The sequence below is a fragment of the Citrobacter pasteurii genome, assembly GCF_019047765.1.
Lineage (GTDB): Bacteria > Pseudomonadota > Gammaproteobacteria > Enterobacterales > Enterobacteriaceae > Citrobacter > Citrobacter pasteurii.
In genome coordinates this window covers 4,021,180-4,078,312 of sequence record NZ_CP077262.1, presented here as the reverse complement: position 1 = coordinate 4,078,312, position 57,133 = coordinate 4,021,180, and the positions used below count along the sequence as shown (strand labels likewise).

The 57,133-nt window shown below is 51.8% G+C and carries 55 protein-coding genes (2 of these 55 running past the window's edge); 35 read left to right on the top strand and 20 right to left on the bottom strand.

Annotation, left to right across the window (positions count from 1 at the left end):
- From brnQ to malZ, 4 genes are all read left to right on the top strand, one after another.
- Nucleotides 1-679 carry the 3' portion of a branched-chain amino acid transporter carrier protein BrnQ gene (gene brnQ / locus I6L54_RS19830; RefSeq protein ID WP_040232748.1) on the top strand. Its footprint begins 641 nt before the window's first position, so the window shows 679 of its 1,320 coding nt (coding positions 642-1,320); the start codon falls outside the window, past its left edge; its stop codon occupies nt 677-679.
- A gap of 81 nt (nt 680-760) precedes the next feature.
- A complete protein-coding gene (gene proY, locus I6L54_RS19825) occupies nt 761-2,134 on the top strand; it encodes a proline-specific permease ProY (RefSeq protein ID WP_040232747.1) in 1,374 nt (457 codons plus the stop codon).
- Nucleotides 2,135-2,419: 285 nt separating this feature from the next.
- On the top strand, nt 2,420-3,628 hold the full coding sequence (locus I6L54_RS19820; RefSeq protein ID WP_217124628.1) for a hypothetical protein: 1,209 nt from the start codon (nt 2,420-2,422) through the stop codon (nt 3,626-3,628).
- A 146-nt stretch (nt 3,629-3,774) separates the two neighbouring features.
- Nucleotides 3,775-5,592 carry a maltodextrin glucosidase gene (gene malZ / locus I6L54_RS19815; RefSeq protein ID WP_040232743.1) on the top strand — a complete coding sequence of 606 codons (1,818 nt, stop codon included), beginning with the start codon at nt 3,775-3,777 and terminating at the stop codon, nt 5,590-5,592.
- Here malZ and I6L54_RS19810 read toward each other — a convergent pair.
- On the bottom strand, nt 5,586-6,488 hold the full coding sequence (locus I6L54_RS19810; RefSeq protein WP_040232741.1) for a LysR family transcriptional regulator: 903 nt from the start codon (nt 6,486-6,488) through the stop codon (nt 5,586-5,588). The genes malZ and I6L54_RS19810 overlap by 7 nt on opposite strands.
- A 273-nt stretch (nt 6,489-6,761) precedes the next feature.
- Here I6L54_RS19810 and I6L54_RS19805 point away from each other — a divergent pair, with 273 nt between their 5' ends.
- The 3 genes from I6L54_RS19805 (at nt 6,762) to I6L54_RS19795 (ending at nt 10,011) form a co-directional block, all read left to right on the top strand.
- A complete protein-coding gene (locus tag I6L54_RS19805; protein WP_040232739.1) occupies nt 6,762-7,403 on the top strand; it encodes a hydrolase in 642 nt (213 codons plus the stop codon).
- 172 nt (nt 7,404-7,575) lie between these two features.
- Nucleotides 7,576-8,121, top strand: coding sequence for an antibiotic biosynthesis monooxygenase (locus I6L54_RS19800; protein ID WP_005125120.1), 546 nt, complete (start codon nt 7,576-7,578; stop codon nt 8,119-8,121).
- A 21-nt stretch (nt 8,122-8,142) separates the two neighbouring features.
- Nucleotides 8,143-10,011: an amidohydrolase gene (locus I6L54_RS19795; protein ID WP_040232737.1), complete on the top strand. Its 1,869-nt coding sequence runs from the start codon at nt 8,143-8,145 to the stop codon at nt 10,009-10,011.
- 60 nt (nt 10,012-10,071) lie between these two features.
- On the opposite strand, the gene I6L54_RS19790 is transcribed toward I6L54_RS19795, so the two are convergent.
- Entirely contained in the window at nt 10,072-10,674 is a 603-nt protein-coding gene (locus tag I6L54_RS19790; protein ID WP_003021524.1) for a peroxiredoxin, read from the bottom strand.
- Nucleotides 10,675-10,843: 169 nt separating this feature from the next.
- Nucleotides 10,844-11,425 (bottom strand): ACP phosphodiesterase, encoded by a 582-nt coding sequence (acpH, locus tag I6L54_RS19785; protein WP_005125122.1) that lies wholly within the window; start codon nt 11,423-11,425, stop codon nt 10,844-10,846.
- Nucleotides 11,426-11,515: 90 nt separating this feature from the next.
- On the opposite strand from acpH, the gene queA reads away from it, so the two are divergent.
- The 7 genes from queA (at nt 11,516) to I6L54_RS19750 (ending at nt 18,379) form a co-directional block, all read left to right on the top strand.
- Nucleotides 11,516-12,580 (top strand): tRNA preQ1(34) S-adenosylmethionine ribosyltransferase-isomerase QueA, encoded by a 1,065-nt coding sequence (queA, locus tag I6L54_RS19780; RefSeq protein ID WP_005125124.1) that lies wholly within the window; start codon nt 11,516-11,518, stop codon nt 12,578-12,580.
- Nucleotides 12,581-12,788: 208 nt separating this feature from the next.
- Complete coding sequence (gene tgt / locus I6L54_RS19775) at nt 12,789-13,916, top strand: tRNA guanosine(34) transglycosylase Tgt (RefSeq protein WP_003021535.1); 1,128 nt, start codon at nt 12,789-12,791, stop codon at nt 13,914-13,916.
- Nucleotides 13,917-13,938: 22 nt separating this feature from the next.
- Nucleotides 13,939-14,271: a preprotein translocase subunit YajC gene (gene yajC / locus I6L54_RS19770; protein WP_003021544.1), complete on the top strand. Its 333-nt coding sequence runs from the start codon at nt 13,939-13,941 to the stop codon at nt 14,269-14,271.
- 27 nt (nt 14,272-14,298) lie between these two features.
- A complete protein-coding gene (gene secD / locus I6L54_RS19765; protein ID WP_005125127.1) occupies nt 14,299-16,146 on the top strand; it encodes a protein translocase subunit SecD in 1,848 nt (615 codons plus the stop codon).
- A 10-nt stretch (nt 16,147-16,156) separates the two neighbouring features.
- A complete protein-coding gene (gene secF / locus I6L54_RS19760; protein ID WP_005125128.1) occupies nt 16,157-17,128 on the top strand; it encodes a protein translocase subunit SecF in 972 nt (323 codons plus the stop codon).
- A 169-nt stretch (nt 17,129-17,297) separates the two neighbouring features.
- Entirely contained in the window at nt 17,298-17,663 is a 366-nt protein-coding gene (locus I6L54_RS19755; RefSeq protein ID WP_040232734.1) for a VOC family protein, read from the top strand.
- 23 nt (nt 17,664-17,686) lie between these two features.
- Nucleotides 17,687-18,379 carry a helix-turn-helix transcriptional regulator gene (locus I6L54_RS19750; protein ID WP_040232732.1) on the top strand — a complete coding sequence of 231 codons (693 nt, stop codon included), beginning with the start codon at nt 17,687-17,689 and terminating at the stop codon, nt 18,377-18,379.
- A 45-nt stretch (nt 18,380-18,424) separates the two neighbouring features.
- On the opposite strand, the gene I6L54_RS19745 is transcribed toward I6L54_RS19750, so the two are convergent.
- Together I6L54_RS19745 and I6L54_RS19740 are read right to left on the bottom strand one after the other, a co-directional pair.
- Nucleotides 18,425-19,288: a nucleoside-specific channel-forming protein Tsx gene (locus tag I6L54_RS19745; protein ID WP_040232729.1), complete on the bottom strand. Its 864-nt coding sequence runs from the start codon at nt 19,286-19,288 to the stop codon at nt 18,425-18,427.
- A 298-nt stretch (nt 19,289-19,586) separates the two neighbouring features.
- A complete protein-coding gene (locus tag I6L54_RS19740; RefSeq protein ID WP_040232728.1) occupies nt 19,587-20,126 on the bottom strand; it encodes a SadB/YajI family lipoprotein in 540 nt (179 codons plus the stop codon).
- Nucleotides 20,127-20,280: 154 nt separating this feature from the next.
- On the opposite strand from I6L54_RS19740, the gene nrdR reads away from it, so the two are divergent.
- From nrdR to pgpA, 6 genes are all read left to right on the top strand, one after another.
- On the top strand, nt 20,281-20,730 hold the full coding sequence (gene nrdR, locus I6L54_RS19735; RefSeq protein WP_016152032.1) for a transcriptional regulator NrdR: 450 nt from the start codon (nt 20,281-20,283) through the stop codon (nt 20,728-20,730).
- A 3-nt stretch (nt 20,731-20,733) separates the two neighbouring features.
- A complete protein-coding gene (gene ribD / locus I6L54_RS19730) occupies nt 20,734-21,837 on the top strand; it encodes a bifunctional diaminohydroxyphosphoribosylaminopyrimidine deaminase/5-amino-6-(5-phosphoribosylamino)uracil reductase RibD (protein WP_005125135.1) in 1,104 nt (367 codons plus the stop codon).
- Nucleotides 21,838-21,927: 90 nt separating this feature from the next.
- Entirely contained in the window at nt 21,928-22,398 is a 471-nt protein-coding gene (ribH, locus tag I6L54_RS19725; protein ID WP_003021575.1) for a 6,7-dimethyl-8-ribityllumazine synthase, read from the top strand.
- A gap of 19 nt (nt 22,399-22,417) precedes the next feature.
- A complete protein-coding gene (nusB, locus tag I6L54_RS19720; RefSeq protein WP_000801129.1) occupies nt 22,418-22,837 on the top strand; it encodes a transcription antitermination factor NusB in 420 nt (139 codons plus the stop codon).
- Between the two features lie 76 nt (nt 22,838-22,913).
- Nucleotides 22,914-23,891, top strand: a complete 978-nt coding sequence (gene thiL / locus I6L54_RS19715) for a thiamine-phosphate kinase (protein WP_005125140.1) — start codon at nt 22,914-22,916, stop codon at nt 23,889-23,891.
- Nucleotides 23,869-24,387: a phosphatidylglycerophosphatase A gene (gene pgpA, locus I6L54_RS19710; RefSeq protein ID WP_003021578.1), complete on the top strand. Its 519-nt coding sequence runs from the start codon at nt 23,869-23,871 to the stop codon at nt 24,385-24,387. Before thiL ends, pgpA begins: the two co-directional genes overlap by 23 nt.
- 102 nt (nt 24,388-24,489) lie before the next feature.
- On the opposite strand, the gene yajO is transcribed toward pgpA, so the two are convergent.
- The 4 genes from yajO to xseB form a co-directional block, all read right to left on the bottom strand.
- The gene (yajO, locus tag I6L54_RS19705) at nt 24,490-25,464 is read right to left on the bottom strand and encodes a 1-deoxyxylulose-5-phosphate synthase YajO (RefSeq protein ID WP_040232726.1); all 975 of its coding nucleotides are present in this window, start codon (nt 25,462-25,464) and stop codon (nt 24,490-24,492) included.
- Nucleotides 25,465-25,525: 61 nt separating this feature from the next.
- Nucleotides 25,526-27,388 carry a 1-deoxy-D-xylulose-5-phosphate synthase gene (dxs, locus tag I6L54_RS19700; protein ID WP_005125143.1) on the bottom strand — a complete coding sequence of 621 codons (1,863 nt, stop codon included), beginning with the start codon at nt 27,386-27,388 and terminating at the stop codon, nt 25,526-25,528.
- Nucleotides 27,389-27,412: 24 nt separating this feature from the next.
- On the bottom strand, nt 27,413-28,312 hold the full coding sequence (gene ispA / locus I6L54_RS19695; RefSeq protein ID WP_005125144.1) for a (2E,6E)-farnesyl diphosphate synthase: 900 nt from the start codon (nt 28,310-28,312) through the stop codon (nt 27,413-27,415).
- On the bottom strand, nt 28,313-28,555 hold the full coding sequence (gene xseB, locus I6L54_RS19690) for an exodeoxyribonuclease VII small subunit (RefSeq protein ID WP_005125145.1): 243 nt from the start codon (nt 28,553-28,555) through the stop codon (nt 28,313-28,315).
- Nucleotides 28,556-28,763: 208 nt separating this feature from the next.
- Between xseB and thiI the strand changes: the two genes are divergently transcribed.
- The gene (thiI, locus tag I6L54_RS19685) at nt 28,764-30,212 is read left to right on the top strand and encodes a tRNA uracil 4-sulfurtransferase ThiI (protein ID WP_040232722.1); all 1,449 of its coding nucleotides are present in this window, start codon (nt 28,764-28,766) and stop codon (nt 30,210-30,212) included.
- A 36-nt stretch (nt 30,213-30,248) separates the two neighbouring features.
- On the opposite strand, the gene I6L54_RS19680 is transcribed toward thiI, so the two are convergent.
- The gene (locus tag I6L54_RS19680) at nt 30,249-30,944 is read right to left on the bottom strand and encodes a helix-turn-helix domain-containing protein (RefSeq protein ID WP_005125148.1); all 696 of its coding nucleotides are present in this window, start codon (nt 30,942-30,944) and stop codon (nt 30,249-30,251) included.
- A gap of 171 nt (nt 30,945-31,115) precedes the next feature.
- Between I6L54_RS19680 and I6L54_RS19675 the strand changes: the two genes are divergently transcribed.
- Genes I6L54_RS19675 through I6L54_RS19665 form a run of 3 tightly spaced genes read left to right on the top strand, consistent with a single transcriptional unit; the run spans nt 31,116 to nt 34,799 of the window.
- Nucleotides 31,116-33,449, top strand: coding sequence for a molybdopterin-containing oxidoreductase family protein (locus tag I6L54_RS19675; RefSeq protein ID WP_040232720.1), 2,334 nt, complete (start codon nt 31,116-31,118; stop codon nt 33,447-33,449).
- Nucleotides 33,450-33,451: 2 nt separating this feature from the next.
- Complete coding sequence (locus tag I6L54_RS19670) at nt 33,452-34,000, top strand: 4Fe-4S dicluster domain-containing protein (RefSeq protein ID WP_005125151.1); 549 nt, start codon at nt 33,452-33,454, stop codon at nt 33,998-34,000.
- A 10-nt stretch (nt 34,001-34,010) separates the two neighbouring features.
- Nucleotides 34,011-34,799, top strand: a complete 789-nt coding sequence (locus I6L54_RS19665) for a dimethyl sulfoxide reductase anchor subunit family protein (protein ID WP_040232719.1) — start codon at nt 34,011-34,013, stop codon at nt 34,797-34,799.
- A 39-nt stretch (nt 34,800-34,838) separates the two neighbouring features.
- On the opposite strand, the gene yajL is transcribed toward I6L54_RS19665, so the two are convergent.
- Together yajL and panE are read right to left on the bottom strand one after the other, a co-directional pair.
- Nucleotides 34,839-35,429 carry a protein deglycase YajL gene (gene yajL / locus I6L54_RS19660; RefSeq protein ID WP_040232716.1) on the bottom strand — a complete coding sequence of 197 codons (591 nt, stop codon included), beginning with the start codon at nt 35,427-35,429 and terminating at the stop codon, nt 34,839-34,841.
- Nucleotides 35,392-36,303: a 2-dehydropantoate 2-reductase gene (gene panE, locus I6L54_RS19655; protein WP_040232714.1), complete on the bottom strand. Its 912-nt coding sequence runs from the start codon at nt 36,301-36,303 to the stop codon at nt 35,392-35,394. The genes yajL and panE overlap by 38 nt, the downstream gene beginning before the upstream one ends.
- A 174-nt stretch (nt 36,304-36,477) precedes the next feature.
- On the opposite strand from panE, the gene I6L54_RS19650 reads away from it, so the two are divergent.
- Entirely contained in the window at nt 36,478-36,969 is a 492-nt protein-coding gene (locus I6L54_RS19650) for a YajQ family cyclic di-GMP-binding protein (RefSeq protein ID WP_003831002.1), read from the top strand.
- Between the two features lie 86 nt (nt 36,970-37,055).
- Here the strand turns inward: I6L54_RS19650 and I6L54_RS19645 are convergent, their stop codons facing one another.
- A complete protein-coding gene (locus I6L54_RS19645; RefSeq protein WP_040232713.1) occupies nt 37,056-38,414 on the bottom strand; it encodes an MFS transporter in 1,359 nt (452 codons plus the stop codon).
- 235 nt (nt 38,415-38,649) lie between these two features.
- Here I6L54_RS19645 and I6L54_RS19640 point away from each other — a divergent pair, with 235 nt between their 5' ends.
- Both I6L54_RS19640 and I6L54_RS19635 read left to right on the top strand, forming a co-directional pair.
- Nucleotides 38,650-39,024, top strand: a complete 375-nt coding sequence (locus I6L54_RS19640; protein WP_040232711.1) for a DUF1493 family protein — start codon at nt 38,650-38,652, stop codon at nt 39,022-39,024.
- A gap of 167 nt (nt 39,025-39,191) precedes the next feature.
- On the top strand, nt 39,192-39,515 hold the full coding sequence (locus I6L54_RS19635) for a DUF1493 family protein (protein WP_005125159.1): 324 nt from the start codon (nt 39,192-39,194) through the stop codon (nt 39,513-39,515).
- 56 nt (nt 39,516-39,571) lie between these two features.
- Here the strand turns inward: I6L54_RS19635 and cyoE are convergent, their stop codons facing one another.
- The 7 genes from cyoE to I6L54_RS19600 form a co-directional block, all read right to left on the bottom strand.
- Complete coding sequence (cyoE, locus tag I6L54_RS19630) at nt 39,572-40,462, bottom strand: heme o synthase (RefSeq protein ID WP_137378452.1); 891 nt, start codon at nt 40,460-40,462, stop codon at nt 39,572-39,574.
- A gap of 11 nt (nt 40,463-40,473) precedes the next feature.
- The gene (locus tag I6L54_RS19625; protein ID WP_003021607.1) at nt 40,474-40,803 is read right to left on the bottom strand and encodes a cytochrome o ubiquinol oxidase subunit IV; all 330 of its coding nucleotides are present in this window, start codon (nt 40,801-40,803) and stop codon (nt 40,474-40,476) included.
- The gene (locus I6L54_RS19620) at nt 40,803-41,417 is read right to left on the bottom strand and encodes a cytochrome o ubiquinol oxidase subunit III (RefSeq protein ID WP_003021608.1); all 615 of its coding nucleotides are present in this window, start codon (nt 41,415-41,417) and stop codon (nt 40,803-40,805) included. The genes I6L54_RS19625 and I6L54_RS19620 overlap by 1 nt, the downstream gene beginning before the upstream one ends.
- The gene (gene cyoB, locus I6L54_RS19615; RefSeq protein ID WP_003021610.1) at nt 41,407-43,398 is read right to left on the bottom strand and encodes a cytochrome o ubiquinol oxidase subunit I; all 1,992 of its coding nucleotides are present in this window, start codon (nt 43,396-43,398) and stop codon (nt 41,407-41,409) included. Before cyoB ends, I6L54_RS19620 begins: the two co-directional genes overlap by 11 nt.
- Before the next feature lie 19 nt (nt 43,399-43,417).
- Nucleotides 43,418-44,365, bottom strand: a complete 948-nt coding sequence (gene cyoA / locus I6L54_RS19610) for a cytochrome o ubiquinol oxidase subunit II (RefSeq protein WP_003021613.1) — start codon at nt 44,363-44,365, stop codon at nt 43,418-43,420.
- Nucleotides 44,366-44,813: 448 nt separating this feature from the next.
- Nucleotides 44,814-46,289: a muropeptide MFS transporter AmpG gene (gene ampG, locus I6L54_RS19605; RefSeq protein WP_040232709.1), complete on the bottom strand. Its 1,476-nt coding sequence runs from the start codon at nt 46,287-46,289 to the stop codon at nt 44,814-44,816.
- 47 nt (nt 46,290-46,336) lie between these two features.
- A complete protein-coding gene (locus I6L54_RS19600) occupies nt 46,337-46,915 on the bottom strand; it encodes a lipoprotein (RefSeq protein WP_005125164.1) in 579 nt (192 codons plus the stop codon).
- Between the two features lie 306 nt (nt 46,916-47,221).
- Between I6L54_RS19600 and bolA the strand changes: the two genes are divergently transcribed.
- The 8 genes from bolA to I6L54_RS19560 form a co-directional block, all read left to right on the top strand.
- On the top strand, nt 47,222-47,539 hold the full coding sequence (gene bolA, locus I6L54_RS19595; RefSeq protein WP_040232707.1) for a transcriptional regulator BolA: 318 nt from the start codon (nt 47,222-47,224) through the stop codon (nt 47,537-47,539).
- 344 nt (nt 47,540-47,883) lie between these two features.
- Nucleotides 47,884-49,182, top strand: coding sequence for a trigger factor (tig, locus tag I6L54_RS19590; RefSeq protein WP_003021622.1), 1,299 nt, complete (start codon nt 47,884-47,886; stop codon nt 49,180-49,182).
- Nucleotides 49,183-49,429: 247 nt separating this feature from the next.
- Nucleotides 49,430-50,053 carry an ATP-dependent Clp endopeptidase proteolytic subunit ClpP gene (gene clpP / locus I6L54_RS19585; RefSeq protein ID WP_003021624.1) on the top strand — a complete coding sequence of 208 codons (624 nt, stop codon included), beginning with the start codon at nt 49,430-49,432 and terminating at the stop codon, nt 50,051-50,053.
- Between the two features lie 126 nt (nt 50,054-50,179).
- Nucleotides 50,180-51,454: an ATP-dependent protease ATP-binding subunit ClpX gene (gene clpX, locus I6L54_RS19580; RefSeq protein WP_040232704.1), complete on the top strand. Its 1,275-nt coding sequence runs from the start codon at nt 50,180-50,182 to the stop codon at nt 51,452-51,454.
- 184 nt (nt 51,455-51,638) lie between these two features.
- The gene (gene lon / locus I6L54_RS19575; protein WP_003831014.1) at nt 51,639-53,993 is read left to right on the top strand and encodes an endopeptidase La; all 2,355 of its coding nucleotides are present in this window, start codon (nt 51,639-51,641) and stop codon (nt 53,991-53,993) included.
- A gap of 208 nt (nt 53,994-54,201) precedes the next feature.
- Nucleotides 54,202-54,474 (top strand): nucleoid-associated protein HU-beta, encoded by a 273-nt coding sequence (gene hupB / locus I6L54_RS19570; protein WP_003021629.1) that lies wholly within the window; start codon nt 54,202-54,204, stop codon nt 54,472-54,474.
- A 267-nt stretch (nt 54,475-54,741) separates the two neighbouring features.
- On the top strand, nt 54,742-56,616 hold the full coding sequence (gene ppiD / locus I6L54_RS19565) for a peptidylprolyl isomerase (protein WP_005125168.1): 1,875 nt from the start codon (nt 54,742-54,744) through the stop codon (nt 56,614-56,616).
- Between the two features lie 146 nt (nt 56,617-56,762).
- On the top strand, nt 56,763-57,133 hold the 5' portion of the coding sequence (locus I6L54_RS19560; RefSeq protein ID WP_005125169.1) for a helix-hairpin-helix domain-containing protein. The gene runs 4 nt beyond the window's last position; the window shows 371 of its 375 coding nt (coding positions 1-371); its start codon is at nt 56,763-56,765; the stop codon falls past the right edge of the window.

Genomic DNA, 57,133 nt, shown 5'->3' with positions numbered 1-57,133 from the left:
CTCGCGTGGCGTTACCGAAGCGCGTCTGTTGACCCGTTACACCGTCTGGGCTGGCCTGATGGCGGGCGTGGGGTTAACGCTGCTGTACCTCGCGCTGTTCCGCCTGGGTTCAGACAGTGCGACGCTGGTCGATCAATCTGCTAACGGTGCGGCAATTCTGCATGCGTATGTTCAGCACACCTTCGGTGGTGCAGGCAGCTTCCTGCTGGCGGCGTTGATTTTCATCGCCTGTCTGGTGACTGCGGTTGGCCTGACCTGTGCGTGCGCTGAATTCTTCGCGCAGTATGTTCCGCTGTCTTATCGTACGCTGGTGTTTATCCTTGGCGGTTTCTCGATGGTGGTCTCTAACCTGGGTCTGAGCCATCTGATTCAGATCTCTATTCCGGTGCTGACGGCTATCTATCCGCCATGTATCGCACTGGTTGTATTAAGCTTTACCCGCTCATGGTGGCATAATTCTTCCCGCGTCATTGCACCTGCGATGTTTATCAGCCTGATTTTTGGTATCCTTGATGGCATTAAAGCTTCTGCAATTGGTGATGTCTTACCAGCCTGGACCCAGCGTTTACCGCTGGCAGAACAAGGGCTGGCGTGGTTGATGCCAACAGTCGTGATGGTGGTCCTGGCCGTTATCTGGGATCGCGCAGCGGGTCGACAAGTGACCTCCAGCGCACACTAATATCACTGACAATAAGTTTTAACCACGGGGCTATTAATATGGCCCCGTGGTTTTTTTATTGTGTTAACAGGTTAGGAATCGATGGAAAGTAATAATAAGCTAAAGCGTGGGCTGAGCACCCGGCACATCCGCTTTATGGCATTAGGTTCAGCAATTGGTACCGGGCTGTTCTACGGTTCAGCCGATGCCATCAAAATGGCGGGGCCGAGCGTGTTGCTGGCCTATATTATCGGTGGCGTCGCGGCGTACATTATTATGCGTGCGTTGGGCGAAATGTCAGTCCATAACCCCGCAGCCAGCTCTTTCTCGCGCTATGCGCAGGAAAACCTCGGACCATTGGCTGGTTACATTACCGGCTGGACCTACTGTTTTGAAATCCTGATTGTCGCCATTGCCGACGTGACAGCCTTCGGTATTTACATGGGCGTCTGGTTCCCGGCCGTACCGCACTGGATTTGGGTACTCAGCGTAGTGCTGATTATCTGCGCTATCAACCTGATGAGCGTGAAGGTGTTTGGCGAGCTGGAGTTCTGGTTCTCATTCTTCAAAGTCGCCACCATTATCATCATGATTGTCGCCGGTTTTGGCATCATTATTTGGGGGATTGGCAACGGCGGGCAGCCTACCGGGATCCATAACCTGTGGAGCAACGGCGGTTTCTTCAGCAACGGCTGGCTCGGCATGGTGATGTCGCTACAAATGGTGATGTTCGCCTACGGCGGGATTGAGATCATCGGTATTACCGCAGGTGAAGCCAAAGATCCGGAAAAATCTATTCCGCGCGCCATCAATTCCGTACCGATGCGCATCCTCGTGTTTTACGTGGGGACGCTGTTCGTCATTATGTCGATTTACCCGTGGAATCAGGTCGGTACCGACGGTAGCCCGTTTGTCCTGACGTTCCAGCATATGGGCATTACCTTTGCAGCAGGTATCCTCAACTTTGTCGTCCTGACTGCGTCGCTGTCGGCCATCAACTCTGACGTCTTCGGCGTGGGGCGTATGCTGCACGGTATGGCGGAGCAGGGCAGCGCCCCGAAAATGTTCGCCAAAACGTCACGTCGTGGCGTGCCATGGGTCACGGTAATGGTGATGACCATCGCGCTGCTGTTTGCGGTGTATCTTAACTACATCATGCCGGAAAATGTCTTCCTGGTGATCGCCTCTCTGGCAACCTTCGCAACTGTTTGGGTGTGGATTATGATCCTGCTGTCGCAGATTGCCTTCCGTCGTCGCCTGCCGCCGGAAGAGGTCAAAGCGCTGAAATTTAAAGTGCCGGGTGGGGTGGCGACAACAGTTATTGGCCTGATTTTCCTGGTCTTTATCATCGCGCTCATCGGCTACCATCCGGATACCCGCATTTCGCTGTACGTCGGCTTTGCGTGGATTGTTCTGCTGCTGGTTGGCTGGGTTTTCAAGTGCCGCCGTGAGCGCCAACTGGCTGAAGTGCAGTAATATTTTTGCCGGGTAGTCATGTTGGTTCGTAGTTGAATTTGGCAATTGTTCTTTATTTTTAAAAACGAAGTTGATTACTCAGCTTCGTTTTTTTATTTGTATAAAAACGGTGAATGCTTTTTGTTTAAAAATAAAGAATAATAATTATTTTCTTTGTTTGTTATCAAATTATTATGAGCGCTTTTTGAAAGTTTGATGAAGCCTTTTATGTTATTCTTTCTATGGTTTTTTATATGCTTTCTTGTAAGGCATAACTATTATTAATGAGATTAAATGAGGCTCTTTATGGGTGGAATAACTAATGCAGCAGACCGTTCTACAACGAGTAAAACTTATAATAACCCTGGGGTTAAGGTTGATAATACATGTAAGGTTTCTGTCCTTAACTCTGCAACTAACAAATTAGTTGGGGTGGCAAATATTGGTAAAATACCCACAAATGTTAGTAGTTCAATATCGCAAGGATCACAACCATTACTACAGTCTGGTATAAAGAAGGCCAGTATAGAGATTTTTGTGCAGAATCCTCCACAGCTGCCACCCCGTAACTCTGTGCTCAAGCAGGCTTCGGTGCAGAATCCTCCACAGCTGCCACCCCGTAACTCTGTGCTCAAGCAGGCTTCGGTGCAGAATCCTCCACAGCTGCCACCCCGTAACTCTGTGCTCAAGCAGGCTTCGGTGCAGAATCCTCCACAGCTGCCACCCCGTAACTCTGTGCACACGCAGGCTTCGGTGCAGAATACCCCACAGCCTGCATCCCCTGGAGCAGAAGACACGTGGAAGCCGGAGTTAAAACGTGAAGTTCTTCTACAGCCAGAAACAAAGGTAACGAGTAATCCAAAGAGTCATGTATCGAAAAATGCAACTATTCAAGCGGAGAATGTTGCTAAGGTAAAAAACGACGTTGTAAAGAAAAAAAATGATGTTCCAGAAAAAAAACCACTTAAGAATAAAATTCTTCATTTTTTTCATATTCACCGCAGCAAGAATGCCCTGCTAAATGTGGAACAGAGAAAAGCGTTAGCTTATGAAAATAGAGACTCAATTAATAATGGTGTTAGGAATATTCTTGCTCTCGATGAGCCTAAAGATAATGGCTCAACACGTCTTGAAGAATTTGGGGTTTTTAGGGAGGCGCATAGCGGAGCCAATAACACTCAAAGATATTTTCAACAAACCATAAAAAAAATGGATAAAGGTAATAAAGATCTGCTTGGTAATCGTGACGATGTAGTTGCTTTCTTTAATATATTCAAATATGCCATCAATCAGGCATACAGTGAAATGAAAAGTGGTCAAGATAAGGAAACAGCCAAGGATGCTTTCAACGAAATGGTGTCATTGCTCGGTTCAATGCAGCAGCATTTTGCTAATGCCGATAAAAATACCTATAACTTTAATAATGTAGCGCAAGTTATGTTCAGGGATATGCCTGAAGTGCTCTCCCATCTAAATTTGGAAAAGCCTACTTTCAATTTGCCTGATAGCCAATAAGTATTCATTTTTTTTACCGGGTAGTTTTGCGTTACCCGGTAATTTTCTCCTCCCCCGCGCTCCTCCCCCAATAAACGTTAAGATGATGAGTGATCCTGCTCGTCGCTATGGCAAGGTGACGTCATTATCATCAAAGGGGATACGTGATGTTGAACGCCTGGCACCTTCCGGTTGCCCCATTTGTGAAGCAAAACAAAGATCAACTGACGATTACGTTATGGCTGGCAGGGGAAAATCCTCCTCAGCGCGTGACGCTACGCGCGGAAAACGATAACGAAGAAATTTCTCTGTGCATGCACAAACAGCGTAGCCAACCGCACCCTGGTGTCACCGCGTGGCGCGCGGCGATCGATCTTACCAGCGGGCAGCCCCGCCGACGCTATAGCTTTAAATTACTGTGGCTCGATCGCCAGTTGTGGTTCACCCCGCAGGGATTCAACCGCTTTCCGCCTGCGCGTCTGGAGCAGTTTGCTGTTGATGTACCGGATAACGGTCCGCAGTGGGTTGCCGATCAGATTTTTTATCAGATTTTCCCGGATCGCTTTGCCCGCAGCCAGTCGCGTGAAGCGGCTCAGGATAACGTCTATTACCACCACGCGGCCGGACACGACATCGTGCGGCGCGAGTGGGACGAGCCGCTTACGGCTCAGGCCGGTGGTTCGACGTTTTATGGCGGAGATTTGGACGGCATCAGCGAGAAACTGCCGTATCTGAAGGCGTTAGGGGTAACGGCGCTGTACCTGAATCCGGTGTTTACCGCGCCGAGCGTACATAAATACGATACTGAAGATTATCGCCATGTTGATCCGCAGTTTGGCGGCGACAGGGCGCTGCTACGCCTGCGTCACAACACGAAACAGCAGGGGATGCGGCTGATTCTCGACGGTGTCTTTAACCATAGCGGCGATTCGCACGCCTGGTTTGACCGACATAATCGCGGGACGGACGGAGCATGCCATAATCCGGATTCCCCCTGGCGCGACTGGTACCATTTCTCTGATGATGGGGTTGCGCTGGACTGGTTGGGGTACTCAAGCCTACCCAAACTGGACTTTTCCTCTGAAAGCCTGGTGAATGAAATTTATCGTGGCGAAGACAGTATTGTTCGCCACTGGCTAAAAGCGCCATGGAGTATGGACGGCTGGCGTCTGGATGTGGTGCATATGCTGGGCGAGGCCGGTGGTGCACGTAATAACTTGCAGCATGTCGCCGGAATTACACAGGCGGCGAAAGAAACCCAGCCAGAGGCGTATGTGGTGGGCGAGCATTTTGGCGACGCGCGCCAGTGGTTGCAGGCCGACGCGGAAGATGCCGCCATGAACTATCGCGGTTTTACTTTCCCCCTCTGGGGATTCCTCGCCAATACCGATATTTCATACGACCCACAATATATTGACGCTCAGACCTGTATGGCGTGGATGGATAACTACCGCGCGGGGTTGTCGCATCAGCAGCAGTTGCGCATGTTTAATCAGCTCGACAGCCACGATACTGCTCGCTTTAAGTCTCTGCTTGGCAAAGACGTTGCACGGTTACCGCTGGCGGTGGTGTGGCTGTTTACCTGGCCTGGCGTACCCTGTATTTACTACGGTGACGAAGTGGGGCTGGACGGGAATAACGATCCGTTTTGCCGCAAGACGTTCCCGTGGCAAAAGGAAAAGCAGGATAGCGCGCTGCTGGCGTTATACCAACGACTGGCAAAATTACGTCACCAGAGCCAGGCGCTCCGCCACGGTGGATGTCAGGTGATTTACGCCGAGGATAACGTGGTGGTGTTTGTACGCGTGCTAAACCGCCAGCGCGTGTTGGTGGCGATTAACCGCGGTCACGCTTGTGAAGTCGTGCTGCCAGCCTCACCATTGCTCAATGTCAGTCAATGGCGGCACAAAGAGGGCAAAGGCCAACTCGTCGATGATATCCTGGCGCTGCCCGTAATATCGGCTTCAGTCTGGATGAGTCATTGATACAAGCGCGAAATTGCCTCACTGGCCAGCAGCGCGTCTCGCCACCAGCGCTGCGCCAGTCCTTCGCTACTATTGCGCCATGCCATATAGGCGACGTCTTTTTGACGAAATGAGATAACCGTCTTTTCCACCAGTTCACCGCTGGCAATCCATGGGCTGGCAATGTGGCGGGGGAGAAATCCGCAGCCCATTCCCGCCCGCAGCAGCACCACCTTACTGTGGAAATCATCGACGCGAATTTGAGCCTGTTCATCCATCAGGTTGGTCTGTAATGGGTGGCAAAAGCGAGCGCTGTCGCTGATAACAATCGCCCGGTGCAGGCACAATTGCTCGTTCGTCAGACCATCGGGTGCCGCAGCCAGCGGATGCTCAGGTGCCACGACAAAGACATTGTCCAGCGTGCCGAGCATTTTGTAGGACCAGGCGGCGGATGTGGGCGGTTCATTAATTGCGCCGAGGATAATATCCGCTCCATTATGGGTCAGTTCTTCCCATGAACCTGCCAGCGTATGGTGGGTGAAGTTGAGACGGGTTTGTTTATTAAGTGCATGAAATTCATCAATAATGGGTAGCAGTGCGGCAAAGGGAAAAGAATCATCGAGCGCTATTGCCAGCTCCTTTTCCCAGCCGGAACTTAGCTGTATTGCCTGCTTTTCGAGATCTTTTGCCGCACTCAGCAGTAGACGCCCCTTTTCCAGCATCATCCGTCCGGTGTCGGTGAATTTTGCCCGGTGTCCGGAACGGTCAAGCAATTCGATGTTCAGATCGCTTTCCAGCTTCTGAATCATATAGCTGAGTGCCGCAGGGGTTTTAAACAGCGATTCGGCCGCCGCAGCAAATGACCCCTGTTTGTCGAGTGCATCGAGGATCAGCAGAACATCCAGATTGAGGCGCATAAGCAGAAAATATCCTGAAAATTAAACCTCTCTGTTTTACCGAATGGAGAAAAACAATGCCAGTGAATAAATTAGATGAGTCATGCGCATTTTTTTGATGTTGTTTAGGATATATCGCGACACAGAACTAATAGTTTCACAGGACGGTAAGTTTTCTTTAATAACTCGTTAGAAATTTCCCGCTATACTCAACAAGCTTTCTGATTCAGGATCCTGTTGCTGACGGCAGATACAGACCGTTGCCTTTTAACTTATTGATTAAGAAGGTGTGCTATGTCTATTCGGGAACTGATTGACCCTCAAAACTCCACGCTAATTTTTATTGACCATCAGCCGCAAATGTCATTTGGTGTGGCGAATATTGATCGCCAGACATTGAAAAATAATACCGTTGCATTAGCCAAAGTCGGGAAAATATTCAATGTTCCAGTAATTTATACTTCAGTGGAAACGAAAAGTTTTAGCGGATATATCTGGCCGGAATTGTTAGCTGTTCACCCTGATGTGAAACCGATTGAACGTACGTCTATGAACTCCTGGGAAGATGCAGCCTTTGTTAAGGCGGTAGAAGCGACCGGGCGTAAAAAACTGATTATTTCCGCGTTGTGGACCGAAGTCTGCCTGACCTTCCCGGCGCTGATGGCGCTGGAAGCGGGCTACGAAGTGTATGTGGTAACAGACACTTCAGGCGGCACGTCGGTGGATGCCCATGAACGTTCCATCGATCGCATGGTGCAGGCGGGTGCCGTACCTGTGACCTGGCAACAGGTTCTTCTTGAGTACCAGCGCGACTGGTCCCGCAAAGAAACCTACGACGCCGTCATGGATTTGGTGCGTGAACACAGCGGTGCTTACGGTATGGGTGTGGATTACGCGTATACCATGGTGCATGGCGCGCCGGAACGTAAAGCCTGAATACACGCCATCTTTCATGTTGCCTCTTTGTTGGCTTAGTTTGCGTACCCTGGTCACTGACTTATGTAAGTGACCGGGGCTACACAATCTTGCCGCCTCGATGTTTCATGAATAATTGTGTATTGCTTTCATGGCTTAAGCAGGTCAATTTCCCGTTAGCAAGGAACCTTTCATGGCGCAGAACAAACATGTGACGTTGGTAATTACTCACACCCTGCGGCCTGACCAGGCGCAGCGTTATGAGCAGTGGTTGGGGAAAATCATGCCGCTGGCCGCCGAGTTTCCCGGGCATCTTGGGGCGAATGTCATTCGACCCACAGATGGACAAAACCTGTGGAACATCATCATTCGCTTCGACACCCTTGAGCATCTGTATAACTGGACTCAATCCGATACGCGCCGGGAGCTGGTTGAGGAAATTGCGCCGCTGCTGGCCGAAGGCGATAAAACAGAAGTGCGCACCGAAGCGGCCTTCTGGTTTACGCCGCCAGCCCCCCATGTACGTCAGCCCAAACGTTGGAAGCAGTTTTTGATAACGCTGCTGGTGATTTTCCCCAGTACCAACCTGGTGCCGTGGCTGACCGGTATTCTGCTGCCTTCAATGAAAGGCTCGTTACTCCTGCATCTGATTAATGATGCCTGTGTGGTTGCGTTGGTGGTCTGGTTGTGGATGCCCATCGTAACCCGTCTGTTTGCCGGATGGCTGAAAAAAGCCTGACCGGTTTCTCAGGAGATTGTTATGTCTCAAACTGCCACACTGATTCTGACTCACGGAAAAATTCATACTCTCGAAAAGCAAAGCCCACAGGTAGAGGCGGTGGCGATCGCCAACGGGAAGATTCTGGCGACCGGTAGCCATGATCGGATCATGAGCTTTGCCACCGAAGGGACGCAGGTTGTCGATCTGCAGGGGCATACGGTGATCCCCGGTCTGAACGATTCGCACCTGCACCTGATTCGCGGCGGCCTGAATTACAATCTGGAATTACGTTGGGAAGGCGTACCGTCACTGGCGGACGCGCTACGTATGCTCAAAGAGCAGGCGGACAGAACGCCGTCGCCGCAATGGGTACGCGTAGTGGGCGGTTGGAGCGAATTCCAGTTTGCCGAACGGCGCATGCCAACCCTCGAAGAACTCAATGAAGCCGCCCCGGATACTCCGGTTTTTGTTCTGCATCTCTATGACAGAGCGCTGCTGAACCGCGCCGCGCTGAAAGCCGTTGGCTACACCAAAGCCACACCGGATCCGGCGGGGGGAGAGATTGTGCGTGACGGCAATGGTAATCCAACCGGAATGTTGATAGCCAAACCGAATGCCATGATCCTCTATTCGACGCTGGCGAAAGGGCCAAAACTGCCGTTAGAGATGCAGGTTAACTCGACCCGCCAGTTTATGCGTGAGCTGAACCGCCTCGGGCTGACCAGTGCCATCGATGCCGGCGGCGGCTTCCAGAACTATCCGGAAGATTACGAGATCATCGAGCAACTGCACGCGAACCAGCAGATGACGGTGCGTATTGCCTACAATCTGTTTACCCAGCGTCCGAAGCAGGAAGTGGAAGATTTTGAGCGCTGGACGGATATGCTCAAACCCGGGCAGGGAACCGATTTCTATCGTGCTAATGGGGCAGGGGAAATGCTGGTCTTCTCGGCGGCTGACTTCGAAGATTTCCTGCAGCCACGTCCGGATTTACCGGAAGGGATGGAAGAGGAACTGGAGCGCGTGGTTCGTCACCTCGTGGAGCACCGCTGGCCGTTCCGCCTGCATGCCACCTACGATGAATCCATCAGCCGCATGCTGGACGTGTTTGAGAAGGTAAATCACGATATCCCGTTCAATGGCCTGCACTGGTTCTTCGATCACGCCGAAACGATTACGGAACGGAATATCGAGCGCGTTAAAGCGCTGGGCGGCGGGATTGCTGTTCAACACCGAATGGCGTTCCAGGGCGAATATTTTGTCGATCGTTATGGCAAAGATGCGGTCAAACATACGCCGCCAGTGGCGAAAATGCTGGCGGCGGAAGTGCCGGTCGGGCTGGGAACTGACGCCACCCGCGTGGCCAGCTACAACCCGTGGACCGCGCTCTACTGGCTGGTTTCGGGCCGTACCGTTGGCGGAATGGCGATGTATGATGATAACAACCGCTTGCCGCGCGACGTGGCGCTGGAACTGTGGACGGCTGGCAGTGCCTGGTTCTCCAGCGAGCAGGGTAAGAAAGGGCGTATTGAAAAGGATCAACTGGCAGATCTGGTGGTGCTGTCAAAAGACTATTTCAGCGTGGCGGAAGAAGAGATCAAAGGCATTGAGTCAGTGATGACCATTGTCGATGGCAAAGTGGTTTATGCGGCCGGACATTTCTCCCCGCTGGCCCCTCCAGCGATTCCGGTTGTCCCTGACTGGTCGCCGGTGGTGAAGGTACCGGGACATTATCGCTCAGCGCCGCCGGTTGCGGCGAAGGTTGGAGCAATGGTGCAGATGCATCAGTGCTGCGGAAGCTGTGGTGTACATGGCCATCAGCATGATATTGCGCGTAAATCAGGGATACCGGTATCAGATGATCGGGCCTTCTGGGGGGCGCTCGGTTGTTCCTGCTTCGCGTTTTAAGGGACGGGTCAGCGCCAATGAAAAAGGCCGCTTTTGCGGCCTTTTTTCGATTCATGCCAATTACAGGCTGGAAACGTTTTCGGTCAGGTATTTTGCCACGCCGTCCGGAGACGCGTTCATACCTTCTTTACCTTTTTCCCACTGTGCCGGGCAAACGTCGCCGTGTTCTTCGTGGAACTGCAGCGCGTCAACCATGCGCAGCATTTCGTCGATGTTACGACCCAGCGGCAGGTCGTTAACCACCTGGTGGCGAACGACGCCGTTAGCATCGATCAGGAAAGAACCACGCAGAGCAACGCCCGCTTCCGGGTGCTCAATGCCGTAGGCTTTCTGGATTTCGCGTTTGATATCAGCAACCATTGCGTATTTCACTGCACCGATGCCGCCTTTGTCGACAGGGGTGTTACGCCATGCGTTGTGGACAAATTCAGAGTCAAAAGAAACGCCAACCACTTCAACGCCGCGCTTCTGGAATTCTTCGTAACGTTTGTCGAATGCGATCAGTTCAGACGGGCAAACGAAGGTGAAGTCCATCGGCCAGAAGAACAAAACGGTAGTTTTACCGTTGGTATGCTGTTTGAAGTTGAAGTTTTCAACGATCTCACCGCTACCCAGTACCGCAGCTGCTGTGAAGTCCGGAGCCTGACGAGTTACCAGTACCATATAAATTCTCCTGCAAAGTTAAGGGGTTTTTGGAACGCAACGCGGGCCAGTATAGAGAGTGTTCGGGAATAAGACAAAGAGGCGCTGGCAATCAATGAGACAGGTTTTGTCTATCAATCTTTTGCCGGATGACGGCTACTGCTTATCCGGCGCGTCATGCGGGCGACAATCAAAGGGTCTTACGCCGTGCCAGATCCATCATCTGTGGGTAAAACTGCCAGAAGCGTTCTTCTAAGGCATCGTAATGGGTGTCCAGGTCGTACCATGAATCGCGCAGGGCATCGAGCCGCGGGCGACGGCTGGCCATGCCATTGAGCACATCCTGGATAAAATCCATGTCGCGATAGCGCTCGAGCCATTTCTCTGACCACATATAATTGTTCAGATTGATAAAGCGCGGCGGTGATTCTGGCAGAATAGTGGCAACCTGGGTGTGCGCATAGCGCACAAAGTCCGTCAGCGGGAAATCGGGAGAGATTTCTGACCAGTGGCGCGACAAAAAATGATCCCACATGACGTCCAGCGTAATTGGCGCGACGCGACGCGTTTCGCTACGAAACCACTCCTTGGCTTCACGCACCTGTGGCAGGTTATCGGTCATCACGTCAATTCGACGATGCATGAAAATGCCTTCCACCACGTCAGGCGAGTAGTGCGTTTGGGGATTACCCCGGACAAAATCGGCCAGCAGATTGCCGGAAAGCGAGCTGTCGGCAAGGTGAGCGAGATGCAAATGTGCAAGAAAATTCATAGTTAAACGTTTATCCAGAGGGGTAAAGGTTGCAGGGAGAACGCCCCGGCACTAGACTACCCGCCTCTTATTTTAGTCTGAGTCAGTGTCATGCGCGTTACCGATTTCACCTTTGAATTACCCGAATCCCTGATTGCTCACTATCCGCAAGCTGAGCGCAGCAGTTGCCGCTTGCTGTCACTGGATGGGCCGACGGGCGCGCTGACGCATGGTACTTTCACTGATTTGCTCGATAAGCTCAACCCTGGAGATCTGCTGGTCTTTAATAACACCCGCGTGATCCCGGCTCGTCTGTTTGGCCGTAAAGCCAGCGGCGGCAAGATTGAAGTGCTGGTCGAGCGTATGCTGGATGACAAGCGTATTCTGGCGCATATTCGTGCGTCGAAAGCGCCGAAGCCGGGCGCCGAGCTGCTGCTGGGCGACGACGAAAGTATTAAAGCAACGATGGTCGCCCGCCATGACGCGCTGTTTGAAGTTGAGTTTAACGACGAACGCAGTGTGCTGGATATCCTCAACGCCATCGGCCATATGCCGCTGCCGCCGTATATCGACCGTCCGGATGAAGACGCTGACCGCGAACTGTACCAGACGGTGTATAGCGAAAAACCGGGCGCCGTCGCCGCGCCAACCGCGGGTCTGCACTTTGACGATCCGCTGCTGGCTAAACTGCGCGATAAAGGCATTGAGATGGCGTTCGTCACGCTACACGTCGGCGCGGGTACTTTCCAGCCGGTGCGCGTAGACACCATCGAAGATCACATCATGCACTCCGAGTATGCGGAAGTGCCGCAGGATGTGGTTGATGCTGTGCTGGCGGCAAAAGCGCGCGGTAACCGCGTTATTGCCGTGGGCACCACCTCCGTGCGTTCACTGGAAAGCGCAGCGCAGGCTGCCAAAAACGACCTTATTGAACCGTTCTTCGGCGATACGCAGATCTTCATCTATCCAGGCTATCAATACAAAGTGATAGACGCGTTGGTGACCAACTTCCATCTGCCGGAATCGACGCTGATTATGCTGGTTTCCGCCTTTGCTGGTTATAAAAACACCATGCACGCCTATCATGAAGCGGTAAAAGCGGAATATCGCTTTTTTAGTTACGGTGATGCCATGTTTATCACGTACAATCCGCAGGCTATTTCTGAGCGACCGTGAGAAGGCTATCTCACTTGCCATTTTGATGTCGGGCAGTGCTCGCCATCCTCACGTACTGCGTGTACGCTCCGGTGGCTGTGCGCTGGCCGCCCCCAAACTGGCTGCGCCGATTGCGCCTTCGCCAGTGGGTTAATATATTTTTACTCCGTGGAGTGATTCCGTGGGGAAAGTTTAATCATCAGACTGTCTCTCTGATGCAGGAGAAAAAATGAAATTTGAACTGGATACCACAGACGGTCGCGCCCGCCGCGGCCGCCTGGTTTTTGATCGTGGCGTAGTGGAAACGCCTGCCTTTATGCCGGTCGGTACTTACGGCACTGTTAAGGGTATGACGCCGGAAGAAGTTGAAGCGACCGGCGCACAGATCATCCTCGGCAACACCTTCCACCTGTGGCTGCGCCCGGGCCAGGAAATCATGAAGCTGCACGGCGATCTGCACGATTTCATGCAGTGGAAAGGGCCGATCCTCACCGATTCCGGCGGCTTCCAGGTGTTCAGCCTGGGCGACATCCGTAAGATCACCGAGCAGGGCGTGCATTTCCGTAACCCGATCAACGGCGATCCGATTTTCCTCGATCCTGAGAAGTCGATGGAGATTCAATATGATCTCGGTTCCGATATCGTGATGATCTTCGACGAATGTACACCGTATCCGGCTGACTGGGACTATGCTAAACGCTCGATGGAGATGTCTTTGCGTTGGGCGAAGCGCAGTCGCGACCGTTTTGATAGCCTCGGCAACAAAAATGCGCTTTTTGGCATCATTCAGGGCAGCGTTTACGAAGATTTACGTGATATCTCCGTCAAAGGTCTGGTAGATATCGGCTTTGATGGCTACGCTGTCGGCGGTTTGGCTGTTGGTGAGCCGAAGGAAGATATGCACCGCATTCTGGAGCATGTTTGCCCGCAGATCCCGGCAGATAAACCGCGTTACCTGATGGGCGTCGGCAAACCAGAAGATCTGGTTGAAGGCGTGCGTCGCGGTATCGATATGTTTGACTGCGTGATGCCAACGCGAAATGCCCGTAATGGTCATTTGTTTGTGACTGACGGCGTGGTAAAAATTCGTAACGCGAAACATAAAAGCGACACCAGTCCGCTCGATGCTGAGTGTGATTGCTACACCTGTCGCAATTATTCGCGCGCTTACTTGCATCATCTTGACCGTTGCAACGAAATATTGGGTGCGCGACTCAACACGATTCATAACCTTCGCTACTACCAGCGTTTGATGGCGGGTTTACGCAAGGCTATTGAAGAGGGTAAATTAGAGAGCTTCGTGACCGATTTTTACCAACGTCAGGGTAGACCAGTTCCACCTGTGAATGTTGATTAATTTTAATAATGAGGGAATTTGAATGAGCTTTTTTATTTCTGATGCGGTAGCGGCAACAGGTGCTCCGGCGCAGGGCAGCCCGATGTCTCTGATTCTGATGCTGGTGGTGTTTGGTCTGATTTTCTACTTCATGATCCTGCGTCCGCAGCAAAAGCGTACCAAAGAACACAAAAACCTGATGAACTCCATTGCGAAAGGCGATGAAGTGCTGACCAATGGTGGTCTGGTGGGTCGCGTGACCAAAGTAGCTGAATCCGGCTACATCGCTATCGCGCTGAACGACACCACTGAAGTGGTTATTAAACGTGATTTCGTAGCTGCCGTTCTGCCGAAAGGCACCATGAAGGCGCTGTAATTTATTGTTTTCCCAAAGGGAACTGCCGTGTTAAACCGTTATCCTTTGTGGAAGTATGTCATGCTGATCGTCGTCATTGTCGTCGGTCTGCTCTATGCGCTTCCCAACCTGTATGGTGAGGATCCGGCTGTTCAAATCACTGGCGTGCGCGGTGCCGCCGCCAGTGAGCAAACGCTGATCCAGGTCCAGAAAACGTTACAAGAAGATAAAATCACACCTAAGTCTGTGGCTCTGGAAGAGGGTGCTATTCTCGCGCGCTTTGACTCCACTGATACCCAACTGCGCGCACGTGAAGTGTTAATGGGCGTATTGGGCGATCAATACGTCGTGGCGCTTAACCTTGCTCCGGCAACTCCGCGCTGGCTGGCAGCCATTCACGCTGAACCGATGAAACTCGGTCTTGACCTGCGTGGCGGCGTTCACTTCCTGATGGAAGTGGATATGGACACCGCGTTGAGTAAGTTGCAGGAACAAAATATTGATAGCCTGCGCAGCGATCTGCGTGAAAAAGGCATTCCTTATACTACCGTTCGCAAAGAAGATAACTACGGTCTGAGCATCACCTTCCGTGATAGCAGCGCCCGTGATGAAGCTATCTCTTACCTGAGCAAGCGTCACCAGGATTTGGTTATTTCCAGCCAGGGCAGCAATGCACTGCGTGCGGTGATGACCGATGCGCGCCTGAGCGAAGCCCGTGAGTACGCGGTACAGCAGAACATCAACATTCTGCGTAACCGTGTTAACCAACTGGGTGTTGCTGAGCCGGTGGTACAACGTCAGGGTGCTGACCGCATTGTGGTCGAACTGCCGGGTATTCAGGATACCGCGCGGGCGAAAGAAATTCTGGGCGCGACCGCGACGCTGGAATTCCGTCTGGTAAACACCAACGTTGACCAGTCTGCTGCGGCATCCGGGCGTGTACCGGGTGATTCGGAAGTGAAACAGTCTCGTGAAGGTCAGCCGGTTGTGCTGTACAAACGCGTGATCCTGACCGGTGACCATATCACCGATTCTACTTCCAGCCAGGACGAATACAATCAGCCTCAGGTTAACATCTCGCTCGATAGCGCGGGTGGTAACATCATGTCCAACTTCACCAAGGACAACATCGGTAAGCCGATGGCGACCCTGTTCGTGGAGTACAAAGACAGCGGTAAGAAAGATGCCAACGGTCGTGCCATGCTGGTGAAACAGGAAGAGGTGATTAACATCGCCAACATCCAGTCTCGCCTGGGCAACAGCTTCCGTATTACCGGTATCAACAACCCGAATGAAGCGCGTCAGCTTTCTCTGCTGTTACGTGCCGGTGCGTTGATTGCGCCGATTCAGATTGTGGAAGAACGTACCATCGGCCCAACCCTGGGTATGCAGAACATTAAACAGGGTCTGGAAGCGTGTCTGGCCGGTCTGGTGGTGTCTATCCTGTTCATGATCTTCTTCTATAAGAAGTTCGGTCTGATCGCGACCAGTGCGCTGATTGCTAACCTGGTGCTGATTGTCGGTATTATGTCGCTGCTGCCAGGCGCTACGCTGAGTATGCCGGGGATTGCGGGGATCGTCTTAACCCTTGCCGTCGCGGTCGATGCGAACGTACTGATCAACGAACGTATCAAAGAAGAGTTGAGTAACGGGCGTTCGGTGCAGCAGGCCATCAATGAAGGTTATGCGGGCGCATTTAGCTCCATCTTTGATGCGAACATTACGACGCTGATCAAGGTCATTATCCTGTACGCAGTTGGCACTGGGGCAATTAAAGGGTTCGCGATTACTACCGGTATTGGTGTGGCGACGTCGATGTTTACCGCGATTGTCGGTACACGTGCCATCGTAAACCTGTTGTATGGCGGCAAGCGCGTCAAAAAGCTGTCAATCTGAGGAGTGCGAAGTGGCACAGGAATATACTGTTGAACAATTGAACCACGGCCGTAAAGTCTGGGACTTTATGCGCTGGGACTACTGGGCTTTCGGCATTTCAGGTTTCCTGCTGATTGCGGCCATCGTGGTGATGGGCGTACGCGGGTTTAACTGGGGGCTCGATTTCACCGGTGGTACGGTTATTGAAATCACGCTGGAAAAACCGGCCGATATGGACGTGATGCGCGATGCGCTGGAGAAAGCGGGCTTTGTTGATCCGCTTCTGCAGAACTTCGGCAGCAGCCACGACATTATGGTGCGTATGCCGCCAACTGAAGGCGCAGACGGCGGTCAGGTGCTGGGCAGCAAAGTGTTGAGTGTGATTAACGAATCCACCAACCAAAATGCGGCGGTGAAGCGAATTGAATTCGTGGGGCCGAGCGTGGGTGCAGATCTGGCGCAAACCGGTGCGATGGCGCTGATGGCGGCGCTGATCTCCATCCTGGTGTACGTTGGTTTCCGCTTTGAGTGGCGACTGGCGGCAGGGGTGGTTATTGCTCTGGCGCACGACGTGGTCATTACGCTTGGGATCCTGTCGTTGTTCCATATCGAGATTGACCTGACTATCGTCGCATCACTGATGTCGGTAATCGGTTACTCGCTGAACGACAGTATCGTTGTATCTGACCGTATTCGTGAAAACTTCCGCAAAATTCGTCGCGGTACGCCTTACGAAATCTTTAACGTGTCATTGACTCAGACGCTGCACCGTACGTTGATTACGTCCGGTACGACGTTGATGGTTATTCTGATGCTGTTCCTGTTCGGTGGTCCGGTACTGGAAGGCTTCTCGCTGACGATGCTGATCGGTGTTTCCATCGGTACCGCATCCTCTATCTACGTGGCATCGGCGCTGGCGCTGAAGCTGGGTATGAAGCGTGAGCACATGCTGCAGCAGAAGGTTGAGAAAGAAGGGGCGGATCAACCGTCGATTCTGCCTTAACCCATCAAGAGTGGAAACACTGGAATCCCGATCGCAAGGTCGGGATTTTTTTTGCCTGTGAATTAGCGACAGGCAATTATCTTTTCCTGTCGCCATACTACTGACAGTATGCTGTCAGTAGCCCTGTCTTATAGTCCTTCTGAGATTACCCACACAGGCAGGAGGAAGTATGAATAACGTAATTAACTGGTTTGAAATCCCCGTGGCACAAATGGAGCGCGCCATCGCATTTTATGAGCCCGTGATGCAGGTTTCTTTGCGTCGGGAAAATATGGACTGCGCCGAGCTGGCCGTATTCCCGCATCAGGATCCCTCTCCTGGCGGGGCACTGGCTAAATTTGACGGCATTACGCCTTCAGCGCAGGGCGCTATTATTTACCTGCATACGGACGATTTGGCTGCAACGCTTGAACGTGTCGCCACCGCTGGCGGCCAGTGCGTGTTTGGCCCGCTTGAACTGGGGCAAGATATTGGCACGATTGCGCTGTTTACTGACAGCGAAGGCAATCGCGTTGGTTTACATCAACCCGCGTAATTTTTTCAGGACTGAGGATTAATATGACCAGACGCGCCGACCGCTTGTTTCAGATTGTACAAATCCTGCGTGGCAGGCGAGTGACAACGGCGGCGCTGCTGGCAGAACGTCTGGAGGTTTCTGAACGGACGATTTATCGCGATATCCGCGATCTCTCTTTATCCGGCGTGCCCATTGAAGGCGAAGTGGGCAGTGGATACCGCCTAATGGCAGGGTTTGATCTGCCGCCGTTAATGTTAACGCAACACGAATCAGAAGCGTTGATGGTGGCTATTCGGCTGCTGAAAACATGGGGCGGGGATTCACTCTCACAGGCGCTGGAGTCCGCGCAGGAAAAAGTGCTGGCGATATTGCCGTCAGAGAGTCGGCGCAGAGCCGAGCAAACGCGGATTTTCGCACCTGATTTTGGTAATCAGCCGCATTCACGCAGTGCGTTCGATCTCATTCATCGCGCGGTTTCGGCGCAGCAGGCTCTGGAGCTGCATTATCGCGATGAGGCCGGGAACCTCTCGTGGCGCGACGTTCAGCCGCTGGGATTATTTTTCTGGGGGGAGCACTGGCTGCTCGTTGCCTGGTGTGAAAAACGTGATGATTATCGCTGCTTTCGCGTTGATCGTTGTCTGAAGATCACTCTGCTCAACAGGCATTTTCGCGAATCAGCGGATCGATCGCTAAGTGACTTTTTACGTAAAGTTCGCTGTGAAGACCAGCCATAAAAAAGCCAGCGGTTAAGCTGGCTTGTCTGCGGTAGATTGGCTGGATTAGAAGTTGTAACCCACAACCAGGTAACCACCCCAACCGGTAGATTTCGCGCTGAAATCGCCTTCGCCCCAGTTCAGAGTGTCGCCACCTTTCCATTGACCGCCGTTGTGGAAGTAACGCGCCACGACGGAGTAGTGCCAGTGATCGTAGTTCAGCGCCAGAACGTGGCTGGATGCAATAGAGTTGCTGGTACGGTTCGGATCGTCACCCAAATCTGAGCCCCAGTCGAAGTTGGTGAAGCCGATGTAGGTCAACTGGCCGCCCCATACCTGGGTGATCGGCACAAAGTATTTCACTTTGAAACGGTAGCCATCCCACTCGTTTTCGTTGGATGCGCCATAGTTCTGCCACTGGTATTTAGCATACACGTTCAGAGACAGCCCCATTGGCAGACCGGTATCGATATCGGTACCCAGACCCATATACCAGGTGCTCTGGCGGTTGGCTTTGTTATCACCCATATCGTAGATGTAGTTGTTGGCGAAATACCACTCTTTGAACGGACCAAAGCTCAGGTCAGCGCCGGTCAGCTTGTCGATGGAGAAACGCGGTTCGATTTCCATAAACAGCGGAGAACCGTCAGACCAGATGCCTTTATCGTTGCCGTTACCCCAGTCGAAGGTTTTAGGAATATCGATGTAGCCATAGAAGTCAAACCAGTCTTTTTTGGCAAACGCTTCATATTCCAGATACACGTCGTTGTTCAGTTTCGGAGAGAAACGGGTGTGATAGCTACCCACCACGTTAACGCTCTGGTGCCACCAGTCGGACAGATATTGCGGTTTGTCATTTTCTGCTGCGTTGGCAGTAAAAGACGAGGAGAGCGCCAGAACTGCACCGGCTGCAAGTAATGTTTTTTTCATATGTATGCCACTGTTTGAAATCCCTTTCGGGAGTGAAAAATGCGCAATTTGCGTTTCTAAATATTTCGTAATTCTTCGGAGCCTATTATAAAAATCATTGTTCACAAAAATATGTCTTGTTTCACAGTTCTATCATTTACGTAATCGATTGCGTTCACGTTTGCGTACTTTAGGCGGCGAATTGTACTGGCTCTCATGAATGTTGCCAAGTTTTACCGGAAATATCGCTTATGTCAGGGGAGTAACAAAATGGGGCGGGTTGGTGTTGCGGAACGCACAAAAACGTTCCGCAAAAAGTTTATTGACTAACAGGCTGGATGTCGTGGATGCGAACAAAACCTAACTGGTCAGGAGACAGCCCGTTTAACTGCAACGGAATGTCTACATCGCTGGGGGCAAGGATACTCGCCGGGGCGTTTATCAACTGATTCTGTACATTCACTTCCTGATAGTTGTCCGTGGTGCCCTGAATTTGTCCGTACTCTACAGTACCGCTAAAGGCAGGAAGCGGGGTATTCGATTCCCCCTGAATACGCAGTGTCAGGCGTGTTCCTGTCGCATTTGGCGCAATATTCACCAGAGACATACGCAACGTGCCGATCTGACTATCCAGCCGGGCAGGCGTTTTTGAACCGGGTAGCAGATAGACGCCGCTGGTTGATTTTGCGTTCAACATATTTTGTTGGGTAATTTTTACCGTTTCCTGATTGAGCTGCGTCATCTCTTTATTCAACGTGCTAACGCTTTGATGCATTTGGCGTACTTCGCTTTGCTGTGCGCAGGCGCTAAGGCTAAAGAGACTTCCCACCAGGAGAATTCTTAGGTAACGTCTTGTCATTGTGATTACTTCCTTTATTGTCGCGATAGCATAATGGTAGTGTGCGCAGAGCGCGAAGGCATCGATCCTTTGTCTCAAAAGCGTTGCGCCTTTGTTGTCACGCCAGTTCAGGGTAAAATAGATTCCGCTCAACCACTGAGGTACAGGACGCCGTATGCATTGCCCATTCTGTTTCGCCGTAGACACTAAGGTAATTGACTCTCGTCTTGTCGGCGAGGGCTCTTCAGTACGCCGCCGTCGGCAGTGTCTGGTCTGTAACGAACGTTTCACCACTTTTGAAGTGGCTGAACTTGTCATGCCGCGCGTTGTGAAAAGCAACGATGTGCGTGAACCTTTTAATGAAGATAAGCTGCGCAGCGGCATGCTCAGAGCGCTTGAGAAACGCCCGGTTAGCTCTGATGACGTCGAAATGGCGTTGAACCATATCAAATCACAACTGCGTGCGACTGGCGAGCGTGAGGTGCCGAGCAAGATGATTGGCAACCTGGTTATGGAGCAGTTGAAAAAACTCGATAAAGTCGCCTACATCCGCTTTGCCTCGGTGTACCGGAGTTTCGAAGATATCAAAGAATTTGGCGAAGAGATTGCTCGCCTACAGGACTAAGCCATGCAGGATGAATTGTACATGGCGCGCGCGCTGAAGCTTGCTGCGCGCGGACGTTTTACCACTCACCCCAATCCCAACGTGGGCTGCGTGATTGTTAAAGATGGGGAGATCGTCGGTGAAGGGTATCATCACCGCGCGGGCGAGCCACATGCCGAAGTCCATGCCCTGCGGATGGCGGGAGAAAAAGCGCAAGGGGCAACCGCCTATGTCACGCTTGAACCTTGTAGCCATCATGGCCGTACGCCGCCGTGCTGCGATGCGCTGATTGCTGCAGGCGTGTCACGTGTGGTTGCCGCGATGCAGGATCCTAATCCGCAGGTAGCAGGCCGTGGGCTCTATCGTTTGCAGCAGGCGGGCATTGACGTCAGCCACGGGCTGATGATGAGCGAGGTTGAACAGCTTAATAAAGGCTTCCTTAAGCGTATGCGTACGGGATTCCCCTACGTGCAGCTTAAGCTTGGCGCGTCGCTTGATGGCCGTACGGCGATGGCCAGCGGTGAAAGCCAGTGGATTACCTCACCACAGGCGCGCTGCGATGTGCAACGCTTGCGCGCGCAAAGCCATGCCATTTTAACCAGCAGTGCTACGGTTTTAGCCGACGACCCTCAGCTTACCGTGCGTTGGTCGGAGCTTGGAGAGTCTACCCAGGCCAGTTACCCGCAGGAAAATCTGCGTCAGCCGATCCGCATTGTTCTTGATAGCCAGAATCAGGTCACGCCGGAGCACCGTATTGTGCAACAGCCAGGAGAAACCTGGATTGTCCGGACTAAAGACGACCCTCGCAGCTGGCCGGAAACGGTGCGTAGCCTGAAGGTGCCGGAACATAACGGGCATCTGGATCTGGTGGTGCTGATGATGCAACTGGGCAAGCAGCAAATTAACAGTATTTGGGTTGAGGCTGGTCCAACGCTTGCTGGCGCGTTATTGCAGGCCGGCGTGGTGGATGAGCTAATCGTCTATGTTGCACCTAAACTGTTAGGCAGCGATGCGCGAGGATTATGTGTGCTTCCAGGCCTTGAGAAACTGGTTGACGCCCCCCATTTCAAATTCAATGAGATACGCCAGGTGGGCCCGGACGTTTGCCTGCATTTAACGACTGCGTGAGGCTTTCTGATTTAGAGGAAGCAGCGCACAGAATATTATGATAAAATCCGCCCCCCTTACGGGGCTATAAATCGAACCCGAAGGAAGAATATGAACATTATTGAAGCTAACGTTGCTACCCCGGACGCTCGCGTCGCCATCACCATTGCGCGTTTCAACAACTTTATCAATGACAGCCTGCTGGAAGGTGCGATCGACGCCCTGAAACGTATTGGTCAGGTTAAAGATGAAAACATTACCGTTGTTTGGGTTCCAGGTGCCTATGAGCTGCCGCTGGCGGCTGACGCTCTGGCGAAAACCGGTAAATACGACGCGGTGATTGCGCTCGGTACGGTGATCCGTGGCGGTACCGCGCACTTCGAATATGTGGCTGGCGGTGCAAGCAATGGCCTGGCGCATGTCGCTCAGGACAGCGGCATTCCGGTAGCCTTCGGTGTTCTGACCACCGAAAGTATTGAACAAGCCATCGAACGTGCTGGCACTAAAGCCGGCAACAAAGGCGCAGAAGCTGCACTGACTGCGCTTGAAATGATTAATGTATTGAAAGCCATCAAGGCCTGATTTTTGTAAGGGGAAATCCGTGAAACCTGCTGCTCGTCGCCGCGCCCGTGAGTGTGCCGTCCAGGCGCTCTACTCCTGGCAGTTGTCCCAGAACGACATCGCTGATGTTGAATACCAGTTCCTGGCGGAACAGGACGTAAAAGATGTCGACGTTCTGTATTTCCGTGAACTGCTGTCCGGGGTGGCGACTAACAGCGCGTACCTGGATGGACTGATGAAGCCTTACCTGTCTCGCCTGTTGGAAGAGCTGGGTCAGGTAGAAAAAGCCGTGCTGCGTATTGCGCTGTTTGAACTGTCTAAACGTAGCGATGTGCCGTACAAAGTGGCCATTAACGAAGCGATTGAACTGGCGAAAACCTTCGGCGCTGAAGATAGCCACAAATTCGTCAACGGCGTATTGGATAAAGCAGCACCTGTGATTCGCCCCAACAAAAAGTGATCCCGAGGCCGGCTGGAGGGTGGAACCTGTTTCCACTGTCCCCGGCTTTTTCTTTTTTCCTGCTGAGGCATAACGTATGGCATGTGGCGAGTTTTCCCTGATTGCCCGTTATTTTGACCGCGTAAGAAGCTCTCGTCTTGATGTCGAAACCGGTATTGGCGACGATTGCGCACTTCTGAACATCCCTGAAAAACAGACGCTGGCGATCAGCACCGATACGCTGGTGGCTGGCAACCACTTCCTCCCCGATATCGATCCCACTGACCTTGCCTGGAAAGCGCTGGCGGTGAACTTGAGCGATCTGGCGGCGATGGGGGCCGATCCGGCATGGCTGACGCTGGCAATCACATTGCCTGACGTCGATGAAGCCTGGCTTGAAGCTTTCAGTGATGGCCTGTTTGAACTGCTGAATTACTATGATATGCAGCTGATTGGCGGTGACACCACGCGTGGGCCGCTGTCGATGACGTTGGGTATTCATGGCTACGTCCCGGTTGGACGGGCTTTAAAACGCTCTGGGGCGAAACCGGGAGACTGGATTTACGTTACCGGCACGCCTGGTGACAGTGCGGCGGGGCTGGCGATTTTACAGAATCGGTTGCAGGTTGGAGATGCACAAGACGCCGACTATCTGCTCAAGCGACACCTGCGTCCCACGCCGCGAATATTACAAGGGCAAGCTCTGCGCGACCTGGCCAGTGCGGCTATCGATATTTCCGACGGCCTGATCTCCGATCTCGGGCACATTATTAATGCCAGCGGCTGCGGCGCGCGGGTTAACGTTGATGCGCTGCCTTACTCTTCGGCATTTGCCCAACACGTGGAATCGGAACAGGCGCTGCGCTGGGCGCTCTCGGGTGGTGAAGATTATGAGTTATGCTTTACCGTACCGGAAATTAACCGTGGCGCGCTGGACGTCGCGCTGGGGAATCTCGGCGCATCGTTTACCTGTATCGGGCAGATGAGCGCGGATGTGGAAGGCATTCATTTTACGCGTGATGGAAAGCCCGTTACGTTTGACTGGAAAGGATATGACCATTTTGCCGCGCCTTAAAAAAGATGTCGCAAAAAGCCGTTTGAGCATGCGCAATCCGTGGCATCTGCTGGCTACCGGGTTTGGCAGTGGATTGAGCCCGATTGTACCGGGCACCATGGGATCGCTGGCGGCGATCCCATTTTGGTATTTAATGACGTTTCTGCCGTGGCAGCTGTATTCGCTGGTGGTCATGTTGTCTATCTGTATTGGCGTTTATCTGTGCCATCAAACGGCGAAAGATATGGGCGTGCACGATCACGGCAGCATTGTCTGGGACGAGTTTGTCGGGATGTGGATAACCCTGATGGCGCTACCAACCAACGACTGGCAGTGGGTTGCCGCGGGTTTTGTGATTTTCCGTATTCTGGATATGTGGAAGCCGTGGCCGATCCGCTGGTTTGATCGCAACGTGCATGGCGGTACGGGGATTATGATCGATGATATTGTGGCCGGGATACTCTCGGCCGGAATTTTGTATTTTATCGGTCATCACTGGCCGGTAGGGATTATTTAACCCTATTGGGGACTGTTGTAGGCCCGATAAGCGTCGCGCCATCGGGCAATCAGTGCCGGATGCGCTATGCTTATCGGGCCTGCAATTAGCCATCGCCAATACTTATTTAAATCCCACCACCGGATGCTGTTTGTACGGCGTTTCCAGCTCGGCAATGTGCTCTGGTTTCAGCGTTAAATCAACCGCATTAAGCAACTCATCCAGTTGTTCCTCACGCGACGTACCGATAATCGGCGCGGCGACGCCTGGTTTGCTTAACAGCCAGGCCAGCGCGACCTGTGCACGCGTTACGCCTAGTTCCTCACTGATACCGGTCAGCCGTGCGGCAATTTGCGCGTCGTTTTCATCACTTTCTTTGTACAAGTTTTTGCCGACTTCATCGGAAACCAGACGTGCAGTGGTTTCTCCCCACGGGCGCGTCAGGCGACCACGTGCCAGCGGACTCCATGGGATCACCGCGACGCCTTCCTGATAGCAAAGCGGCAGCATTTCGCGTTCTTCTTCGCGGTAGATCAGATTGTAGTGATCCTGCATGCTAACGAACTGCGCCCAGCCGTGTTGTTTCTGTAAGGCCAGTGCCTGAGCAAATTGCGAAGCGTGCATGGATGAGGCGCCGATATAGCGCGCTTTACCGGCTTTAACGACGTCATTCAGCGCTTCCAGCGTTTCTTCGATCGGCGTGTTGTAATCCCAGCGGTGAATTTGCAGGATGTCGACATAGTCCATACCCAGACGTTTAAGGCTGTCGTCGATCGAGCGCAGGATTTGTGCGCGGGATAATCCTTCCGCTAAGTCATCAACCTGATGAAAAACCTTGGTAGCGACCACGACATCTTCACGGCGGGCGAAATCACGCAGCGCGCGGCCGACAATCTCTTCGCTGCTGCCAGCGGAGTAGCTGTTGGCGGTATCAAAAAAGTTAATACCGCCCTCAAGGGCATGTTTGATTATCGGACGGCTGCTTTCTTCAGGTAGCGTCCAGGCGTGATTGCCGCGATTGGGTTCGCCAAACGTCATGCAACCCAGGCAAAGACGGGAGACCCGAAGGTCTGTTTTTCCTAAGGTATTGTATTTCATCAATCCACTCCTGCTATGTTTAGCTCGTGATGAGTTAAGCATAGCAGGAGCGGAGAGGGGATTATGCCAGCCAGGCCTTGATTTTGGCCTCAATGCCGGCTGCATTCAGGCCCAGTTCGGCGCGCGCTTCGTCCTGGGTTCCCTGGGGAATGAAGAAGTCAGGCAGACCGATGTTCAGTACCGGAACCGGCTTACGATGCGCCATCAGCACTTCGTTTACACCGCTACCTGCGCCGCCCATAATGGCGTTTTCTTCAATCGTCACCAGCACGTCGTGCTGTGCTGCCATTTCCAGGATTAGTGCCTCATCCAGCGGTTTCACGAAGCGCATATCGACCAGCGTGGCGTTCAGCGATTCCGCGACCTGAGCCGCTTCCGGCATCAGGGTGCCAAAGTTAAGAATCGCCAGTTTCTCACCGTGACGCTTGACGATACCTTTACCGATAGGCAATTGCTCCAGCGGCGTCAGCTCAACACCTACGGCAGTACCGCGTGGATAACGTACCACCGTTGGGCCGTTGTTATAGTGATAGCCGGTAAACAACATTTGGCGACATTCGTTCTCATCGCTCGGGGTCATAATGACCATTTCCGGGATGCAGCGCAGGAAGGAGAGATCGAACGCACCCTGGTGGGTTTGCCCATCGGCACCCACGATTCCTGCTCTGTCAACGGCGAACAGTACCGGCAGTTTCTGAATGGCGACATCGTGCAGCACCTGATCGTAGGCGCGTTGCAGGAACGTGGAATAGATAGCGACGATGGGTTTATAACCACCAATCGCCAGGCCTGCAGCAAAGGTCACTGCATGCTGCTCGGCAATAGCCACGTCGAAGTAGCGATCCGGGAATTTACGGGAAAACTCCACCATACCGGAGCCTTCGCGCATCGCCGGGGTGATTGCCATCAGCTTATTGTCTTTCGCCGCGGTTTCACACAGCCAGTCACCGAAGATTTTTGAATAGCTCGGCAGGCCGCCGCTGCTTTTCGGCAGACATCCGCTGGATGGATCGAATTTTGGTACCGCGTGGAAGGTAATCGGATCTTTTTCCGCCGGCTCGTAACCACGACCTTTTTTGGTCATGATGTGCAGGAACTGTGGACCTTTCAGATCGCGCATGTTCTTCAGCGTGGTGATAAGACCCAGCACGTCGTGACCGTCTACCGGGCCGATATAGTTAAAGCCCAGCTCTTCAAACAGCGTACCCGGCACAACCATGCCTTTGATGTGTTCTTCGGTACGTTTGAGCAGCTCTTTAATCGGCGGCACGCCGGAGAAGACTTTCTTCCCGCCTTCGCGCAGCGAGGAGTAGAGTTTGCCAGAGAGCAGCTGTGCCAGATGATTGTTCAGCGCGCCGACGTTCTCTGAAATCGACATTTCGTTGTCGTTGAGGATAACCAGCATGTCGGGCCTAATATCGCCCGCGTGGTTCATCGCTTCAAACGCCATCCCTGCGGTGATGGCACCATCACCAATCACACATACGGTACGGCGCTCTTTACCTTCTTTCTCGGCGGCCACCGCAATACCAATACCCGCGCTGATGGAGGTTGAAGAGTGCCCAACGCTCAGGACGTCATACTCGCTCTCACCGCGCCACGGGAACGGATGCAAACCGCCTTTCTGACGAATGGTGCCGATTTTATCGCGGCGGCCGGTCAGGATTTTGTGCGGATAAGCCTGATGTCCCACATCCCAGATTAACTGGTCGAACGGGGTATTGTAGACATAGTGCAGCGCGACGGTGAGTTCCACCGTGCCCAGACCAGAGGCGAAGTGCCCGCTGGAACGGCTCACGCTGTCGAGTAAATAGCGGCGCAGTTCGTCGCAAAGCTTAGGCAGGCTCTCTTTTGGCAGCAGGCGTAACTCCTGGGTGGAGTCGACCAACGCCAGGGTCGGGTATTTGGCTATATCAAAACTCATCGCAAGCTCATTGGATATGTTGGTTTATTTATCACGCTGGATTATGTAGTCCGCTAGCGCTTCCAGTGCCGAGGTATCGAGAGATTGTGCGGCCAGCAAACTTAACGACCGGCGGGCATCTTCAATTAAATCCCGGGCTTTATTCCGGGCTTGCTCAAGACCCAGAAGTGCAGGATAGGTACTTTTGCCAAGCTGCTGGTCGGCACCCTGACGTTTACCCAATGTTGCAGTATCGCCTACCACATCCAGTATGTCATCCTGAACCTGGAAGGCCAGACCGATACTTTCGGCGTATTTGTCGAGTATTGCCAGGCATTCTCGCCCTTTATCACCTGCGCTTAACGCACCCAGACGAACGGCGGCGCGAATCAATGCGCCGGTTTTGTGGCGGTGAATACGCTCCAGCGCATCCAGCTCAACCTGATGCCCTTCAGCTGCCAGATCCAGCGCCTGACCGCCGCACATACCGGCGATACCGCTGGCCTGGGCCAGTTCAGAGATCATCGCGATGCGGTCACGGTCGGTGACTTCCGGCATCGGGGCGTCGCTGATGATAGAGAATGCCAGCGTTTGCAGCGCATCACCTGCCAGAATCGCATTCGCCTCGCCAAACTTGACGTGGCAGGTCGGCAGACCGCGACGCAGATCATCGTCGTCCATCGCGGGTAAATCGTCGTGCATCAGTGAATAGGCATGGATGCACTCAACCGCGGCGGCGGGGGCATCAAGCGTACTCAGGCTCACGCCAAACATCTGACCGGTCGCATACACCAAAAACGGGCGCAGACGTTTGCCGCCTAATAATGCGCCATATTGCATGGTTTCGACCACGGGAGTGTTCTGAAAGGGCAATGGCGCGATAAAACGGCTCAGTGCCTGGTTAGCCTGCTCAACGCAAGCCTGTAGCTGCTGCGTAAAATCCATTTACTCATTATCCGGTGTAAAAGGCGTGAGGGCGGCGTCTTCACTTTCTGACAGCAGGATTTGCACGCGCTGTTCAGCCTGTTGCAATTTGACTTGTCCCTGACGTGCCAGCTGTACGCCACGTTCGAATTCGTTCAGCGCCTCTTCCAGCGGCAAATCGCCGCTTTCCAGACGGGTGACAATCTGTTCCAGCTCGCTCAGCGCTGTTTCAAAACTGGCGGGCGCTTCATTTTTCTTCGGCATAATGAATGTCTGACTCTCTGTATTGACAGCACAAGACTATGGTAACGGACTCGCACTGATAAGCAAATAACGCGCAATGGTAAGGCGATGTGCACAGGATGACCATGATGGTGGTATACTTGCGCGCCTGGATGCAGCCGCAGGGTGTGGGCTGCTGTATTTTTTCCCATTACAAGTCATTCAGACTTGCCAAAGAACCATTGCCGCCATGAAGTTTATCATTAAATTGTTCCCAGAAATCACCATCAAAAGCCAATCTGTGCGTTTGCGCTTTATAAAAATTCTGACAGGGAACATTCGTAACGTTTTAAAGAACTATGATGAAGACCTTGCCGTTGTCCGTCACTGGGATCACGTTGAGGTTCGCGCCAAAGATGAAAGCCAGCGCCTGGACATTCGCGACGCGTTAACCCGAATCCCGGGTATTCACCATATTCTCGAAGTAGAAGACGTGCCGTTTACCGATATGCACGATATTTTCGAGAAAGCGCTGGTGCAATACCGCGATCAACTGGAAGGAAAAACCTTCTGTGTGCGCGTCAAGCGCCGTGGCAAGCATGAGTTTAGCTCCATTGAGGTGGAACGTTATGTGGGCGGTGGACTGAACCAGCATATTGAATCCGCGCGCGTGAAGCTGACGAAGCCGGACGTGACGGTTAATCTTGAAATCGAAAACGACCGCTTGCTGCTGGTTAAAGGCCGCTATGAAGGTATCGGCGGTTTCCCAATTGGGACGCAGGAAGACGTACTGTCGCTGATCTCCGGTGGTTTCGACTCCGGCGTGTCCAGCTACATGCTGATGCGTCGTGGCTGCCGCGTGCACTATTGCTTCTTCAACCTTGGCGGCGCTGCGCATGAAATCGGCGTTCGCCAGGTGGCGCATTATCTGTGGAACCGCTTTGGTAGCTCACATCGCGTACGCTTTGTTGCTATCAACTTTGAGCCGGTAGTCGGTGAGATCCTGGAGAAAGTCGACGACGGCCAGATGGGCGTGGTCCTCAAACGCATGATGGTACGCGCGGCGTCGAAAGTGGCTGAGCGCTACGGCGTTCAGGCGCTGGTAACCGGTGAAGCGCTGGGCCAGGTCTCCAGCCAGACGCTGACCAACCTGCGCCTGATCGATAACGTTTCAGACACCCTGATCCTGCGCCCGCTGATCTCCCATGATAAAGAGCACATTATCAATCTGGCGCGTGAAATTGGTACCGAGGACTTTGCTCGTACCATGCCGGAATACTGCGGCGTGATTTCAAAAAGCCCGACGGTGAAAGCAATTAAGGCGAAGATTGAGGCCGAAGAAGAAAACTTCGATTTCTCGATCCTCGATAAAGTGGTTGAAGAAGCGAACAATATCGATATTCGTGATATCGCCCAGCAGACGCAGCAGACTGTGGTGGAAGTGGAAACCGTGAGCGGCTTCGGCCCGAACGATGTGATTCTGGATATCCGCTCTGTGGATGAACAGGATGACAAACCGCTGAAGGTTGACGGTGTGGACGTCGTTTCTCTGCCGTTCTACAAGTTGAGCACCAAATTCGGCGATTTGGACCAGAGCAAAACCTGGCTGCTGTGGTGTGAACGCGGGGTGATGAGCCGTCTGCAGGCGCTTTATCTGCGCGAGCAGGGCTTTGAAAACGTGAAGGTGTATCGCCCGTAATCGTAGTTTGCCCCGGCTTTCTGTGCCGGGGCAGCACTAATTTTGTGGCTGGAGCGTGGCGACGCTGTTAATCAGTTGATTGGCAATCTGCGGGATGGCTTCGGCGCTGAAAAATCCCATTGTAACCGCAATAGCAATGAGCTCGCCTTTATTGTTCTGAAGCGGACAAGCTATAGATTGCGCCCCTGGGATCCCCTGTGTGGGGTTGTACCGCACGGCATAGCCCTGAGCTATTACCTGTTCAATCAATTTTGTCTGAGCGTTATTCTGCGCCTGGTAACTGGAATAACTCATAAAGATCTGGCCTGCAGCGCTGGCATGCAGCGGGACTGGTGTATTGGGCAGAAAATCAATATCGACGTTACGGAAACTACGGTTGTAGTGTTTGAGTACTAACCCTTTGTCAGAGGCAGCAACAACGCCGGTCGAATGATTAAAGGTATCGCGAAACGTAATCAATACCGCATTGAGTTCACTTATTGTGTCGCGTCTCGTCGCGTGACTTCCTGCCAGTTGTAGCGCGGTTGTCCCCATGCAATAAAGACCCTTTTCGTTTTGGCATAGCATGCCGGTTCGGCATAGTGAGACCAGATACTTGTGTAAACGGCTTTTCGACAGATCACATCCTGCGGCGATATCAATTGCTCTTGCCTGACCATTCTGGCTGGCGACAAACGTCAAAATGCTAACGGCGATATCAACCGAATTTACCCCTTGCGATGTTTCAGCCATATTCGTTCTCTTTTTTAGATATCTCGTGATTATACCATTGAGTCAGAAACCATTACTGCCTTCGCGATTCAAAAAGATGGCTACCTCTAAGTGATTAGATCTTGATATGCCTCAAGTTGATTATTGGTGAACGATGATTCACTAATGGTGAACTCTTGTGGAGGCAAGATCATGGATGCTTTGAGCAATATACGTTTAAAAAGAAGAACTCTGTTAAAAGGGTTCGGTGTAGTGGGGCTAGCGGCATTAGGGCCAACTTTTCTGGGGTTACGTCAGGCCAATGGTGATCCTTTGCCCCGGTTTCGTCTTAAGCAATCGGATTACCAGACATTTCGTTCGACTTGTGCAATGGAATGTTTGCACTGCAACCTGACGGCCTATGTCTGGAAAAATCGCTTAATGAAAATTGAAGCGACGAAAGGCTTTAACGTGAAGTGTTGTTTACGGGGAATTAGCCGCACGAAATGGGTCTACCACCCGTTACGTTTGACGCAACCCTTGCTGCGTACAGGGGAAAAAGGTGAGGGAAAATTTAAGCCGATATCCTGGAATGCTGCGCTGGATCTTATTGAAAAGAAAATCAGGGAAACAATCGCGACTGATGGCAATAAAGGCCTATTACTCACCGCCGCTTCAGGGAATATGGACTCTATCAAAAATGATATGGGTAAAGCTTTTTTTGATTATCTTGGCGGGTCGACAAAGCATGTCGGCTCGTTATGTTGCGCTGCCGTCACTGCTGCGATGATGCCCATGGTGGGGTTACGGTATGCTGATACTCGCGACACCATACAGGAAAGTCGTTATATCCTTTGCTGGGGTAATAACCCGGCCGTCACGATGCATGCTTACTTCAAGGAATATTCATGTGCGCAACGTAACGGGGCGCGAATGGTGGTCATCGATCCGCGATTTAACGAAACTGCAGCAAAAGCGGATGAGTGGGTGCCTATCGTGCCGGGGACGGATATCGCACTGGCGTTGGGGATGATCAACATTATTATGCAAGAAAAACGCTATGACGCGGATTTTCTGCGGGCACGTACCGGTGCGGTTTATCTGGTTGATGGACACCAGAAATTGATGCGAGCCGATCCGCAGGATACAGACAGCTATCTGGTGTTTGATACCCTGACACAAAGCGTGAAGCGACATGATGCGCCAGGCGTCGTGCCTGCGTTGCTGAATGATGAACTGCCCGACGGGAGCGATTTCTCTACCGTACTGGATAACGTTTGGGCGCAGGCGAAGCCCTGGACAGCGCAGAAAGTAGAGGAAGAAACAGATGTGCCAGCGCAAACTGTGTTACGACTGGCGCGAGACTATGCTTCTACGCAACCTGCGATGATTGTTCAGAATATGTCTGGTGCGCAGAGAACCGAGTTTGGTACTTACGTAGCAGCCAGCCAATTTTATCTGGCGTTGATAACCGGCAATATCGGCAAGCCTGGTGCCGGGGTCTGTGATGCGGGTGGGGTCAGGCAAATGGCGAATTTTTCACCCATCATCCCCCCGGCCCCCAATGCAGCCAAAATTCCATCAATCCCCATTTCCAAAATTGGGGACTGGATTGTTCACGAAAAACCACACTCGATTAAATTCTGGTGGAATATGACGCTGGGCGCGATGACACAGTTGCCGAATACAAACCAGGTCAGAGAAGCCTTTAAAAAAGTACCGTTTGTGGTGGTTGCGGACAACCTGATGAGTTCGTCTGCACTGTATGCCGATCTGGTACTTCCCGTGACAACTATTTTTGAAGATGTCAGTTTAATGGCGGGGGTACGCAGCCATTATGTACAACTCATGGAGAAAGCGGTAGAGCCTCCGGGAGAAGCTAAACCGGATTACTGGATTTTTGCACGTCTGGCCGAGCGTTTTGGGTTTGGCGAAGTCTTTAACCAGCCCATTGAGCATTACATCGATACTTGTCTCAAAGGTTCAGGTATCAACCGTGAGATGCTGAAGAAAGGGCCGGTATGTCCCGTTGAAGAGGATTGGATCCCCTTTAAGGATGGGAAGTTTCGTACCTCAACCGGAAAGGCACATTTTTATATTGAGGAATGGGCCAAAAAGGACTTCTTGCCGGTGGTGACCTGGAAACAGGTGAAAGAGTCGGTGAAAGGTTCGCCTGAACTGGCAAGCAAGTATCCGTTAATGGCGGTACAGCGCAAACTGGCACGTAGCGTACATTCGAGCCACGGTATGAATGAATGGATCCTAGAAATTCAACGCAATCGTCCGAATGTGATGATTCATCCCGAAGATGCCCGTAATCGTCAGATCCAAGCCGGAGAGTGGGTTGTTGTTTTCAATCATCGTGGAGAGCACAGGGCAATTGCTGATGTTACGACGCATATAAAACGGGGGGTTGTGAGCCTGGATAACGGTTGGTGGGAGCAACAGGGTGGGAGTAGCAGCCATGTCACCAACGATCAGGTCGAGCTGCTGGGTAATGGACACTGTTGTAACAGCACGCTGGTTGACGTTAGAAGGGAGGCATAACCATGGCTAAACAGTATGGATTTCTTATCGATATGCAGAACTGCTATGGCTGTAAGACCTGCAGTATGGCCTGTAAATCGGAAAATATGACGCCGCTTGGCGTGCTATGGCGCCGGGTACGTGAGCGTTGTACCGATGAGCCCAATACTCAAGCATTTATCAGTATGTCATGCAATCACTGCGACGATCCTCAGTGTATGAAAGTGTGCCCTGCCGGAACCTATACCAAACGGGCTGACGGTATTGTTGTCCAGGACCATGACCGTTGTATTGGTTGCCGAATGTGTATTATGGCCTGCCCCTGGAGTGCGCCAGTTTATGATGCGCAAGAGGGGAAAACCAGTAAATGTAATCTGTGTGCAGAACGACTGGATGAAGGGTTGCAACCACGCTGTGTGGAATCTTGTCCTGCGAGTGTATTACGGTTTGGTGATATAGACGAACTTCGCAAAGAACATACAACACAGTGGACGGTACTGGAGAAGCGTTACAATCTGCCAGATCACAATATTAGTAAGCCCAATATTGTGATTATTGCGCCACGGGACTGAGGAGAGAGAAATGGAACACTATGAATTGCCATTGGTCTTTTTTACGGTCTTCGCTCAATGGGGGATTGGCGGTGTTCTGGCACTAACATTGTGTCAGAATTTTGGCACGCTGAAATTCAATGCTGAACAATATCGTCGGCTGGCGTTGTTATTTTGGGTCATCACTGTGCTGGGTTCTTTGGCATCCCTTGTACACTTGGGAACACCTACTGGCGCATACCGTTCAATAGCTGGGTTGGGAATATCCTGGTTGAGCCGGGAAGTGGTGGCATTTATCGTATTGAATGCCGTAATATTTTGTTGGCTAGCGCTATGCTGGCTCAAGCCTGGGCACCCGGGAGTGAATCTTCTGGGGGGCGTAACGGCGCTTGTTGGCCTGGTGTCAATTTTTGTGACGTCTCAGGTCTATTACCAAATGGCACTACACCCGCTTTGGCATACTCTAGCCACGCCGCTTGGCTTTCTGGCAACGGCGGTGTTGCTTGGTTTTATGAGCGTGGCGGTGGCGTGCGGTTATTGGTATAAATCCTCTTCAAAGGTATGCAATGCGGGGATTATAATTGGAATCGTGTTGTCCACGAGTGGGTTGTGGTTCCGCTATCATATCCCTGGCGCTGATGCGTCAAGCCCTCTGCTTTGGTGGCAGTTATTTGCCAGTATTTGCGTTGCTATATGGGGAATATCGCGCCTGAACTATGGTACACAGAGCTGGGCGTGGGTGGCGTTAATTGCGACGGGAGAGTTGGCGGGAAGAATGCTGTTTTACAGTAATGTCATGAGCGGGGCGCCCTGGTTCTAAATCTTTTGCCGGATGGCAGCAACCATCCGGCAAGCTCACTTACTCGTAGTAGTTATAGATTCCCGCTGCCATCACCAGTTGTGATGCAACTTCGTAAGCCTTTTCACGACTGACCAGAAGATCAATGATTTTCAAACCGAAATCGATGGAGGTTCCCGGTCCCTGGCTGGTTAACAGGTTAACGCGCGGATCCCACACGACGCGTTTGTCCTGCCATTGATCGGCGGGGATCTTGTCTTTTAGCGCCGGAAAACCGGTCATGTTACCGATGGGAAAAATGCCGTGCGGGACGAGGACTGTGGCGGCAGCGGCGCAGATTGCCGCGACAATGCGTCCGGAGCGATGAAACTGCTTCACGGTTTCGACCAGCAGAGGGCTGTCGCGAAAACACTCGGCGCCTTTAATACCGCCCGGCAGTACGATAATGTCGAAATCGCCGTCGGCAACGTCGACTAATGGCGCATCCGCCAGCAGTTTCACACCGCGCGAGCACACGATCGTCAGGTTGCCATCGCTGGCGACGCTGGCGGTTGTGACCTTAATTCCGCCGCGAACCAGTAGATCGATAGTAGTAACCGCTTCGGTTTCTTCACTACCAGGGGCGAGACATACCAGTGCTTGAGCGCTCATACTCACTTTCCTTTCTTTTAACCATTTCAAACAGGCGGGCATTTTCCGGAACGGCGATGCCGTGCGCGCGTGCACGTTTTAACAAATAACCGGTAATGTAGTCGATCTCGGTATGACGCATGGCGCGAATGTCCTGCAGCATAGATGAGATATTTTCCGCCGTACTGTCAATCACTTGCTCGACATAATAGCGTAAATCATCCGCTGATGTGTGGTGGCCTTCGCGTTCGATGACCGCTGCCACTTCCTCGCAGATGAGCGCTATTTTTTCAGGATGATGGCGTAACTCGCCGTTTGGGCAATCCCATAATGCGGTCAGCGGGTTAATGACGCAGTTGACGGCCAGCTTGCGCCACAGCTCGGCGCGAATGGTGTTGTGCCAGGCGACGTCCGGCAGCACCTCTTGCAGGGTTTCAGCCAGATAGCTGAAATCGCCGTCTTGCTCACGCGCCGGCCCAATACGCGTTGTTCCCTGAGCGACATGAATGATGACGTTCCCGTCACGGCGTGCCGCGTGAGTGGTGGTGCCCATCAGCAGGGGTTGTTTAATGTTATGTAACTCTTCAATCGTCCCCATGCCGTTGTGAATTAACAGAATGGGCGTGGTTTCGGGCAGAATTGCGGCCAGGCCTTTTACCGCATCAGAAACCTGCCAGGCTTTCAGGGTGACCAGCAGCAGGTCGCTTTTTGCCAAAAAGTCGGGGTCGTTTGCCGTCAGGGATTCATTAAAAACTGACCCATCCGTGTCGATCAGGTTTACGCTGCAGTAGGGTTGCGGTACGCGCAGCCACCCTTGCACCTCATGTCCATGTTTGCACAGCGCTGTAAGCCATAGCTGTCCTAACGCTCCACATCCCAGTACGGTAATTTTCATTCTTCCTCCTCACCTGCAACAGCACCAGGTGTTAATCCATATCGACCGCACCCCATTATTGTTCGCAGATGTCACTACCACGTACAATGAAAGGATACAGCCTAGTATAGCGCTGTCTGTTGAGTAACTTTGCAGGTATTATGCTTCGCATCAAAAATGAAGGGAGAGGAAAAGATGCCATCTTTCGATATTGTCTCTGAAGTTGATCTTCAGGAAGCCCGTAACGCGGTGGATAACGCCAGCCGTGAAGTCGAGTCACGCTTTGATTTTCGTGGCGTTGAAGCCACTTTTGAGCTGAATGAGTCAAATAAGACGATTAAGGTGCTGAGCGAGTCTGATTTTCAGGTTAATCAGCTGCTGGATATTTTGCGTGCCAAGCTGCTGAAACGCGGTATTGAAGGCACCTCGCTGGACGTACCAGAAACTTTCGTGCACAGCGGTAAAACCTGGTTTGTTGAAGCTAAGCTGAAGCAGGGCATTGAAAGCGCGGTGCAAAAGAAAATCGTTAAGCTGATCAAAGACAGCAAGCTGAAGGTGCAGGCGCAGATTCAGGGTGAAGAAATTCGTGTGACCGGTAAGGCGCGTGACGATCTGCAATCCGTCATGGCGTTGGTTCGCGGTGGTGATCTCGGCCAGCCGTTCCAGTTTAAAAACTTCCGCGATTAAGTCGTAATGCCTGAGCCGGCCTACAGGTCGCACACGCTATTTGTAGGCCGGATAAGACGATAGTCGCCATCCGGCAATCTTCACGCCTAGCTTATGGCCTGCTCAACCTCAAATCGATTGGTGACTTTGCTGTCGATTTTCACGTAGGCCGAATGCTCCTTCGCCACAATTAACACTTCGCTTATCCCTTCTTTCGCCAGCAGACGCTGCTTCAACGTGTCATCCGCGGCAATCTCTGGTGGGATTTCCACGCGCAGGCTGCTGACGTACGGCGGTTCTTTCATTGTGCTTGCCACCAGTAACCAAATGGCTGCCAGCAGCGCGCCAGCCAGGAATACGGCCTGACCATCAAACATTTCGACCACCCAACCACCGAGTGAACCGCCAATCGCCACGCCAAGAAACTGGCTGGTGGAGTAAACGCCCATCGCCGTGCCTTTATAACCTGCAGGTGATTCTTTGCTGATAAGCGAGGGGAGAAGGGCTTCCATCAGGTTAAAGGCGAGGAAGAAGATCTGCACGCCCGCAATCAGACCCCAGAAACGAATGTTAGCGCTCCACAATACAATCTCTGCAATAAGGATCAGTAACACGCAGGCGAGGAATACGCGTTTCATCTTGCGCTTCACTTCGGCGTAAATGATGAACGGCACCACGGAAACAAAGGACAGCAGCATCGTCACCAGATAAATTTTCCAGTGTTCTGCGGCGGGGAAACCGGCTTTCGCCAGTTGTCCTGGTAACGCGACGAAAGTGGACATCAGCAAAATGTGCAGGCACATGATGCCAAAATTAAGCTTCAGCAGTTTGGGCTCCGCCAGCACTTTGCTGAAGCTATCTTTTACCATGCCCGATTCACGGTTTAGTACGTGGCTGGTGCTATTGGGAACGACCCAAATGGTCAGCACGATACCCGTGGTGGCAAGGGCGGCAATCATCCAGAACAGCGCGTGGAGCCCCAGCGCATGGGTAACGATTGGCCCCAGCACCATCGCAATGGCAAAGGTGATACCAAAGCTGACGCCGATAAACGCCATCGCTTTGGTGCGGTTTTGCTCGCGGGTTAAGTCGGAAAGCAGCGCCATCACGGCGGCGGCAATCGCGCCAGAGCCTTGTAGGGCGCGGCCAAGAATTATTCCCCAGATTGAATCGGAGAGCGCGGCAATCACGCTGCCGAGAACGAAAACCGCCAGTCCGCCGACAATAAGCGGCTTACGACCAATGCGGTCAGAGAGCAGACCAAAGGGGATCTGGAAGACTGCCTGTGCCAGGCCGTAAATGCCGATGGCAAGGCCTATCAGCGCTTCACTGGCGCCCTGTAGCGCCATACCGTACGTGGTCAGAACCGGCAGAACCATAAACATGCCAAGCATGCGCAACGAGAATACGGTCCCTAAACCCCAGGTGGCGCGCAACTCACCGGGCGTCATTTTGTAATCGTTCATTCCCACCTCTGTATTAATTTCGCGCCTAGTGTAAAGCGGGGAAGGAGTGCGGTAAACCTCTACGATATGTGGAATTGTGTAGCGCGGAAACTTAAATAGTTACAGTTGCAACTAATTTACTTGCGATAATTACAGGTGTAGTCTTTTTGTGGTTATTTCTAATGGAAAGAGGGAAAAGGAAAATGGTATTTCGTAATAAATATCACCAATTGATTCAGGCTGATGACGGTATTCAATGGACATCATTCTAATGAGTATTCAAGACGATGTGTTAAAGCTTTTCAGGGAAGAAATACCCGGGTATTTGGATGAAAACTGGAAAGAGGTTCCTTTAGAACTCGACTCAGAACTATTTGATGTCCCCGGTGATGACCTCCACAGTGCTCTGACTCGATATGAGAAAGAGTTTAAAGTCGATTTATCATGTGTGAACTGGAAACCGTATTATCCGTGGCACAATTTGCCACTATTCACTAGATGGTTCAAAGCTAAATGGGAAGAAGTAGAAGGCACACGTTTACCTTTAACCGTAAGGATGTTTGCGGAGTCAGCAGAGGCGGGGAAATGGTTGTTTGAGATCTGGCCTGATGAACAAAAAGACGAGACCTGACGCTGTCAAAATCGGGTAGTAAATAAAAAGGATGCCGAAGTACCCTTTTAGCATTCGCTGAATTTACCCAACCAAGGTCAACAGGGTGTATGAATAATACATCATAAAGTCTAATGATATCATGATATTAGTACGACTAAAGATCGCATACAGTGGACATCTTTCTGATGAGAAATTATGAAGCTGAAGTTATTGAGTACATCATGAAGAATTACCCAATCAGGGAACGCTGGTTTAGACCTGGTCTTAGGCAGGTTACTAAAGAATGGACTCTGGAGGATGATTTTCAGTTTGTTCCGGAAGATGCATATGATTTTTTAGCTGATTTATTTGAACATTTTGATATTGAATATTCGAATTTTGATGGGAGGAATTATATTGAACAAGAATACCCTTTCTGGAAAAAAGAGCCTCCCGATATTGAGTTAAAACCTCTGACAGTTGGGATGATTATTGAGTCAGCAAAGGCCGGGAAATGGCTATATGATTGAATAGCTTTCTTGCCAATAAAAAGGGTGCCGAAGCACCCTTTTCGTATCAGCAGATTTTACCAGACGTAAGTCAGCAGGTTCTGCGAGTTTGGCACCATAAAGTCGACGGACATCATCACGGAAAGCGCGGTAATGGCGATGATGGAGAAGCCGAACAGCTTGCGCGCCCAGACTTTGTCATCTTCCACTTTATAACCGCGCAGCGCCATGCCCAACCACCAGACGCTCACCGCCGCAGCAACAATCAGGTATTTATAACCTGCATAGCCGCCCAGGGTTAGCATCAGCGTGGCGATAGCAAATGCCACGATGTACAGCGTGATATGGTTTTTCGCGACTGAAATACCTTTCACCACCGGCAGTACCGGGATGTTGGCAGCCTGATAATCCTTAAAGCGGAAAATCGCAATCGCGTAAGAGTGCGGCATCTGCCACAGGCTGAAAATAGCCAGCAGAATCAGCGCACCGCTATCGAACTCACCGGTTACGGCGCAGTAGCCAATCACCGGTGGTGCTGCGCCGGAGAGTGAGCCAATCAGCGTGCCATAAACGGAATGGCGCTTCATGTACAGGCTATAAACGCCCACATAGACCACGAAGCCCATTACCCCCAGCCAGCAGGCCAGTGGGTTCGCGCCAAACCACAGCAGCATAAAGCCAGCAATACCCAGCAGGGTGGCGTATACCAGCGAGACCGCAGGGGAAATCAGACCTTTAACCAGCACGCGGTTTTTGGTCCTCTCCATCTTCCTGTCGATATCCCTGTCGATGTAGTTGTTAAATACACAACCCGACGCCACAACCAGTGACACCCCAACCAGCGTGTAGATAAACAGGGGATAATCAATGCTGCCTTTCGAGGCCAGCAGGAACCCCCCAATCACCGAGATCAGGTTGCCAAAGATGATGCCTGGTTTCGTTACTTGCAGGTATTGCTTAAACATCATAATCGCCGCTCTTAGTGCATCATCATGTTGTAGTTAAGGTTCCACATAATCCAGATGGAGCCCACAACCAGGATGGCGATGATTAGCACAGTAAAGACAAAGGCCGTCATGTTCCAACCTTCATCAGATTTGCTATTCATGTGCAGGAAGCACACCAGGTGCACCAGAATCTGTACCACTGCCATTGCCAGAATAGTTCCCAGAATGACGGCCGGAGAGGCAGAACCTGTCATCACCATCCAGAACGGAATGACCGTCAGGATGATCGACAGGATAAAACCTGTCATGTAGGTTTTTACGCTGCCATGGGATGCGCCGCCGCTCTCGTTAGCATGACTCATTACATCGCCCCCATCAGATAAACAACAGTGAACACACAGATCCATACCACATCCAGGAAGTGCCAGAACAGGCTCAGGCACATGATGCGGGTACGGTTAGTACTGGTCAGGCCGCGACGAGCCACCTGCACCATCAGCACCGCCATCCAGATAAGACCGGAGGTGACGTGCAGACCGTGCGTGCCGACCAGCGCGAAGAACGCAGACAGGAAGCCGCTGCGATCCGGGCCCATACCGTTAACAATCAGGTGATGGAATTCATAGAGTTCCATCCCGATGAATCCGGCACCGAACAAGAAGGTCAACGCCAGCCAGGAAATAACCTGGCTCTTGTTGTTCTTGTACATAGCGATAGCCGCCATGCCGTAAGTAATGGAGCTGAATAACAGCAGGAATGTTTCAACCAGAACGAACGGCAGTTCAAAAATGTCCTTACCTGTTGGGCCACCTGCGGTGCCGTTCACCAGAACGGCATAGGTTGCAAACAGAATAGAGAACAGAATGCAGTCGCTCATCAGGTAGATCCAAAATCCGAAGATCTTGGTCTGGCCTGCATCGTGGTGCCCGTGTTCGTGCGCGTGGGCAGTCGCGTGCGTTAAAGTATCAGTTGCCATTTTTCAGCCCTGCCTTAGTAATCTCATCGAAATGCTGGTTTTCCAGTTTTTCGACTTCCGGGACCGGCACGTAGTAATCCACGTCTTCATCAAAGCTTTTCACAATCCAGCTGATGATCATGCCTGCGAAGCTTGCAATCGCCAGCCACCAGATATGCCAGATCATGGCGAAACCAAACAGTGTCGCGAAGGCGGTAATGACGATACCGGCACCGCTGTTCTTCGGCATATGAATTTCTTCATAGTGCGCAGGCTGCTTGTACGCTTCACCTTTTTCTTTCATTTCCCAGAAGGCATCACGCTCGTGAACGTGCGGCACAACGGCAAAGTTGTAGAACGGAGGTGGGGAAGAGGTTGCCCACTCCAGCGTACGGCCACCCCATGGGTCACCGGTCAGGTCACGGTTCTGCTCGCGGTCGCGAATAGAAACGTAAATCTGAATCAGCTGGCACAGGATACCCAGTGCAATCAGTGCAGCACCGCAGGCGGCAACGACCAGCATTGGATGGAACTGAGGGTCAATCTGCTGGCTGAGACGACGGGTCATCCCCATGAAGCCCAGCACGTACAGCGGCATAAATGCCACGAAGAAGCCGATGATCCAGAACCAGAACGCGCGTTTACCCCAGGTTTCGTTCAGCGTGAAGCCAAACGCCTTTGGCCACCAGTAGGTCATACCTGCGAAGCAGCCAAATACGACGCCGCCGATGATAACGTTATGGAAGTGCGCAATCAGGAACAGACTATTGTGCAGTACGAAGTCCGCACCCGGCACCGCCAGCAGTACGCCGGTCATACCGCCGACTGAGAAGGTCACGATAAAGCCAATCGTCCACAGCATCGCTGAGTGGAATACGATACGGCCCTGATACATGGTGAACAGCCAGTTGAAGATCTTCACCCCGGTCGGGATGGCGATAATCATGGTGGTAATACCGAAGAAGGCGTTTACGTTAGCGCCTGCACCCATGGTGAAGAAGTGGTGCAGCCAAACAACGAACGACAGAACGGTGATACACACGGTTGCCCACACCAGCGAGGTGTAACCAAACAGGCGTTTACGCGAGAAGGTTGCAGCGATTTCGGAGAATACCCCGAAGACCGGCAGAACCAGAATGTACACTTCCGGATGGCCCCAGGCCCAAATCAGGTTGATGTACATCATCATGTTGCCGCCCATATCGTTGGTAAAGAAATGGGTGCCCAGATAGCGATCCAGGGTCAGCAACGCGACGGTGACAGTCAGGATTGGGAAAGAAGCGATAATCAGGATGTTCGCACACAGAGACGCCCAACTGAATACCGGCATCTTGAACATGGTCATACCTGGCGCACGCATCTTAATGATGGTCACAAAGAAGTTGATACCGGTCAGCGTTGTACCAATACCGGACAACTGGACTGCCCATATCCAATAATCGACCCCGACGCTTGGACTGTACTCTATTCCCGAGAGCGGCGGATACGCCAGCCAACCGGTCTGAGCAAATTCACCTACGCCCAGAGACAGGTTAACCAGGATTACGCCGACAACGGTGAACCAGAAGCTCAGGTTGTTCAGGAATGGGAACGCAACGTCACGTGCGCCGATCTGCAGCGGAACCACCAGGTTCATCAGACCGATAACAAATGGCATTGCCACGAAGAAGATCATGATCACGCCGTGAGCCGTGAAGATCTGGTCGTAGTGGTGAGGAGGCAGGAAGCCCGCTTCACCTGCAGAAGCCAGCGCTTGCTGACTACGCATCATGATGGCGTCGGCAAAGCCACGAATCAACATGACGATTGCGACGATGACATACATGATGCCAAGGCGTTTGTGGTCAACCGAAGTCAGCCACTCTTTCCACAGGTAGGTCCACTTACCGAAGTAAGTGATTAGGCCCAGTAAGGCCGCACCACCGATGATAATGGCAGCGATCGTAACCATGACAATGGGTTCATGGAACGGCACTGCATCCAGCGTCAATTTTCCGAACATCGTATTCTTCCTCGGCCCCTTAGTGAGCGGATTCCGCGTGGCTCATGTCCATGCCTTCCATGCCTTCGTGTGCGTTGTGCTCACCTTCGGGTTGGGTCATGTCCATGCTCTTACCGTGAGCCATAAATTTGTTAATAACGTCTTTAAACAAATCGGGTTTCACGTTGGAGAAGTATTCCACCTGGTTGTATTCGCTTGGCACAGCCACTTTCTCGAACGCAGCCATGTCGCTCATGGTGTTCGTGGACTGTTTAGCTTTAGCAACCCATTGGTCGAATTCGGCGCGGTCCTTTGTTGCGATAGCCTTGAACTTCATGCCGGAGAAGCCTGGTCCGCTATAGCTTGCGGAGATACCATCATAAGTACCGACTTCGTTGGCGATCAGATGCAGTCGAGTCTGCATACCGGCCATGGCATAAATCTGGCTACCCAGACGCGGGATAAAGAAGGAGTTCATCACGGAGTTGGATGTCACTTTGAACTCAACCGGAGTATTCGCCGGGAAGGCGATTTCATTCACGGTAGCGATACCCTGTTCCGGATAGATGAAGAACCATTTCCAGTCCATGGAAACCACTTCGATGGTAATGGGCTTCTCGTCATGCGCCAGCGGTTTGCTTGGCTCAAGAGCGTGAGTGGTTTTCCAGGTCAGTACGGCAAGGAAAATGATGATTAAGATCGGCACCGTCCAGACCACAGCTTCCACTTTATTGGAGTGTGACCAGTTCGGGCTGTACTTCGCATCTTTATTGCTTGCACGATACTTCCAGGCAAAACCAACAGCCATCAAGATGGCAGGAATAACGACAATCAACATCAGGCCAAATGCCGTCAGTATCAGTGAACGTTGTTCCAGTCCAATCTGTCCTTTAGGGTCAAGCAGCGCAGAATTACAGCCACTGAGTAACGCAGTGCCTGCAATTAATGACAACCATCCCAAACTTTTATTGTATTTCCTGAGTCTCATTTAACGACCTCAATTCCACGGGACCGGGTGGCGTTTAAAGTGTGAGGGCATTTTACGGGAAGGTTACATTACTGTAAACATCCTTGGATCTGTGTTACTGGGTTCTGCCGTGCATGTCACATATGTTGCAATATATGTCGCTTTGACTTTAAGAACCTGTTGCGACATCACGTTATAACGAAAGCAGGCAGACGGGGGACAGGCTGAGGGCAATTGGTATAACCAATACTAAAATAAAACAATTGTTTAACAATAAAAAGACAAATGATGAACAAAAAATAAATCTGATTCGGCTGAATCGAGTAAGGAAAATAGAATTTATAAAAGGAGTCAATAATTTCCAAATTCTATGGCGCACAAAACAACAAATATTATTTTCATTAACTGCTGTTTATTTGGCCGTTATAATTACGCAAGGTGATTACAACGGCCAAATTAATGTGAAAAATTACATCAGACGTGTTTTTCGTAGTGCAAGATAGTCCAGTAACCCACCAAATACGACGCCACAGATGACGACCGCGACTGAGACTTCAAGCAGCCCCGCCAGGAAAGAGAAGTTGGTGTAATCCAGCGCGTTCATGGTGAGCAGCAACAGCCAAACAGCCAGCAAACAGCAGCCCGCTACTAGCGTCATCAAAGCCAGATTGTATGCCCCACGGAACTCTGTGCGTGGAATAAAACTCTCATTTTGCCAGCTATGTTCCAGCGTCTGGCGGCAAACCAGCAGCAGCAGGAGTCCAGGGATCGCGGCAAACACGGAAAACAGATAAAACGTTGGCCATCCGTGCGCTTCGACGAACCAACCTGCCACTGGGCCCACATAGACGCGACCAACAGCCGAAAGGGCAGAGAGCAGGGCAAACTGGGTTGCGGAGAACGATTTATTACACAGCGTCATTAATAAGGCGACAAACGCCGCCGTGCCCATCCCGCCACACAGGTTTTCAAAGAAGACGGCGGCCGCCATACTGAACATGTGTTTGTCAGTGATGGACAGTAGCCAGTAACCTGCATTTGACGCCCCCTGTAGGATGCCGAATATCAGCAATGCGCGGAACAGCGAAAGGCGCTGCATTAGGATCCCGCCATAGAGTGCGCCAACGATGGTTGCCAGCAGCCCCAGCGTTTTATTCACCACGCCGACTTCACCCGCATCAAATCCGACGCCGCGGATCAAAAAGGTGGTGGTCAGGCTCATAGCGAAGGCATCACCGAGCTTATACAGCACAATGAGCAGCAAAATCAGCCAGGCGTTGTTACGACCAAAAAAGTCACGCAGCGGCGCAGCAACCGCTTGTTCCAATGTTTTAGGCACTGGAATGGTGTCAGTGGGTTCGGGCGCTAACAGGGTGGCGATAATGCAGGGAATCAGTAGCGCGGCCATCAGCCAGTACATACCTTGCCAGCCGAGCCAGCGGTCGGCCATCCACAGTGCCAGCCCGCCGGAAACCAGCATCCCTAAACGATAGCCCAGCACGCTGATTGCTGCACCGGTACCGCGTTCTTCTGCCGGTAAAACGTCTGTTTTCCAGGCGTCAAAAACAATATCCTGCGACGCCGAACAAAATGCGATCACCACTGCGAGTGCCGCCATCCAGCGTAACTGCGTTCCAGGTTCCAGAAAACCCATCGCGGCGATGGATATAAGAAGCAATACCTGGGTAGTCAACAGCCAACCGCGACGACGACCTAAAAACGGTGGGGTATAGCGGTCCATTACCGGGGACCAGAGAAACTTAAATACGTAGGCCTGGCCGACCAGAGAAAAGAAACCGATAGTTTTCAGATCGATATTTTCGACCGTCATCCACGCCTGAAGCGTACCGGAGGTCAGGGCGAGCGGTAAACCGGAAGCAAAACCTAACATCAGCAGAATCGCTGATTTTGGTTGCTGAAAAATACGTAAATAGTGATTGGACATGGGCATTAAAAGCTGACCCGGCGAAATGCCGGGTCAGGGGGCTTAAATTAGCGAGCGTTCTGTTTGATGAAATCGTGAACGCTGGTGTCCTGGGACATATCAGCGATGGTGTCGGTCAAGACGCTGTTAACGGCATCAGCAATATTTTTGTTAGAGGCCTGGAATGCGCCTTCAACAGAGTAGCTTGCACGGTAGTTTTTGGTCATCTTGTTACCGTTGGCAGCCGTTGCAATAATGGCGATGTCTGCTTTGGTGGCGATGTTATAGCGCACGCTACCCTGAGACACGTCAGCGTAAAGCTGGCTTACGATGATTTGCAGGTTAACTGCACCGTTTGGACCCACCATATAACCGCGTGCAGTCATCTGTTTTTCCAGCACTTCTTGCAGCAGGAAGCGCAGATCGCGGGACGCGGTCAGAGTAACCAGTTGATTGTCGCGGGTGACTTTTGCCAGTGCCTGATCCTGACGCTGGTCGGCACCGTTGATGCTGACAGTCACGCCCATCAGACTCGGATCCTGCTGTGGCAGGGTAATTTTCGGCGATACGTTGATGGTAGTGGGCGGAGTTGCGCAGCCAGCCAACATAAACAGCGCGACTAAAGGAAAGAGGATTTTTTTAAACATGCCAGGGCTCTCAGCGAATCTAAATTGTATGGTTAGAGAAAATTCCCGCCATCATAACATCGCCAACGATGAGGGGAAGTGGGTAACGCATGTAAATTCATCATGTTGTTCGTTTTATGATTTTGTAGAGACCATAAACGGACTTTTTGCAATAAATCGAAGTGAGGATTCAGTAAACTTCATTCGTTTGGGTGAGAAAATCAGACAAGCGCTAATTTTTTGTTGCTAAGGTGTAATGAAAACGGTAAAAGCGGCTAGTATTTAAAGGGATGGGTGACATCTCAGCGTTGTCGGAGGAAAAATTTCATGATGATTCGTGAGCAAATAGAAGAAAAATTAAGGGCAGCGTTCCAACCCGTGTTCCTCGAAGTTGTGGATGAAAGCTATCGTCACAATGTCCCGGCAGGTTCTGAAAGCCACTTTAAGGTTGTGCTGGTCAGCGATCGCTTTACAGGTGAACGTTTTCTTAATCGTCATCGGATGATTTACAGCACGTTAACGGCGGAGCTTTCCACAACCGTTCATGCCCTTGCCCTGCATACCTACACTATTAAGGAGTGGGAAGCATTGCAGGATACAATTTTTGCATCGCCTCCGTGTCGTGGGGCGGGAAGCATCGCGTAAAAACGGATTTGCAACAACCGACGCTTTTCCAGTATGTTGCTACAGAATATGTGAAAACGGCCTACGGGCCGTTTTGTTTTGTCTGAATTCTGCGTAGGTCGTCCAGTATTCAGACAAAAATTAGCCGGGAATTGTGAAAAAAGCCGCAGCAACGCGCAATAACCGTTCTCGACTCATAAAAGTGATGCCGCTATAATGCGCGTCTTATTTTTCGGAATGTCTTCGGGATGATTCTGACGACAGGGAATGTGATTGATTATGAGAACATCCCAGTTCCGCGAAGCCAACAACCTGTGCTTGCGGAGAAGAGTTGACCGAGCACTGTGATTTTTTGAGGTAACAAGATGCAAGTTTCAGTTGAAACCACTCAAGGCCTTGGCCGCCGTGTAACGATTACTATCGCTGCTGACAGCATCGAGACCGCTGTGAAAAGCGAGCTGGTCAACGTAGCGAAGAAAGTGCGAATTGACGGTTTCCGCAAAGGAAAAGTACCGATGAATGTTGTTGCTCAGCGTTATGGCGCGTCTGTTCGCCAGGACGTTCTGGGCGACCTGATGAGCCGCAACTTCGTTGACGCGATCATCAAAGAAAAAATCAATCCGGCTGGCGCACCGAACTACGTTCCGGGCGAATACAAACTGGGTGAAGATTTTACTTACGCGGTAGAGTTCGAAGTTTACCCGGAAGTTGAGCTGACTGGCCTGGAAGCAATCGAAGTTGAAAAACCGGTTGTTGAAGTTACTGACGCTGACGTTGACGTGATGCTGGACACCCTGCGTAAGCAGCAGGCAACCTGGAAAGACAAAGACGGCGCTGCTGATGCAGAAGACCGTGTAACCATCGACTTCACCGGCTCTGTAGACGGCGAAGAGTTCGAAGGCGGCAAAGCGTCTGACTTCGTACTGGCGATGGGCCAGGGTCGTATGATCCCGGGCTTTGAAGAAGGCGTTAAAGGCCACAAAGCTGGCGAAGAGTTCACCATCGATGTGACCTTCCCGGAAGAGTACCACGCTGAAAACCTGAAAGGTAAAGCCGCTAAATTCGTTATCAACCTGAAGAAAGTTGAAGAACGTGAACTGCCGGAACTGACCGAAGAATTCATCAAACGTTTCGGCGTTGAAGATGGTTCCGTAGCAGGCCTGCGCGCTGAAGTGCGTAAAAACATGGAGCGTGAGCTGAAAGGTGCTGTACGTAACCGTGTTAAGTCTCAGGCGATCGAAGGTCTGGTTAAAGCCAACGACATCGACGTTCCTGCTGCACTGATCGACAGCGAAATCGACGTTCTGCGTCGTCAGGCTGCACAGCGTTTCGGTGGCAACGAGAAGCAAGCTCTGGAACTGCCGCGTGAACTGTTCGAAGAACAGGCTAAGCGTCGCGTAGTTGTTGGTCTGCTGCTGGGCGAAGTGATTCGTACCAACGAACTGAAAGCTGACGAAGATCGCGTAAAAGGCCTGATCGAAGAAATGGCTTCTGCTTACGAAGATCCGAAAGAAGTTGTTGAGTTCTACAGCAAAAACAAAGAGCTGATGGACAACATGCGTAACGTCGCTCTGGAAGAGCAGGCTGTTGAAGCCGTTCTGGCGAAAGCGAAAGTGACTGAAAAAGCCACTTCCTTCAACGAACTGATGAACCAGCAGGCGTAATTCGTCGCTTTTTTAGCACGAATTTCATACGCAAGCCCGTCACCTTTTGGTGGCGGGCTTTTTTTTGTCACGCATTTTGCATGGGAAGGGTGCGAAAACAGCGTTTCAGTGTTAGCGTTACAACAAAAGATTGTTATGCTTGAATTATGGCGATGTCGTACCCATTACTGAGGGACTAGCTGATAATCCGTCCATAAGGTTACAATCAGCACAGCAGGTTTTTTCAAATTTTATCCAGGAGACGGAAATGTCATACAGCGGCGAACGAGATAACTTTGCACCCCATATGGCGCTGGTGCCGATGGTCATTGAACAGACCTCACGTGGTGAGCGCTCTTTTGATATCTATTCTCGTCTACTTAAGGAACGCGTCATTTTTCTGACCGGCCAGGTCGAAGACCATATGGCTAACCTGATCGTGGCGCAGATGCTGTTCCTGGAAGCAGAAAACCCGGAAAAAGATATCTACCTGTATATTAACTCCCCTGGTGGTGTGATTACTGCAGGGATGTCTATCTATGACACCATGCAGTTTATTAAGCCGGACGTCAGCACCATTTGTATGGGCCAGGCGGCCTCAATGGGCGCGTTCCTGCTGACTGCCGGGGCGAAAGGTAAACGTTTTTGCCTGCCTAACTCTCGCGTCATGATCCACCAGCCTCTGGGCGGCTACCAGGGTCAGGCAACGGATATTGAAATTCATGCCCGTGAAATCCTGAAGGTAAAAGGGCGCATGAACGAACTTATGGCGCATCATACGGGTCAATCTCTTGAGCAGATTGAACGTGATACCGAGCGCGATCGCTTCCTCTCCGCTTCTGAAGCGGTGGAGTACGGTCTGGTCGACTCGATTTTGACCCATCGTAATTAATGCCCAGGGCGCAGGTGTGCCGCTATAATTACCTGGAGCGGCACAACGCTGACTAGCGTCTTGCGCCTGAGAATGGCATTTGCGTCGTCGTGTGCGGCACAAAGAACAAAGAAGAGGTTTTGACCCATGACAGATAAACGCAAAGATGGCTCGGGCAAATTGTTGTACTGCTCTTTTTGCGGCAAAAGCCAGCATGAAGTGCGTAAGCTGATTGCCGGACCATCCGTGTATATCTGCGACGAATGTGTTGATTTATGTAACGACATCATTCGCGAAGAGATTAAGGAAGTAGCACCGCACCGTGAACGCAGTGCGCTGCCGACGCCACATGAAATTCGCAACCACCTGGACGATTACGTTATTGGCCAGGAACAGGCGAAGAAAGTGCTGGCGGTCGCGGTATACAACCATTACAAACGTCTGCGCAACGGCGACACCAGCAATGGCGTCGAGTTGGGTAAAAGTAACATCCTGCTGATTGGCCCGACGGGTTCTGGTAAAACGCTGTTGGCTGAAACGCTGGCGCGTCTGCTGGACGTTCCGTTCACCATGGCCGATGCCACCACCCTGACCGAAGCCGGTTATGTGGGTGAAGATGTTGAAAATATTATTCAGAAGCTGCTGCAGAAGTGCGATTACGACGTGCAGAAAGCGCAGCGCGGTATTGTCTATATCGATGAGATCGACAAGATTTCGCGTAAATCAGACAATCCGTCTATTACGCGTGACGTTTCCGGTGAAGGCGTACAGCAGGCGCTGTTGAAACTGATCGAAGGTACGGTTGCCGCCGTTCCGCCGCAGGGGGGTCGTAAACATCCTCAGCAGGAATTCCTGCAGGTTGATACCTCCAAGATCCTGTTTATCTGCGGTGGGGCATTTGCCGGTCTGGATAAAGTCATTGCTAACCGTGTTGAAACCGGCTCCGGCATTGGTTTTGGCGCAACGGTAAAAGCGCAGTCTGACAAAGCCAGCGAAGGTGAACTGCTGTCGCAGGTAGAACCGGAAGATCTGATTAAATTTGGTCTGATCCCTGAGTTCATCGGTCGTCTGCCGGTTGTGGCAACCCTGAGCGAACTGAGCGAAGAAGCGCTGATTCAGATCCTGAAAGAGCCGAAAAATGCCCTGACCAAGCAGTATCAGGCGCTGTTCAATCTTGAAGGTGTGGATCTGGAATTCCGCGAGGAAGCGCTGGATGCTATCGCCAGGAAAGCGATGATTCGTAAAACCGGTGCGCGTGGTTTGCGTTCTATCGTCGAAGCCGCGCTGCTCGACACCATGTACGATCTTCCTTCTATGGAAGACGTTGAAAAAGTGGTGATCGACGAGTCGGTGATTGGCGGTCAGAGCAAGCCGTTGCTGATTTACGGTAAGCCGGAAGCACAGCAGGCATCTGGCGAATAATTCATCAATTCATACAGACGTTTAACCAAAAAGGGGGGATTTTATCTCCCCTTTTATTTTTCCGTAAACATGGCGTTGAATGTGTGGGAAACATCCCCATATACTGACATACATGTTAAAGGTGGTGTGGAGCACAGTCGTACCACCTGATTACCTGGCGGAAACTAAACTAAGAGAGAGCTCTATGAATCCTGAGCGTTCTGAACGCATTGAAATCCCCGTATTGCCGTTGCGCGATGTGGTGGTTTATCCGCACATGGTCATACCCTTATTTGTAGGGCGGGAAAAATCTATCCGTTGTCTGGAAGCGGCTATGGACCATGATAAAAAAATCATGCTGGTCGCGCAGAAAGAAGCGTCAACGGATGAGCCGGGTGTAAACGATCTTTTCACCGTCGGGACCGTGGCCTCTATTTTGCAGATGCTGAAACTGCCTGACGGCACCGTAAAAGTGCTGGTCGAGGGGTTACAGCGCGCGCGTATTTCAGCGCTGTCTGACAACGGCGAGCATTTCTCTGCGAAAGCGGAGTACCTTGATTCGCCTGCTATTGATGAGCGCGAACAGGAAGTGCTGGTGCGTACTGCTATCAGCCAGTTCGAAGGCTATATCAAGCTGAATAAGAAAATCCCACCAGAAGTGCTGACGTCGCTGAACAGCATTGACGATCCTGCACGTCTGGCGGACACCATCGCAGCGCACATGCCGCTGAAGCTGGCTGACAAACAGTCCGTGCTGGAGATGTCCGACGTTAACGAACGTCTGGAATATCTGATGGCAATGATGGAATCTGAAATCGATCTGCTGCAGGTTGAGAAACGCATTCGCAACCGCGTGAAAAAGCAGATGGAGAAGTCCCAGCGTGAGTACTATCTGAACGAGCAGATGAAAGCGATTCAGAAAGAGCTCGGCGAGATGGACGATGCACCGGATGAAAACGAAGCGCTGAAGCGTAAGATCGACGCGGCGAAGATGCCGAAAGAGGCAAAAGAGAAAGCGGAAGCAGAGCTGCAGAAGCTGAAAATGATGTCTCCGATGTCGGCGGAAGCGACGGTGGTGCGTGGCTACATCGACTGGATGGTACAGGTTCCGTGGAATGCGCGTAGCAAGGTCAAAAAAGACCTGCGTCAGGCGCAGGAAATCCTCGATACCGACCATTATGGTCTGGAGCGCGTGAAAGACCGTATTCTTGAGTATCTTGCAGTCCAGAGCCGTGTGAACAAAATCAAGGGACCGATCCTGTGTCTGGTTGGACCGCCGGGGGTGGGTAAAACCTCTCTGGGTCAGTCCATCGCGAAAGCGACAGGGCGTAAATACATCCGTATGGCGCTTGGCGGCGTGCGTGATGAGGCTGAAATTCGTGGTCACCGCCGGACCTATATCGGTTCGATGCCGGGCAAACTGATCCAGAAAATGGCCAAAGTGGGCGTTAAAAACCCGCTGTTCCTGCTTGATGAGATCGACAAAATGTCTTCTGACATGCGTGGCGATCCGGCATCAGCACTGCTTGAGGTATTGGATCCAGAGCAGAACGTGGCGTTCAGCGATCACTACCTGGAAGTGGACTACGACCTCAGCGACGTCATGTTCGTTGCGACGTCGAACTCCATGAACATTCCGGCACCGTTGCTGGATCGTATGGAAGTGATTCGTCTGTCTGGCTATACCGAAGACGAGAAGCTGAACATTGCGAAACGTCATCTGTTGCCAAAACAGATTGAGCGTAATGCGCTGAAAAAAGGCGAACTGACGGTTGATGATAGCGCCATTGTGGGCATCATTCGTTACTACACCCGTGAAGCGGGCGTGCGTAGTCTGGAGCGCGAAATCTCCAAACTGTGCCGCAAAGCAGTTAAGCAATTGTTGCTCGATAAATCACTGAAACACATCGAGATCAATGGCGATAACCTGCACGACTACCTGGGCGTACAGCGCTTTGACTATGGCCGTGCGGATAACGAAAACCGCGTGGGTCAGGTGACCGGTCTGGCGTGGACGGAAGTGGGCGGCGATCTGCTGACCATTGAAACCGCCTGTGTGCCAGGTAAAGGCAAGCTGACTTACACCGGATCGCTCGGCGAAGTGATGCAGGAATCCATTCAGGCAGCACTGACCGTGGTGCGTGCGCGTGCGGAAAAACTGGGTATTAATCCGGACTTTTACGAAAAACGCGACATCCACGTTCACGTACCTGAAGGGGCAACGCCGAAAGATGGTCCAAGTGCGGGTATAGCGATGTGTACCGCGCTGGTTTCTTGTCTGACCGGTAACCCGGTTCGTGCCGATGTGGCGATGACTGGCGAGATCACCCTGCGTGGTCAGGTTCTGCCTATTGGTGGTTTGAAAGAGAAACTGCTGGCGGCGCACCGCGGCGGCATTAAAACGGTCTTAATTCCAGACGAAAACAAACGTGACCTGGAAGAGATTCCGGACAACGTCATTGCCGATCTTAATATTCACCCGGTGAAACGTATTGAGGAAGTTCTGACTCTTGCGTTACAAAATGAACCCTCTGGAATGCAGGTTGTGACGGCAAAATAGTGACCTCGCGCAAAGAGCATTAATAAAAACAGGGCTGGCAGGCCATTTCGGGCTTGCCAGCCTTTTTTTGTATAGCTAATTTAGATAACGGATTGGGCTTGCCATCATTATCGGGTGTTGTAAGGGCATGGCAGGCCTGATATAACTGCTGCGCGGTCGCACTTTGAAGGATTCTGGTGCGATATATATTATAAAGAGGAAGAGAAGAGTGAATAAATCTCAACTGATCGACAAAATTGCTGCAGGGGCTGATATCTCTAAAGCTGCGGCTGGACGTGCGTTAGATGCAATTATTGCTTCTGTTACCGAATCCCTGAAAGAAGGTGATGACGTAGCACTGGTAGGTTTTGGTACTTTTGCCGTTAAAGAGCGTGCTGCCCGTACTGGTCGCAACCCGCAAACAGGTAAAGAGATCACCATCGCCGCGGCTAAAGTACCGGGCTTCCGTGCAGGTAAAGCACTGAAAGACGCGGTAAACTAAGTGATTTCCCCTTTGGGGATGTGACTAAGTACAAGGGCGCATCAACCGATGTGCCTTTTTTATTTCCGATTCCGGTACTTTCTATGCGTTGTGGGCTGACAATTGCCCCTGTTTCTTGTCACAATAGGCCTTTGTGCGCAGCGTTCAGGAAACGCTATGCTGCGTGAAGCATATATACTCAAAATCCTTGCCGCCGTTGTTGTGTCAACGCGCAGGCGGCCTGAAGGGTAACGCGTATAGTCATCTACAGCGGAGTGTGGTTACACCATGATGGACAGCTTACGCACGGCTGCTAACAGTCTCGTGCTCAAGATTATTTTCGGTATCATTATCGTGTCGTTCATTTTGACCGGCGTGAGTGGTTACCTGATTGGCGGGGGCAATAACTACGCCGCCAAAGTGAATGGCCAGGAGATCAGCCGCGGGCAGTTCGAGAATGCGTTCAACAGCGAACGTAACCGCATGCAGCAACAGCTGGGCGATCAATATTCTGAGCTGGCGGCGAACGAAGGTTATATGAAAACGCTGCGTCAGCAGGTGCTGAATCGTCTTGTGGACGAAGCGCTGCTGGATCAGTACTCCCGTGAGCTTAAGCTCAACATTAGCGACGATCAGATTAAGCAGGCTATTTTCGCCACGCCGGCTTTCCAGGTTGACGGTAAATTTGATAACAACCGCTATAACGCGATTGTTAATCAGATGGGCATGACTGCCGATCAGTACGCGCAGGCATTGCGTAACCAGCTCACCACGCAACAGTTGATTAACGGCGTTGCCGGGACCGACTTCATGCTGAAGGGTGAAACGGACGAACTGGCTGCACTGGTTGCACAGCAACGTATCGTGCGTGAAGCGACGATTGATGTTAATGCTCTTGCCGCGAAGCAGTCGGTTACCGACGAAGAAGTGGCTAGTTACTACGAGCAGAATAAAAATCGCTTTATGACGCCGGAACAGTTCCGTGTGAGCTATATCAAGCTGGACGCTGCAGCAATGCAGGAAACCGCCAGCGATGCTGATATTCAGTCTTATTATGACCAGCATCAGGATCAGTTCACTCAGCCGCAGCGTAATCGCTACAGCATCATCCAGACCAAAACGGAAGATGAAGCAAAAGCGGTGCTTGATGCGCTGAACAAAGGCGGTGATTTTGCGACTCTGGCGAAAGAAAAATCTGCTGATATCATCTCTGCCCGTAACGGCGGTGATATGGGTTGGCTGGAAGACTCCACCACCCCAGATGAACTGAAAAATGCCGGTCTGAAAGAAAAAGGCCAGCTGTCAGGTGTGATTAAGTCTTCCGTTGGTTTCCTCGTGGCGCGTCTTGACGACGTACAGCCTGCGCAGGTTAAACCGCTGAGCGAAGCTCGTGACGACATTGCGGCGAAAGTGAAGCAGGAAAAAGCGCTGGATGCCTACTATGCGTTGCAGCAGAAAGTCAGCGATGCGGCCAGCAACGATAACGAATCTCTGGCGGGTGCGGAGCAGGCTGCAGGGATGAAAGCGGTTGAAACGGGCTGGTTTAGCCGTGACAGCCTGCCGGAAGAACTGAATTTCAAACCAGTCGCTGACATCATTTTCAATGGTGGTCTGGTTGGCGAAAACGGTACGCCGGGCAGTAACTCCGATATCATCACCGTGGATGGCGATCGCGCGTTTGTGCTGCGTATTAGCGAACACAAAGCCGAAGCCGTGAAGCCACTGGCTGAAGTGAAAGAGCAGGTAACTGCGCTCGTTAAGCACAATAAAGCAGAGCAGCAGGCGAAGCTTGATGCCGATAAACTGCTGGCGGATCTGAAAGCCGGTAAAGGCGATGAAGCGCTGAAAGCTGCGGGGCTGCGCTTTGGCGAGGCAAAAACGCTGAGCCGCACGGGCCAGGATCCGTTGAGTCAGGCGGCCTTTGGCCTGAGCCTGCCTGCGAAAGACAAACCGAGCTACGGTGTTGCGAACGATATGCAGGGTAACGTTGTACTGCTGGCGCTGGACGAAGTAAAAGCAGGCTCTATGCCAGAAGCACAGAAAAAAGCGATGGTTCAGGGGATTACTCAGAACAACGCGCAGATTGTCTTCGAAGCGCTGATGAGCAACCTGCGTAAAGCCGCAAAAATTAAAATCGGTGATGCGCTGGAACAGCAGCAATAACCGAGGCAGTTCGCAAAAAATTGCAAAAAGTTGTATCTACCAAAGGCCGCTTTCGCGGCCTTTTCCATTTCTGATATTTGCCATTTGTCTGCCGTTCATCCCCCCGCTATCGTGATTCCACTGTTAACAAACAAGGAGAAAACAGTATGAAACATGGAATCAAAGCCCTGCTTATCACTCTTTCATTGACCTGCGCCGGCATGGCCCAAACTGCGTTGGCGGCTGAGCCTGTCGCCAAAAGCCAGGCGACACAAACCAAAGCGGAAAACTCAGGGGCGGCACAAAGCAAAGCCACACTGCCCGCTAAAGCAAGCGACGATGAAGGCACCAGGGTAAGCATCAACAGCGCTTCTGCGGAGGATTTAGCGCGAGTCATGAATGGCGTAGGTCTGAAGAAAGCGCAGGCGATTGTCAGCTATCGTGAGGAGTACGGGCCATTTAAAACAGTCGATGATTTAAAGCAGGTGCCGGGGATGGGCAGCTCGCTGGTGGAACGTAATCTGGCAGTTTTAACACT

Bases quoted from the DNA above. Each gene is read 5' to 3' on its own strand.
- I6L54_RS19795 (WP_040232737.1), top strand. From the start codon at position 8,143: ATGTCTCAAACTGCCACACTGATTCTGACTCACGGAAAAATTCATACT.
- I6L54_RS19675 (WP_040232720.1), top strand. From the start codon at position 31,116: ATGGATGCTTTGAGCAATATACGTTTAAAAAGAAGAACTCTGTTAAAA.
- I6L54_RS19740 (WP_040232728.1), bottom strand. From the start codon at position 20,126: ATGACAAGACGTTACCTAAGAATTCTCCTGGTGGGAAGTCTCTTTAGC.
- nrdR (WP_016152032.1), top strand. From the start codon at position 20,281: ATGCATTGCCCATTCTGTTTCGCCGTAGACACTAAGGTAATTGACTCT.
- I6L54_RS19635 (WP_005125159.1), top strand. From the start codon at position 39,192: ATGAGAAATTATGAAGCTGAAGTTATTGAGTACATCATGAAGAATTAC.
- yajC (WP_003021544.1), top strand. From the start codon at position 13,939: ATGAGCTTTTTTATTTCTGATGCGGTAGCGGCAACAGGTGCTCCGGCG.
- ribD (WP_005125135.1), top strand. From the start codon at position 20,734: ATGCAGGATGAATTGTACATGGCGCGCGCGCTGAAGCTTGCTGCGCGC.
- ribH (WP_003021575.1), top strand. From the start codon at position 21,928: ATGAACATTATTGAAGCTAACGTTGCTACCCCGGACGCTCGCGTCGCC.
- yajL (WP_040232716.1), bottom strand. From the start codon at position 35,429: ATGAGCGCTCAAGCACTGGTATGTCTCGCCCCTGGTAGTGAAGAAACC.
- I6L54_RS19800 (WP_005125120.1), top strand. From the start codon at position 7,576: ATGGCGCAGAACAAACATGTGACGTTGGTAATTACTCACACCCTGCGG.
- I6L54_RS19805 (WP_040232739.1), top strand. From the start codon at position 6,762: ATGTCTATTCGGGAACTGATTGACCCTCAAAACTCCACGCTAATTTTT.
- thiL (WP_005125140.1), top strand. From the start codon at position 22,914: ATGGCATGTGGCGAGTTTTCCCTGATTGCCCGTTATTTTGACCGCGTA.
- I6L54_RS19745 (WP_040232729.1), bottom strand. From the start codon at position 19,288: ATGAAAAAAACATTACTTGCAGCCGGTGCAGTTCTGGCGCTCTCCTCG.
- queA (WP_005125124.1), top strand. From the start codon at position 11,516: ATGCGCGTTACCGATTTCACCTTTGAATTACCCGAATCCCTGATTGCT.
- cyoB (WP_003021610.1), bottom strand. From the start codon at position 43,398: ATGTTCGGAAAATTGACGCTGGATGCAGTGCCGTTCCATGAACCCATT.
- xseB (WP_005125145.1), bottom strand. From the start codon at position 28,555: ATGCCGAAGAAAAATGAAGCGCCCGCCAGTTTTGAAACAGCGCTGAGC.
- proY (WP_040232747.1), top strand. From the start codon at position 761: ATGGAAAGTAATAATAAGCTAAAGCGTGGGCTGAGCACCCGGCACATC.
- I6L54_RS19755 (WP_040232734.1), top strand. From the start codon at position 17,298: ATGAATAACGTAATTAACTGGTTTGAAATCCCCGTGGCACAAATGGAG.
- malZ (WP_040232743.1), top strand. From the start codon at position 3,775: ATGTTGAACGCCTGGCACCTTCCGGTTGCCCCATTTGTGAAGCAAAAC.
- tig (WP_003021622.1), top strand. From the start codon at position 47,884: ATGCAAGTTTCAGTTGAAACCACTCAAGGCCTTGGCCGCCGTGTAACG.
- I6L54_RS19650 (WP_003831002.1), top strand. From the start codon at position 36,478: ATGCCATCTTTCGATATTGTCTCTGAAGTTGATCTTCAGGAAGCCCGT.
- I6L54_RS19810 (WP_040232741.1), bottom strand. From the start codon at position 6,488: ATGCGCCTCAATCTGGATGTTCTGCTGATCCTCGATGCACTCGACAAA.
- thiI (WP_040232722.1), top strand. From the start codon at position 28,764: ATGAAGTTTATCATTAAATTGTTCCCAGAAATCACCATCAAAAGCCAA.
- I6L54_RS19645 (WP_040232713.1), bottom strand. From the start codon at position 38,414: ATGAACGATTACAAAATGACGCCCGGTGAGTTGCGCGCCACCTGGGGT.
- cyoA (WP_003021613.1), bottom strand. From the start codon at position 44,365: ATGAGACTCAGGAAATACAATAAAAGTTTGGGATGGTTGTCATTAATT.
- I6L54_RS19625 (WP_003021607.1), bottom strand. From the start codon at position 40,803: ATGAGTCATGCTAACGAGAGCGGCGGCGCATCCCATGGCAGCGTAAAA.
- lon (WP_003831014.1), top strand. From the start codon at position 51,639: ATGAATCCTGAGCGTTCTGAACGCATTGAAATCCCCGTATTGCCGTTG.
- clpX (WP_040232704.1), top strand. From the start codon at position 50,180: ATGACAGATAAACGCAAAGATGGCTCGGGCAAATTGTTGTACTGCTCT.
- panE (WP_040232714.1), bottom strand. From the start codon at position 36,303: ATGAAAATTACCGTACTGGGATGTGGAGCGTTAGGACAGCTATGGCTT.
- yajO (WP_040232726.1), bottom strand. From the start codon at position 25,464: ATGAAATACAATACCTTAGGAAAAACAGACCTTCGGGTCTCCCGTCTT.
- clpP (WP_003021624.1), top strand. From the start codon at position 49,430: ATGTCATACAGCGGCGAACGAGATAACTTTGCACCCCATATGGCGCTG.
- bolA (WP_040232707.1), top strand. From the start codon at position 47,222: ATGATGATTCGTGAGCAAATAGAAGAAAAATTAAGGGCAGCGTTCCAA.
- I6L54_RS19670 (WP_005125151.1), top strand. From the start codon at position 33,452: ATGGCTAAACAGTATGGATTTCTTATCGATATGCAGAACTGCTATGGC.
- ppiD (WP_005125168.1), top strand. From the start codon at position 54,742: ATGATGGACAGCTTACGCACGGCTGCTAACAGTCTCGTGCTCAAGATT.
- I6L54_RS19620 (WP_003021608.1), bottom strand. From the start codon at position 41,417: ATGGCAACTGATACTTTAACGCACGCGACTGCCCACGCGCACGAACAC.
- I6L54_RS19665 (WP_040232719.1), top strand. From the start codon at position 34,011: ATGGAACACTATGAATTGCCATTGGTCTTTTTTACGGTCTTCGCTCAA.
- tgt (WP_003021535.1), top strand. From the start codon at position 12,789: ATGAAATTTGAACTGGATACCACAGACGGTCGCGCCCGCCGCGGCCGC.
- I6L54_RS19680 (WP_005125148.1), bottom strand. From the start codon at position 30,944: ATGGCTGAAACATCGCAAGGGGTAAATTCGGTTGATATCGCCGTTAGC.
- I6L54_RS19750 (WP_040232732.1), top strand. From the start codon at position 17,687: ATGACCAGACGCGCCGACCGCTTGTTTCAGATTGTACAAATCCTGCGT.
- ispA (WP_005125144.1), bottom strand. From the start codon at position 28,312: ATGGATTTTACGCAGCAGCTACAGGCTTGCGTTGAGCAGGCTAACCAG.
- I6L54_RS19600 (WP_005125164.1), bottom strand. From the start codon at position 46,915: ATGTTTAAAAAAATCCTCTTTCCTTTAGTCGCGCTGTTTATGTTGGCT.
- I6L54_RS19820 (WP_217124628.1), top strand. From the start codon at position 2,420: ATGGGTGGAATAACTAATGCAGCAGACCGTTCTACAACGAGTAAAACT.
- I6L54_RS19790 (WP_003021524.1), bottom strand. From the start codon at position 10,674: ATGGTACTGGTAACTCGTCAGGCTCCGGACTTCACAGCAGCTGCGGTA.
- cyoE (WP_137378452.1), bottom strand. From the start codon at position 40,462: ATGATGTTTAAGCAATACCTGCAAGTAACGAAACCAGGCATCATCTTT.
- pgpA (WP_003021578.1), top strand. From the start codon at position 23,869: ATGACCATTTTGCCGCGCCTTAAAAAAGATGTCGCAAAAAGCCGTTTG.
- acpH (WP_005125122.1), bottom strand. From the start codon at position 11,425: ATGAATTTTCTTGCACATTTGCATCTCGCTCACCTTGCCGACAGCTCG.
- ampG (WP_040232709.1), bottom strand. From the start codon at position 46,289: ATGTCCAATCACTATTTACGTATTTTTCAGCAACCAAAATCAGCGATT.
- I6L54_RS19640 (WP_040232711.1), top strand. From the start codon at position 38,650: ATGGACATCATTCTAATGAGTATTCAAGACGATGTGTTAAAGCTTTTC.
- dxs (WP_005125143.1), bottom strand. From the start codon at position 27,388: ATGAGTTTTGATATAGCCAAATACCCGACCCTGGCGTTGGTCGACTCC.